Consider the following 57,671-nt stretch of genomic DNA (forward strand, 5'->3'; position numbering starts at 1 on the left):
CTACACGAATTTTGGTAGCCAGTTCAAGAGTTTCCTTGTTCTGTTGCCGTTCCGCAGGAGTACGGGGCTTGGCTATCAAGTACAACTGCAAATTCTCTTTTCGCCTGTTGTGTTTAATGTGTACTTTGGGCTTGCCCATCATTTTACCTGTTTCATACAAAACTGGATTGCCGTTTTCGTCCAACACAGGTGTTTCTTCTCTACCGAGATAATACTCCAGATACAGACTTATCCGACCATCAGAAAGCATATTTTGCTCCAATTTCGGGTTTTCTTTTGCTTTATTTTCTAATTTTGCCATAATTGATAGTTATGTACCTAAATGTGTATCAAACCGAGTAAAATCATTAACTCGTTTATTTTCAGATGTTTTCTTATTTTGCAAAGATACTAAAAAGTTCCGAATATCAAAGTGTACTAAAAGTGTACTATCTAACCAAAAAGAGGTAAAAATGGGCTAATTTGGCAAAAATAAGAAAAATACAAATTACTGATTATAAGTATTATATATTCATTTCGTTTCTCTTGTTTTCACCACCTTGTACCGGGTCTGGGTACAAAGTAGAAAGCTAAGTAATTGATTATTCAATACTTAGCTTTTCTCGTTTTTATAAATGTTCCCGAATTGTTCCCAACAATCCTTTGTTAAAAGGTAATCATTCCAGCTTACAGGTGGACTGGGGTTAGTATTCGGTGTGGTATTGGGGCGTAGAGCCTGAAGCCAACCCTGTGGCACATCGTGGTTACCGAGTGTGTCAATGATAGAGTTATATCCTCGTTTTGTATTCTCTGGGTCACCATACGCGCCCTTCATTGTAGGTACACCAGGAGCAATGCTCTGCTGCTTATAATACGCTTCCTTCTGACGTTGGATTTGGTTCATACGTTCAGCATAATCCTGCTGACCAGCCGTTACGTATGAGCCGTTACGCCCGTAAATGTTATTGAAGAGACCTGTCCCTATCTTTGAAGCAACTCGTTTGTCACCAAGGAAGTAATGCTTCGTAAAGCGATTCTTGTTAATGCTGATTATCGAAGCAGGATAGAGTGTGAAGTTGTCCGTCTCGTGGAAGGTTATTCCTTGTGGTGCACCATTGATATACACACCCTCCATCGTACCGTAACTCTTCATGATGCGTTCACCAGCAGCATTGTAAGTATAACGACTCGTCTTGCCATTGTCAGAGAGTACCATCAGGCGGTTGTCTTCATCCCAGTACATTTCACGAGTAGTATTCGTAGAGTCATTTGTCACCAGCACAGGATTACCGTTGGCATCATATGTGTAATGGTCGTGACCAATCTGTGTTGGAGCCGTCGGGTGGTTACTGTCCTCATATTTATAAGCAAAGTTATAAGACTTGGCAGTTGTTGTTGAGTCCACCTTCTGTACCTTGGTCAGCGGCTCACTCATCCGTCCGAACGACATCACCATATCATACGATGCACGCTTTGCCTTACCGTTTGCATGGACAAGGCGGTTCAGTTCGTCATATTCATACGTATGCGAACTCTTTCCTCCCAGCTTCGCCCTATTGAGTTTCGTAAGCGACGTTGGGTTGGCAGCATTTGTAATACCGAGGATATTATCCACAGCATCATAACGATATCTGTTTTCCATCACAGTCTGACCGTCCGCTGTAAGGTTCATCACCTGCAGACGTTCACGCTGCTTGTCGTAGGTATAGGTAGTCTCCGTGCCATTACCAAGCTTTGTATAGACCGTATGACCCTCCTTGTCGTAACCTATCCTGTCAACAATAACGCTCTGACGTCCCTGTTTATTGCTCGTCATGCTCTCCACCTGTCCGGCAGCATTGTAGTGATAAGTAACCACTTCACCATCAGGATAAGTCATCGTATGCACACAGTTCTAACTATCATAAGTCGCACCATAGACATAAGTCCTGATATCCGCCACACTCGCCATGACTGTACGGACAATCTTTATTACTTTAGAGACAGTTCAATATTTCATTTAAATTCTTCCTTTCCTTTCAAAAAATACAATTAGTTCTTTTTGCGATATAGAGTTTAGATAAAAGTGCTATAAAAAAAAGAATTATATACACGTATAATAATTGAGCACTGTCAGAGAAATAAGGACAAATCGTATAAGCTGTATTAGAAATTGTAATCCCGTTTTCAAATTTAGGCTGAGTATAATAAAATTTAATATTATGAGGAAGATTATCTATCACTAATCTAATGATATAGAAAATTGTCCAAAACAAAAAACTTTCAACAAAACATATTCTATAACTCATGACCCATGCCCTATTAATTTTAACAAGATATAAGAACCAAAGAAACAACAAATTAAACCAACCAAGGTATCCAAACGTAATAATAGAAAGGATTAGGAGTTCATACATCACGTTATTTGAATCATTATCCCCCTCACAAACATTTGTAAAAAAATATACACTTATATATAATAACATCTGCACACCCCAAAAAATAAGTAGAGAGATAGTTGATGCATTAAAAAAAACTTTTAACTTTTTCATTTTAACAATAATTAAACACAAAATATCCTTGTTACTTTACGACCCCATTCCAATTGCTCCAAAAATTATAAATGATTGTATTCCTCTCATCTATAGCAGCTTTTTGTTCACTTGCAGTCCAGGGACGATAGCTGCCGAAGCCACCAACAATACCTGGCATCTCTGCCCTTAAAGCTTTTATTTGTTGATTCGAGACACCTGCTTTGTGAAAGATTGTCGATGAACTTGTATTGCAATTTCCTTGAGTAGGATTATTTCCGGCTCTATAACGAATCGTGTGGGTTGTGTACTCTGATTAAAATAATATCTGTTGTATTCATAAAAAGAAGTTATTTGTTCAGTTTAGTTTCACTCTTTAACACTTTAGCCAACGGAAAAGGTTTTAAGGTCTTATTCCATACAATACTCGTGAATGTTTACCATCATTTGCTGTGGTGCTGATACTCTGCACATGTGCGGAGGGTTAAATTCACTATGCTATATGGATAATAGGGGATGAATTGTGAGCAAAACGTTGTAATACAAAGAATAAACAGGAGGTGTGTAGAAGCTTGTTTAGCGAAAAATCCTTTATATTTGTAGATTAATTCGTCTTCATCTGTTCAGCCATAAAGCCAGTAAACATAGGAACGCTGGCAAGGAAAAACTATTTACTCACACGATTCGTTATAGAGCCGTATCTTCTCCTGTCATAATCGTAATCTTGACAACTTCTATTTTCGTAAAAGTAGGCAGAGAGCGCTTGTATATAGCAGATGCGCTTGTTGTATTTTCAAATAGTGTAAAATCCATTGCTTATTTATGCTTAAAAGTCACCTCACCCTGTCGACCATAGTAGTAGGCTTCACCGCCCGAAGCATCCTCAATGACGGGATGTGATAAAAAATAATCTTCATTTCTTATTCCCATGATAATCTTTTATATAGTGTCTCATGCAAAGTACTGAGAGCAACCCTAATGAAAGAATCCCTAACCTAACATATATATCACCCATTTCATCATAAAAAAGCGTATCATTCCATTTATTATGATATAAAATTTTATGTAGATTTCCTTCATTTATATCTTTCCTACTTATTGTGACAGTGTAATCCTTTCCCATATAATGTACTATTATATATGAAGTTATATTTATAGCACCCCTATGTTCAGACACTACTTTAAACGACTTAATTGGACCAGATTTTAATGCTTGAGTATTATAATAAACAACTATAATACTGTAGAATAAATATATAGCACAAGCTAAAATCATTAAAAAAGATATCTACGTACCTGTTTGTACTCCATTTTATTGACCGCCATAATCTTTAGGTAATTGTGATTGTACTTTCTTTCCAACTTCTTTTTGTACTGTCTCTACTCCTGTTGTAAATGAAACCAAAGTTCCATATAATCCTTTTGCTTCTCTCATAGCAGATTAAGCGTTCCTAATTAATTTCATATTAGGAGTTCTCCGTGACTGTAATTTTTCTAATTTATGTAAAGCAACAGTATAGTTATGTCTACCTCTGCTGTAGCTTTTTTAAGATAGCTTGACGGAAGTATATGACCAACACCTTTACTTATGAGGGTCTCAGCTACAATAGACTTCACAGACATATCTTTTTTATTTATAACTCTCCCTACAACATTTTCAAGACCTTCCAATAAGAAGCCAATGCCTTCTTTTGCTATAAACTTTGCAACAGGGCTTTTGATAATCTTCACAATACTTGAAATGCCATTATTAATAGCACCTTCTGCTGCACCTGTTGCTATACTCCATGTAACACTCAAATAATCTCTCCCTTCTATTCTTTTATTTGCATTAATGAAAGAGTTTATAGATACCGTCTCCATCTTATCTATAATGATAGTTAAATATTGAGATAATCCACCTGCAAGTCCTCCTATTATAACACCATCTATGCCTATCTTCCCATTAATATCATAAAATCTCACAGGATTAGATGAACAATATATATAGCTTAAAGATCTATTATTATTAATTGCCAACGGATCCACCCCATACCAAATACTTGTAATAGGATTCATGTACCTTGCACCATAATAGTACAGACCAATTTCATCATCGAACTGTTTGCCATTGAACTTATAAGGCAGGTCTTCACTGCTACTGTGCTCGTCAAATAACAGTTCACCGTATGGCAGGTAAGCTTCATACTGTGTGATGTTGGCGTGATCGTCTGTGATGTAAGACATACTGCCTAAATGGTCACTATGATAGAAGAATGTCTCTTCTTTTGTGGTGTCGTTGGCAATATAGCCATAACCAGCCTGTGGGGCATCAGGGTTGCTTGGGTCATTCCAGCTTACAGGTAGACCGGGGTTGGTATTCGGTGTGGTGTTGGGGCGTGGAGTCTGAATCCAACCCTGCGGCACATCGTGGTTGCCGAGTGTGTCAATGATAGAGTTATATCCTCGTTTTGTATTCTCTGGGGCACCATACGCACCCTTCATTGTAGGTACACCTGGTGCAATACCTTGCTGCTTATAGTATGCCTCTTTCTGCTTCTGAATCTGATTCATGCGTTCCGCATAATCCTGCTGACCAGCAGTAACGTAAGAGCCGTTACGTCCATAAACGTTATTAAACAGACCTGTTCCTATTCTTGAAGCAATTCGTTTGTCACCAATGAAGTAATGCTTTGTAAAGCGATTCTTGTTGACAGAGAGGATACTTGCAGGATAAAGTGTAAAGTTGTCTGTCTCGTGGAAAGTAATACCTTGTGGTGCACCATTGATATACACATCCTCCATCGTACCGTAACTTTTCATAATGCGTTCGGCGGCAGCGTTGTAATGGTAGATAACCACTTCACCATCAGAGCAACCTCGGGTTGATAACAGAATCCACATATTCTGCAAATTCAACGATGGATGATAATATGTTTACAAGTCGAAAAACTACTCCAGTGTATATTTTTTATTTCATGAAAATATGTACCGGACTTATCATATGTGGGGATAACCCAACGGATAAGTCCATCCTCATCTTTACATTTGATCAAAAGTTTATTTTTACTATAATAATATTCTAGAATGTCTGTGACAATGAATTTGGGATGATATGTATTTGTAGGCACAGCACAACTACCAAAAAACTCAGAATTATTATAGACAAAGAAAAAATGATTGCTTTTCCTTTCTTTATCTTTTTCAAAGTCCTTGACACAAAGTGGGCTAATGCCATATGGTAAAACTCTGTAATTAATTATACTTTTTCCATAAAAATACCTCTGATAATCGATTCCTATTACCATAAACAAAATAACTAAGACTATTATATATCTCAGTTTCATTTTCCTATAGATTAAAAGAAGTACGTTACAGTTCTTGGTTTATAATTATAAGGAGTACCTCCAACTTCCCTATTTATGTCGAAAGGATCACTAAAGCTATCAGGCTTGCCATGTTTATGTGCATACAATGTAAATACATTGTATATCTTTTAATTATCACTAATTTGATATTTTATTAAAGTATTATCCATACAATGAATTTCAATTTTACCACAATTAGTTTCAATTTTATTATATGTGTCAGGTAATGATATTGTTTTTATAACTTCATATTGCTGTATATCTATAACGAAAACTTCTAATTCAGTAGCTACAAATATTTTTTTGTCATACATAACCATTTCGCAAAAAAGAAACATTAAGTCCAAACACATTATTCTATGTTTTTTCCTAAAATCATAAATAGCAAAATTTTGGTCAATTCCTATAGCATACACTTTAGGATATATTTTTAGGAACTCAGGTTGTAATAAGTCGCTTGACCAAGCTATTTTTGCATAAAAATTGCCTTCCACTAATTTCCCATATATTCGATAAGAATCATTATGGGAATCATCAAAAACTGAATCATAATTTAATTTTTTATATGTAAAATAGTCTATAATCTTAAGTTTCATTTCTTTTTAAATATTTTGGGAATGATTGTTGTTACTTTTGGTGCTTTTGTCATATCTCCACCAGCGTAGAAAAAACTAAACACCAGCAGCGATGTAAGAGTAACGACTCGTCTTAGTACTACTCGTAAACCATTGTCTCATTTAGATTTGCCATCTTTTGTAGCAGTTGTCAATTCATTAATAAATAATTTAAACTCTTTTTCTGCTGATTTCTTTTGAGAATTGCACCAATAGAAAGACTCTCCATCATTATCCATCTTAAAATACTCTATTCCCGTTTCCAATAAATCTTCCCACATGTTCGAAATATCAGAAATCTTACTTCTTGAGAAAGTCCCTATAATAATCAAAAGATGTCCCAGATAAAAGCTTTCATCTTCAACTATCATAGATATTATTTTTTTGCTTAAATTTAAATTCTTAGTATAAATTACTTTTTTTGAGTTAATAGTATGATATTCACTTTCTGGGTCTATATCATAGAGAATTGATGTCTTCGTAGGACCCATCTCAAAAAGGAAAACTGATCTTTCTTGCACTTGACGGAAAATAAAATCAGAAATATATTTAAACTTTGAATATAAAATTGCAGTATCAAATTCATTAATAAAATTTAGACTCAAAATTTGATATTTTTTATATACTAACATAGCTTACTTTATTTAATTAAATGATTTGCTCCTTCTTCTGCCAACCACGATCCTCCAAAAGAACCTATTATACCACCACCAATACCACCAACAAATCAACAGATGGCAGCGCCAGGTGCTGCACCCACCCCCGCAAACAGTGAGCCAATTATTCCTCCAATTGCTGCACCTCCTTTTGCACCAATACTAGCACCTGCAGCTGCACCAGCCCATCCACCAGCAACACTTGCACTAGTAAGCATTGTATTTTTTCCTATGGTTTCGCCATCTTGATGCACAGCATTAGCAACTCTTACAACATCTGTTGCAATAGCAGCTGGTTTTGCTATTTTACCAACAGAGTTTAACACTCGACCTGTTCCTTCCAGTGCTTTCTGTGTTTTCGTTCCTCCAGAGATTGGGGTATGAGGATCTGCAAATTTTGAGATTTTTAAATTTATATTAAAATGAGGTCTCAGGCTATTTGCATGTGCTTTATCAACACGAATAACCCATTCACCTACAGGTTTTCCAGTTTTAGCACTTATTCTTCCGATATGTATATCTCTTAATCCTGTCACTGTAGAACCACGAGATGGCTCTATTTTATATCTTTGATTCAAACCAAAATTAAATCCCTTTAGTACATTTCCGCCCCACCAGGTTCCTTTATCCGGTAAAGAACTTCTCCTAGTTGGTGGATCTCCAACTTCTAGACCATATTCATCAATAAATCTGATGGGGTTATTAAGTGTGAAACAATAGCTATAAACATTTGGATACTTTTCCGTCATGGGATCCACCCCATACCAAATACTAACCACAGGGTTCATATACCTTGCACCATAATAGTACAAGCCTGTCTCTTCATCGAACTGTTTGCCATTGAACTTATACGGCAGGTCTTCGGAGCTACTATGCTCATCAACCAACAACTCACCGTATGGTAAGTAGGCATCATACTGTGTGATGTTGGCTTTTTCGTCTGTGATATAAGATGTACTACCTAAGTGGTCACTGTGATAGAAGAAGGTTTCCTCCTTCGTTGTGTCGTTTGGAATATAGCCATAACCAGCCTGCGGGTCATCAGGGTTGCTCGGGTCATTCCAGCTTACAGGTGGACCGGGGTTGGTATTCGGTGTGGTGTTGGGGCGTGGAGTCTGAATCCAACCCTGTGGCACATCGTGGTTACCGAGTGTGTCAATGATAGAGTTATATCCTCGTTTTGTATTCTCCGGATCCACCATACGCCCCCTTCATTGTAGGAACACCAGGAGCAATGCCCTGCTGCTTATAGTATGCCTCTTTCTGCTTCTGTATCTGATTCATGCGTTCAGCATAATCCTGCTGACCAGCGGTTACATATGAGCCGTTACGCCCATAGACATTATTGAACAGACCTGTTCCTATTCTTGAAGCAACTCGTTTGTCACCAAGGAAGTAATGCTTCGTAAATCTGTTCTTGTTGACAGAGAGGATACTTGCAGGATAAAGTGTAAAGTTGTCCGTCTCGTGGAAGGTAATACCCTGCGGTGCTCCATTGATATACACACCCTCCATCGTACCGTAACTCTTCATGATACGCTCACCAGCAGCATTGTAAGTGTAACGGCTTGTCTTGCTGTTGTCAGAGAGTACCATCAGGCGATTGTCTTCATCCCAGTACATCTCTCGGGTAGTGTTCGTAGAGTCATTCGTTACCAGCGTTGGATTACCGTTGGCATCATACGTGTAATGGTCGTGACCAATCTGCGTTGGAGCCGTTGGATGGTTACTGTCCTCATATTTATAAGCAAAGTTATAAGACTTAGCAGTTGTCGTTGAGTCCACCTTCTGCACCTTAGTGAGCGGTTCACTCATCCGGCCGAACGACATTACCATATCGTAACTTGCACTTTTTGCCTTACCGTTTGCATGAATAAGGCGGTTTAGCTCGTCATATTCATACGTATGCGAACTCTTTCCTCCCAGCTTCGCCTTGTTGAGTTTCGTCAGCGACGTTGGGTTGGCAGCATTCGTGATACCGAGGATATTATCCACAGCATCATAACGGTACCTGTTTTCCATCACAGTCTGACCATCCGCTGTAAGGTTCATTACCTGCAGACGCTCACGCTGCTTGTCGTAGGTATAGGTAGTCTCCGTGCCATTACCAAGTTTCGTATAGACCGTATGACCCTCCTTGTCGTAACCTATCCTGTCAACAATAACGCTCTGACGTCCCTGTTTATTGCTCGTCATACGCTCTACCTGTCCTGCTGCATTGTAGTGATAAGTCACCACTTCACCATCAGGATAAGTCTTCGTCTGCACGCGGTTCCAGCTGTCATACGTAGCACCATAGACATAAGTTCTGATATCCGCCACACTCGCCATGACCGTACGAACGGTCTTCGTCACCTCACCCTGTCTGCCGTAGTAATACGCTTCGCCTCCACTCGCATCCTCAACGAGGGCAAGACGACCGGCACGATTATACTTATCGCCAGCCTTACCATAGGTATATGTAACACGATTGAAGAGGTTTTCTGGATAAAGCACCTCATGGAGTCGCTCGAAATCGTAGGTGTAAGAGATATAACCCTTGTCAGATATCGACTTCCTAAGTTCTGCCGTGAGCTTCGTCAGGAGGTTGCCTGCCGCATCATAGGTCATATTCGTTTCACCCGCATCAGGATAGTTCACCATCAGTTTGCGACCAAGCAAGTCGTATGCATACCAACTGCAAATATACAACTTTATTTTGTAAATGAGTCTTTAGATCATGGGAAAACGGGGAAGGATAGGGTGCGTTGTGCGCGTAAATGTAACCAAGAAAAAAGCATCAAAACCCCTAATTAAGTTTAATTTCTAGTTGCTGTCACTTTTAACACTTCGCGTAATGGGTTTATATTCAGGATATTAAAGACATAAAAGGAGTGACAGAAATGACAGCAAAAACGGAAATGGTATACGGTAGGATTTTGTCCTTGGGTGGGAAAGGGGGAACTAATAGTTATAAGATACGCCTGTTCATAGTAAAACGTTCCAGCGCAGATCCTTGTAAGATTATCCATCTCGATGTATATCACCGCACCATTACAGACTAATCTGAAATATATTTACAGTGATTTGAAGCTGCATGTCCACAAAATCTGGAGTTATGCAAAGCATTCGGACTTGTATGCCATTCTCTATCAAAGACTTATAAATGCCTTTCTAAAAGGTGCCCTTTTACGCTGCAAAAGGGCGTCTTTCACACCTCAAAAGAGCACCTTTTACTCTACAAAAGGGCATCTTTTACTTTATAAAAAAACACCTACTATTCTCAATGTATGAATCTTTATTACGCCCCTTCTTATGCCCTTTTCCCTTTCATAACAAGCGAGTATCTCTCCCACTACATTATTATAACAACACCATAAAAACAAACCACCTTTCAATTTTCCTGTCACTCCTGTCACTCCTTCCAACATCACAACGAATTGATAACAAGCCGCTTACACGAAATGTTAAAAGTGACAGCAACTAAAAACAAAACTATATTAGGGGTTTAGAGTAACTATAGAACATGTAATACCAAAGACTGTATCCGAAGAAATATGTATCTTTCCTCATGATTCTAGGCGTTCTTTACATTGAAACAAAGGAAACAAAAAGACTGAACCCCTGTTGAGGAGTTCAGCCTTAAATTATATCTAACAAATTTACCAAGCAGGAACTATAGATTTGATAAACGAAGTATCAAATTGTTCCAAGGTATCTTTTTTCCTTTTATATATAAGTTTCTCGTTACATTTTTTTAAGCTGCCTAGACAAAAGGTATTACTATCTAATGATAGTACTAAATCTCTAGTACAATTATTATTTAAATCTTTTAGATATAAAGAATCCTTGTGAACCCTATATCGTAAATAAATAACAGTATCTGTCAGGCAATCAAATATGGCTGTAGAATCTTTATAAAAAGACAAATTTATGTATGCAATCGGTTTAACATCTTTACTAACTAGTTCCCAGCATCCTGTTATTGCTTGAGGATCAATTTCTGTCTTCGATTTACAAGAAAAAAACAGGAACAAGGATAATGTTAAAGAAATTAAGATATAAAATTTAATCCGAAACATGCCCAAGATAAGCTTTTCCATCTTTGAAATTTAATTTATTAATATTCAATTGATCAATATCTTTTTGTGTTACCTTTCGTTTTGCAGGGTCTAATGTGCCCCCTTTTGAACCAGGCTTGGCTTGAGGATTATATTGGTAGCTCTTATCAACAAATGTCCCACGAGGAGCCATTATATTAGGTTGCCCCTTACCACGAAGGTCTCTTTCCGTATGTTTTAAGCCTAAACTATGTCCAAACTCATGAGCCTCTGTAAGTGTACCTGGCCCTTTTATATTATCAAGTTGAAATTCTCCAACATTCCCTCCTATATCCATATAAGAGACACCCTCAATGGATCCTCCTGTAGCATATTTAACAACTTCTACGTAATTTATCTCTGGATTAGTATTGTTAGCTTTCTCTATATCTAAAGCAACTCCTTTTAGGCCTAGCCAACCACCAGTGTCTCTATATTCTCCTTTTATTTGGAAAACGACATTATACGTAGTTTTTCCTATAGTAACTTTTCCTTGAGCTGCATTCCAACTATTTTGTATATCTGCTGCTGTTTGAGATGCAATAACAGTAGAAGCACATTCTCCGTAGAAAACAAGTGTTGCACTTATAACGATAGTCTTTGTTCGACTATTTATTGTAACCTTCGCGGATTTTCCATTTGGATCTTTGAAAAAAAGAGGATTATAAAATACATAATTATAAGATGTAATACCAGGATATTTCTCTTTCAATGGATCTACCCCATACCAAATACTTGCCATAGGATTCATGTACCTTGCACCATAATAATACAAGCCAGTTTCCTCATCGAACTGTTTGCCATTGAACTTATACGGCAGTTCTTCACTGCTACTATGTTCGTCAACTAACAGTTCACCATATGGCAGGTAGGCATCATACTGTGTGATGTTGGCTTTTTCGTCTGTAATATAAGATGTACTACCGAGGTGGTCACTGTGATAGAAGAAGGTCTCCTCTTTCGTAGTGTCATTTGGAATATAGCCATAACCAGCCTGTGGGTCATCAGGATTGCTTGGGTCATTCCAGCTTACAGGTGGACCGGGGTTAGTATTCGGTGTGGTGTTCGGCTTCGGAGTCTGAATCCAACCCTGTGGCACATCATGGTTACCGAGTGTGTCAATGATAGAGTTATACCCTCGTTTTGTATTCTCTGGATCACCATACGCACCCTTCATTGTAGGTACACCAGGGGCAATGCCCTGCTGCTTATAGTATGCTTCCTTCTGACGTTGTATTTGGTTCATACGTTCAGCATAGTCCTGCTGACCAGCTGTTACGTATGAGCCGTTACGCCCATAGACGTTATTAAACAGACCTGTTCCTATCCTTGAAGCAACTCGTTTGTCACCAATGAAGTAATGCTTTGTAAAGCGATTCTTGTTTACAGAGAGGATACTTGCAGGATAAAGTGTGAAGTTGTCCGTCTCGTGGAATGTGATACCCTGTGGCGCACCATTGATATACACACCTTCCATCGTTCCGTAGCTCTTCGTGATACGCTCACCAGCAGCGTTGTAAGTATAACGACTCGTCTTCCCGTTGTCCGACAGCACCATCAGCTGGTTCTCCTCGTCCCAGTACAGTTCTCTCGTCTCATTCGTCGAGTCATTCACCACTCGGATAGGTGTATCTTTAATCACTTTACTTTTTAAAGTTCAAAATTTCTTTAGTACAAACCATATATGTAGAATCATTTTTTAAGATTATATAATAGTTTAACTTTTCATTTTCTTTTTGATTCTTTTTAAAAATCACAGAATATTTACCATTTAGAATACTTTTAGATACTTCTATCTGAATGGAATCTGGATTAACACTAATTATTTTCCAGATTCCTTTAGCCTCTTTTTCTAGTCTATCTAATTCTTTATAATTTCCTTTTACATCATCATTGGCTGTTACTATAACAGGAAGACTAATCTTTTGTTTAGTAATGAAAATATTGTTTTCTAAAGGATGAAAATCCGTTTGACGACAGAAATACGATTTGCTAAAATCTATATTACATACACCTTGCAAATTATCATACAGAGGAGTATGCTTTTTGATCATAGTAAAAATACAAAAGATTGCTATTATAACAATCACTGTTAAGAAAGCACGCTTTTTACCTTTTAATAAAAGGTTTGTAAGTCTTATTTGTCCTATCATATCTCCCAGATTTTGATAAAATATTTTGTCCTATTTTGTCAATGTTTTTATCTTTTGTTGTATTTTCTCCTTGAAAAACATAATTTAGAATTGCGCCCATCTTATTAGTGTCCTTTCTGTAATTATCGGGAATTGAATTCATTTGGCTATTTACCGCTCTTATTGCTTTTCTGAAAGAGGCCATTTGATCGTCAAATGCATTACTATCCCAAAAGGTCGAAAGTGTCATATATGTATCTACCGCATAATTTGCAAAGTCTAGTATGGCAATCGCTCCAACAGCCTTAGCTGATCCTCTTACAGGCATAGGGTCAAAACTATGGAATCTTCTATCTTCTTGGCCAGTAGATTTCGCAATTGGTCTCCTGATTCTTACATTCCCATCTTTTGGGTCTATACCAGCTGGTTTACGCCCTATGGTGAAACTTTTATGTGCATAATTGTCAACAGAAATTTTTCCGATTTCTGTGTTTATACCAAGTTCTCCTGGTCTCCAATTAGCAGGATTATTATTAGCTCTTTTGAAATTGGATTGCATAGTTTTGCTAAAATTTTCTATTCTTATTCCAAACACCCCATTACCACGGTATTCAATGAGTGATCCTCGTTCCCATGGCCAGGACCAATTACCATTCGGATCTATTAATCTCACAGGATTATCCAAGGTATATACATATCCACCTGTGGCGACATATTTCTCTGCTAGCGGATCCACACCATACCATAAACTCGTGATTGGATTCAAGTACCTTGCACCATAATAATACAAGCCAGTTTCTTCATCGAATTGTTTGCCGTTGAACTTGTATGGTAGGTCTTCACTCGATGAGTGTTCGTCTACAAGGAGTTCACCGTATGGCAAGTAGGCATCATACTGTGTGATGTTGGCTTTATCGTCTGCAATGTAAGACGTGCTACCGAGGTGATCACTGTGATAGAAGAAGGTTTCTTCTTTTGTGGTATCATTAGGGATATATCCATAACCAGCCTGTGGGTCATCAGGGTTGCTCGGGTCATTCCAGCTTACAGGTGGACCGGGGTTAGTATTCGGTGTGGTGTTCGGCTTCGGAGTCTGAATCCACCCCTGTGGCACATCATGGTTGCCGAGTGTGTCAATGATAGAGTTATATCCTCGTTTTGTGTTCTCGGGGTCACCATACGCACCCTTCATTGTAGGTACACCAGGGGCAATGCCCTGCTGTTTATAGTATGCCTCTTTCTGCTTCTGTATCTGATTCATGCGTTCAGCATAGTCCTGCTGACCAGCGGTTACGTATGAGCCGTTACGCCCATAGACATTATTGAACAGACCCGTTCCTATCCTTGAAGCAACTCGTTTGTCACCAATAAAGTAATGCTTTGTAAAGCGATTCTTGTTTACAGAGAGGATACTTGCAGGATAAAGCGTGAAGTTGTCCGTCTCGTGGAAAGTAATACCCTGTGGCGCGCCGTTGATATACACACCTTCCATCGTTCCGTAACTCTTCATGATGCGTTCACCAGCAGCGTTGTAAGTGTAACGGCTTGTCTTGCCATTATCAGAGAGTACCATCAGACGATTGTTTTCATCCCAGTACATCTCTCGAGTAGTGTTCGTAGAGTCGTTTGTCACCAGCACAGGATTACCGTTGGCATCATACGTGTAATGGTCGTGACCAATCTGTGTTGGAGCCGTCGGATGGTTACTGTCCTCATACTTATAAGCAAAGTTATAAGACTTAGCAGTTGTCGTTGAGTCCACCTTCTGCACCTTAGTGAGTGGCTCACTCATCCGTCCGAACGACATCACCATATCATAACTTGCACTTTTTGCCTTACCGCTGGCGTGAATAAGGCGGTTCAGTTCATCATACTCATACGTATGCAAACTCCTTCCTCCTAACTTCGCCTTGTTGAGTTTCGTCAGCGACGTTGGGTTGGCAGCATTCGTAATACCGAGGATATTATCCACAGCATCATAGCGATACCTGTTCTCCATCACAGTCTGACCATCCGCTGTAAGGTTCATCACCTGCAGACGTTCACGCTGCTTGTCGTAGGTATAGGTTGTCTCCGTGCCATTACCAAGCTTTGTATAGACCGTATGACCCTCTTTGTCGTAACCTATCCTGTCAACAATAACGCTCTGACGTCCCTGTTTATTGCTCGTCATACTCTCCACCTGTCCTGCAGCATTGTAGTGATAAGTCACCACTTCACCGTCAGGATAAGTCATCTTCTGCACCCGGTTCCAACTGTCATAGGTAGCACCATAGACATAAGTCCTGATATCCGTCACGCTCGCCATGACTGTACGTACAGTCTTCGTCACCTCACCCTGACGACCATAGTAATAGGCTTCACCGCCACTCGCATCCTCTACAAGAGCAAGAACAAAAGGGCAAAAATAAGCTTCATTTCTTACTTCCATGATAACCTTTCATATAGAGTCTCATGCAAAGTACTGAGAGCAAGCCTAATGAAAGAATTCCCAACCTAACATATATATCCTCCTTTTCATCATAAAAAAGTGTATCATTCCATTTATTATGGTATAAAATTTTATTTAGATTCCCGTCATTTATATCCTTCCTACTTACTGTGACAGTGTATTCCTTACTCATATAACGTACTATGATATATGAAGTTATATTTATAGCACCACTATGTTCTGACACTATTTTATATGACTTAATTGGACCCGATTTAATTGCTTGAGTATCGTAATAAACAACTATAATACTGTAGAATAAATATATAATACAGCCAGAGATCATCAATAGAAGATATCTACGAACTTGTTTGTATTCCATTTTATTGACCACCATAATCTTTAGGTAATTGTGATTGTACTTTCTTTCCAACTTCTTTTTTTACCGTCTCTACCCCTGTTGTAAATGAAACCAAAGTCCCATATAATGCTCTCGCTTCTCTCATTGCTGATTTAGCATTTCTAATTAATTTCATGTTAGGAGTTCTACGTAACTGTAATTTTTCTAATTTATGTAAAGCAACACTATAGTTATGCCTAGCCTCTGCTGTTGCTTTTTTTAGATAGCTTGACGGGAGAATATGTCCAACTCCTTTGCTTATAAGAGTTTCTGCTATGATGGACTTCACAGACATTTCTTCTTTATTTATAACTCTCCCTACAACATTTTCGAGACCTTCCAATAAGAAGCCAATCCCCTCTTTAGCTATAAACTTTGCTACAGGGTTTTTAATAATCTTCAAAATGCTTGAAATGCCATTATTGATGGCACCCTTCCGCTGCACCTGTTGCAATACCCCATGTGATGCTCAAATAATCTCTCCCCTCTAATTCTTTATTTGCATTGATGAAAGAGTTTATAGAGACCTTATCCATCTTATCCATGATAATCGTTAAATATTGCGATAATCCACCAGCAACCCCTCCGATAATAACACCATCAATCCCTATTTTTCCATCTTTGTCATAGTATCTAATAGGATTATCAGAGCAATAGACATAACTAAGTAACGTTGGCTTTGTGAGGCTCATTGGATCCACCCCATACCAAATACTTGACATAGGATTCAAGTACCTTGCACCATAATAGTATAGACCAGTCTCTTCATCAAACTGTTTGCCATTGAACTTATACGGCAGGTCTTCACTACTGCTATGCTCGTCAACCAACAGCTCACCATACGGTAAGTAGGCATCATACTGTGTAATGTTGGCATGGTCATCTGTGATGTAAGACGTGCTGCCGAGGTGGTCACTATGATAGAAGAAGGTTTCCTCTTTCGTAGTGTCGTTTGGAATGTAACCATAACCTGCCTGCGGATCATCAGGGTTGCTCGGGTCATTCCAACTTACAGGTGGACCGGGGGTAGTATTCGGTGTGGTGTTCGGCTTCGGAGTCTGAATCCAACCCTGTGGCACATCATGGTTGCCGAGTGTGTCAATGATAGAGTTATATCCTCGTTTTGTATTCTCTGGGTCACCATACGCGCCCTTCATTGTAGGTACACCAGGAGCAATGCCCTGCTGCTTATAATACGCTTCCTTCTGACGTTGGATTTGGTTCATACGTTCAGCATAATCCTGCTGACCAGCTGTTACGTAAGAGCCATTACGCCCATAGACATTATTGAACAGACCTGTTCCTATCCTTGAAGCAACTCGTTTGTCACCAAGGAAGTAATGCTTTGTAAAGCGGTTCTTGTTAATGCTGATTATTGAAGCTGGATAAAGCGTAAAGTTATCTGTTTCATGGAATGTAATACCTTGCGGTGCACCATTGATATAAACACCCTCCATCGTGCCATAACTCTTCATGATGCGTTCGCTGGCAGCGTTGTAAGTGTAACGACTTGTCTTGCCGTTGTCAGAGAGTACCATCAGGCGGTTATCTTCATCCCAATACATCTCACGAGTAGTATTCGTAGAGTCGTTCGTTACCAGTGTTGGATTACCGTTGGCATCGTAGGTGTAATGGTCATGACCAATCTGCGTCGGAGCCGTCGGATGGTTACTGTCCTCATACTTATAAGCAAAGTTATAAGACTTGGCAGTTGTCGTTGAGTCCACCTTCTGTACCTTCGTCAGCGGTTCACTCATCCGTCCGAACGACATCACCATATCATACGATGCACGCTTTGCCTTACCGCTTGCGTGAACAAGGCGGTTCAGCTCGTCATATTCATACGTATGCGAACTCCTTCCTCCTAACTTCGCCCTATTGAGTTTCGTCAGCGACGTTGGGTTGGCGGCATTCGTAATACCGAGGATATTATCCACAGCATCATAACGATACTTGTTTTCCATCACAGTCTGACCATCCACTGTAAGGTTCATCACCTGCAGACGTTCACGCTGCTTGTCGTAGGTATAGGTAGTCTCCGTGCCATTACCAAGTTTCGTATAGACCGTATGACCCTCTTTGTCGTAACCTATCCTGTCTACTATAACGCTCTCACGTCCTCCCTTATTGCTTGAAAGACCATCTATTTGTCCTGCCGCATTGTAGTGATAGATCACCACCTCACCGTCAGGATAAGTCATCGTCCGCACACGGTTCCAACTGTCGTAGGTAGCACCGTAGACATAAGTCCTAATATCTGCCACACTCGCTATTGTTGAATTTCGCTTGAATGAGAATAACTAAGACTATGAAGGGAATCTCTATATCATTGTGACGAACTTTTAATAATAGCTTTGTCCCTTAGTCTCCATATTTTTTAAATATAATAACAACAAGATAACCATTATACCTAAGCCTACAATTGCAAATCTCCAAAAGCCATTCCCATCTCCTTCATAAAAATATAGTTAAAGCATTTATTATAAAAAAACTTTTTATGCAGCTTATGATGATTTAAATCTTCTTCAGTTACTGGTACTGTATAATTCTGCCCAGCATAATTTATGGTAATTGTTGCAGATACATCAACATTACCAGGATTCACTTCTAAAATTTTGTAAGAATTATCTGGGATTCTTACTGAGTAATGCTTGTTAGTTAATAATGCAGCACAACTATACGAAAACCATGCGATACAGAAAAAGGATACTATCCAAACATACCTAATTAAGATTCTACTTTTGTATTTATTTATCGCCATATTCTTTGGGTAATAGCTCTACGGCTTTACGAGTTATCTGTTTATGCGTTGTCTTTAATCCTGTTAGAAATCCAGAAAGGAGACCATAGTTTAGCTTGGCTTCTTTTAGGCCAGCTAAAGCTTTACTTACTAGTTTTGCATTAGGAGATCTTCTACTCTGATAATCTTTAAGAGCCTTCAAGGCTCTCTGATAGTTCTGTCTTGCCCCTATAGTAGCTTTTTTTATATAAGCAATAGGAAGAATGTGTCCAAATCCCTTACTTATTAGTGTTTGTGCTACTATTGCTTTTACATCAATACTCTTACCTGTAATCATTTTTGAAATAGCACTTTCTACTCCTTCAAGTATAATTCCTATACCTTCCTTGAGAATCCACTTAGCAATAGGATTTCTCACAATCTTTACCATGGTTGAAATTCCATTATCCAATGCTCCGCTTATAGCACCTGTTCCTACATTATATGCAATGCTTACACCGTCTTTCCATGTTAAACTCTTGTTAGCTTTAACAAATGAACTTATAGAAAGGTTATCCATTTTCTGGAACATTATAGAAAGGTATTCTGATGCACCACCAGCAACCCCTCCGATAATAACGCCATCAATCCCTATTTTTCCATTTTTGTCATAGTATCTAATAGGATTATCAGAGCAATAGACATAACTAAGTAACGTTGGCTTTGTGAGGCTCATTGGATCCACCCCATACCAAATACTTGCCACAGGATTCATATACCTTGCACCATAATAGTACAAGCCTGTCTCTTCATCGAACTGCTTACCGTTGAACTTATACGGCAGGTCTTCACTGCTGCTGTGCTCGTCAACTAACAGTTCACCGTATGGTAGGTAAGCATCATACTGCGTGATATTGGCTTTATCATCAGTAATGTAAGACGTACTGCCGAGATGGTCACTGTGATAGAAGAAGGTTTCCTCACGTGTTGTGTCATTTGGAATATAGCCATAACCAGCCTGCGGGTCATCAGGGTTGCTCGGGTCATTCCAGCTTACAGGTGGACCAGGGTTGGTATTCGGGGTCGTGTTAGGACGTGGAGTCTGAATCCAACCCTGTGGCACATCATGGTTACCGAGTTCTGTAAGGACAGCATTATAACCAACACCAGTGTTCTCCGGATCACCATACGCGCCCTTTTCTGTCGGTACACCAGGAGCTACACCCACCTTCTTATAGTACGCCTCCTTCTGTGTCTGAATCTGATTCATACGTTCAGCATAATCCTGCTGACCAGCGGTTACGTATGAGCCGTTGCGTCCGTAAACGTTGTTAAACAGACCTGTTCCTATCCTTGAAGCAACTCGTTTGTCACCAATGCAGTAATGCTTTGTAAAGCGATTCTTGTTAATCCTGATTATCGAAGCTGGATAAAGCACCTCACGAAGTCGTTCGAAGTCATAGATGTAAGAGATTCATCATTCCATAAATATAGTTAATATTAAATTATATAATTTAGTATAATTATTTACTCTCAATCAGAAACCTAGAAGTCTAATAACCAATAATCTGATTTAGGGTTCATGTTACGAGACAATTGAACTTCTAAATTTGTTTTTGACTGGAAGATACCTTTTTCATCAACACTATAGATATTTTGTTCATAACATTGAATTATTGTCTTTAGCCAACTTTCTATGGAGTCATATATCATGATAGGAGCATCAGATAATAAGACCTGAGGACTATAATAAAATAGAGCTTTATATGTCTCTCTGCTTGAATCAAGGTCTATGAGGATAGGATCTTCATAAACCCCATCAAAAATAAATGGATACATACGTTCATCATCGGCATAAGATGCTTGCATTATTTTATTTTGAGTCATTATATCTCTCGATAAAGAATATGCGGCATAATTGCCCATAGAAGAAAGTTTATTTGGTTTTCTTCACCTTCACTTAAATCTAGAAGGAGTTCATGAGCACATCCTGTCTTCCACAGGTATAAATCTAAAAGTTCTGGGCAACATTCGAGTTCTAAGAGTCTAAACGCACTCTCTATACTTTGTTTGTCTTTCCAATTAAAGTCCCAATCCATTTCATTCAATATTGGATTATGAGCTTGGATAAGTTGTCTTTCCAGTTTTTTGATAAGATCGTTCATCTTTAAAATTATCTAATTTGTGGTTGTCTACTATCATATTCATTCATATAACGTGTCGTTGGTGGAATAAGTAGGAACGTGGATCTCTGTACCGTACTTCCAATAGCCTCTAAAGCACTTGAGAAAATTTTTCCTAAGACAATTGCTCCAAAAACCTTATTCACATTTTTAGATTCGGGCTGTCTACGTAAATAAGGCATAGCTTGAGGAACTAGTCTTGGTTTTTCTCCTTGTTTTTTAGGAACCAGGACTACTTGTATTATATCACCAGTTTTCAAATGGTTGAACCTTATAAATGCCCCCAAATACCCTCCATGACTCCTGTTCTCTATTAATGGTACATAGTTTACGGCAGCCCCTTTACCACCTTCCATTGTCGTCGCATATGGAAACTCATCTCTATCATAACCAATCTTGGGTGCTAATCCGCTATCTTTTAAAGATGCTTTTCTTCGTGTATTTCTATTGGATACGTTCGAATCATAAGTTAAACTTATTGAACTTCTATTGTGCATATACATCTTATGAGTCTTATACACGTTTGCCCATTTGCCTTGATAAACAAAAAAAGTAACTCTTTTAGGTCTATTAGAATCATTTCCTTCTGGTCGCTCGCCAAATTTATCAATAAAACTGATAGGATTATCTTTACAATATACATAAGAACCTAAAAACTTATACTTCTCTGCCAACGGATCCACCCCATACCAAATACTTGCCATAGGATTCAAGTACCTTGCACCATAGTAGTACAACCCTGTTTCTTCATCCAGCTCCTTGCCGTTGAACTTATACGGTATTTCCTCACTTGATGAGTGTTCATCCACAAGCAGTTCACCATACGGTAGGTATGCATCATACTGCGTGATGTTGGCTTTATCATCTGTGATGTAAGACGTACTACCTAAGTGGTCACTATGATAGAAGAAAGTTTCTTCACGTGTCGTGTCATTGGCAATGTAGCCGTAACCAGCCTGTGGGTCATCAGGGTTACTCGGGTCATTCCAACTTACAGGTGGACCGGGGTTGGTATTCGGTGTGGTGTTGGGGCGTGGAATCTGAATCCAACCCTGTGGCACATCATGGTTGCCGAGTGTGTCAATGATAGAGTTATACCCTCGCTTTGTGTTCTCCGGGTCACCATACGCACCCTTCATTGTAGGTACACCAGGGGCAATGCCCTGCTGCTTATAGTATGCCTCTTTCTGCTTCTGAATCTGATTCATACGCTCTGCATAGTCCTGCTGACCTGCAGTTACATATGAGCCGTTGCGTCCATAGACGTTGTTAAACAGACCCGTTCCTATCCTTGAAGCAACTCGTTTGTCACCAATGAAGTAATGCTTTGTAAAGCGATTCTTGTTTACAGAGAGGATACTTGCTGGGTAGAGCGTGAAGTTGTCCGTCTCGTGGAAGGTGATACCCTGTGGTGCACCGTTAATATACACACCCTCCATCGTACCGTAACTCTTCATAATACGTTCACCAGCTGCGTTGTAAGTGTAACGACTTGTCTTGCCGTTATCAGAGAGTACCATGAGTCGATTGTCCTCATCCCAGTACATCTCTCGGGTAGTGTTCGCCGAATCGTTCGTTACCAGCGTAGGATTACCATTGGCATCATACGTGTAATGGTCGTGACCAATCTGTGTTGGAGCCGTCGGATGGTTACTGTCCTCATACTTATAAGCAAAGTTATAAGACTTAGCAGTTGTCGTTGAGTCCACTTTCTGAACTTTTGTCAGTGGCTCGCTCATCTTCCCGAAGGTCATCGCCATGTCGTAGGGGGCGTTCTTCGCCTTGCCTGTAGCATGAATCAGTCGGTTTAACGCCTAATAGATATAAATGCGTATTAGTCTTTCTCCAAGAGTAGTTTCTTTACCTTGTACTTTACTTTGGTTCTTCTTCATTTTTTAGTTTCCCTGTGGAATCTGTCTGATAATATTTGACACCATACACTCTTCCCATTCCCATGTGCAAGACTCTATATCGAGTGTCGGGTGCCAATACGGCACGCTTTGGATTATTTACAACCGTATCAATGTTAGGAAAGCATGCCTCCACTTGATATTTCGAAGAAATATTATTTAGATCAAGTGTGTCAATTCCTTTTTCTTTCTTTTTTTCTTTTAACTCTATATCATAGGAATAAAATAATTCTTTTTCGCCATCAGGCTCAATATAAAAACTTAACATATCATACACGTAGAAAGTCTGTTTCTCTTCGTCAAACGTGAAATCATGATTGTCGCATGCACAAAGTGTAAACACTATTGTTACCAATATTATTCTATTTTTTATTGCTTGTATGTTTTTTGAATTCATTCCACCATTTATTGATTTGTTCGATTTTGTCTTTCTCCTTCAGTTTGTCATTCTTAAACAAATTCCCGATAGATGCTTTGAAGTGTGTCGTAACGAATTCGCGGAAAGCGTCATATGTTTTAGTCCCTTGCTGAGCCTCTATTTCGCGAGGAGCATCGTCGTGGTTGCCAGCCTTAATATAACCTGCTATTGTTTTAAGCAAATATTTTGTCAGACCCTTATCGCGCGCAATCTGCTTAGTGTGTACCACCTCGTGCGAGAATTGGCGGAACCAGACGTCATAATCCTGCCCAGCTCTGCTATTATCAAGATAATATGGCGACACAAGGATTCGTGCATTATTGGGAGAGCCGCCAATTGTAATGCTATTGCCTTCGGGTTGAGAAATGAATTCTTCAAGCCTTGCATTCTTCACATACGTAATGGGAACGTTCGCTACCAAAGACAATAAGTGAGCGGCTGATTCCCTAAAGGTATAGTATGTTACTTCATGGGGTATCCTCATTAACGTATTGGCGGAGCCTACTGCTTGGTACAGAACAACGGTTTCGACATGTTTTACAACAATGCCCTTAGGGAACATTCCCATAACATCAATATTCGCAATTGGACTCCCGTTACAATATGTATACGAACCTACCGACACATACTTTTCTGTTAAATTATCCACCCCATACCACAAACTTATGATTGGGTCCATGTATCTTGCACCGTAATAGTACAGACCTGTCTCATCATCGAACTGTTTACCATTGAACTTATACGGTAGGTCCTCACTACTGCTATGCTCGTCAACTAACAGTTCACCGTATGGTAGGTAAGCATCATACTGGGTGATGTTGGCTTTGTCATCTGTGATATAAGACGTTGAGCCGAGGTGGTCACTATGATAGAAGAAGGTCTCTTCCTTTGTGGTGTCGTTTGGAATATATCCATAACCAGCCTGCGGGTCATCAGGGTTGCTTGGGTCATTCCAGCTTACAGGTGGACCGGGGTTAGTATTCGGTGTGGTGTTGGGGCGTGGAGTTTGAATCCACCCCTGTGGCACATCGTGGTTACCGAGTGTGTCAATGATAGAGTTATACCCTCGTTTTGTATTCTCGGGGTCACCATACGCACCCTTCATTGTAGGTACACCAGGGGCAATGCCCTGCTGCTTATAGTATGCTTCCTTCTGACGTTGTATTTGGTTCATACGTTCAGCATAATCCTGCTGACCAGCAGTAACGTATGAGCCGTTACGTCCATAGACGTTATTGAACAAGCCTGTTCCTAGCCTTGAAGCAGCTCGTTTGTCACCAAGGAAGTAATGCTTCGTGAAGCGGTTCTTGTTGACAGAGAGGATACTTGCAGGATAAAGTGTGAAGTTGTCCGTCTCGTGGAAAGTAATACCCTGCGGTGCTCCATTGATATACACACCCTCCATCGTACCGTAACTCTTCATGATGCGTTCGCCAGCAGCGTTATAAGTATAGCGTGAGGTTTTGCCATTATCGCTTAAGACCATCAGGCGGTTGTCCTCGTCCCAGTACATCTCACGGGTCGTGTTGGTTGAGTCGTTCGTTACCAGCGTTGGATTACCGTTGGCATCGTAGGTGTAATGGTCATGACCAATCTGCGTTGGAGCCGTCGGGTGGTTGCTGTCCTCATACTTATAAGCAAAGTTATAAGACTTGGCGGTTGTTGTTGAGTCCACTTTCTGTACCTTAGTGAGCGGTTCACTCATCCGTCCGAACGACATCACCATATCATACGATGCACGCTTTGCCTTACCGTTTGCGTGGACAAGGCGGTTCAGTTCATCATACTCATACGTATGCGAACTCCTTCCTCCTAACTTCGCCTTGTTGAGTTTCGTCAGCGACGTTGGGTTGGCAGCATTCGTAATACCGAGGATATTATCCACAGCATCATAGCGATACTTGTTTTCCATCACAGTCTGACCATCCGCTGTAAGGTTCATCACCTGCAGACGTTCACGCTGCTTGTCGTAGGTATAGGTTGTCTCCGTGCCATTACCAAGTTTCGTATAGACCGTATGACCCTCCTTGTCGTAACCTATCCTGTCAACTATAACGCTCTGACGTCCCTGTTTATTGCTCGTAAGACACTCAACCTGTCCGGCAGCATTGTAGTGATAAGTTACCACTTCACCGTCAGGATAAGTCATTGTCTGTACACGATTCCAGCTGTCATAGGTAGCACCATAGACATAAGTCCTAATATCTGCTACGCTCGCCATGACTGTACGGACAGTTTTCGTCACCTCACCCTGTCGACCATAGTAATAGGCTTCACCGCCCGAAGCATTCTCTACAAGAGCAAGAACAAAAGGGCAAAAATAAGCTTCATTTCTTACTTCCATGATAACCTTTCATATAGAGTCTCATGCAAAGTACTGAGAGCAGGCCTAATGAAAGAATTCCCAACCTAACATATATATCCTCTTTTTCATCATAAAAAAGTGTATCATTCCATTTATTATGGTATAAAATTTTATTTAGATTCCCGTCATTTATATCCTTCCTACTTACTGTGACAGTGTATTCCTTACTCATATAACGTACTATGATATATGAAGTTATATTTATAGCACCACTATGTTCTGACACTATTTTATATGACTTAATTGGACCCGATTTAATTGCTTGAGTATCGTAATAAACAACTATAATACTGTAGAATAAATATATAATACAGCCAGAGATCATCAATAGAAGATATCTACGAACTTGTTTGTATTCCATTTTATTGACCACCATAATCTTTAGGTAATTGTGATTGTACTTTCTTTCCAACTTCTTTTTTTACCGTCTCTACCCCTGTTGTAAATGAGACCAAAGTCCCATATAATGCTCTCGCTTCTCTCATTGCTGATTTAGCATTTCTAATTAATTTCATGTTAGGAGTTCTACGTGACTGTAATTTTTCTAATTTATGTAAAGCAACACTATAGTTATGCCTAGCCTCTGCTGTTGCTTTTTTTAGATAGCTTGACGGGAGAATATGTCCAACTCCTTTGCTTATAAGAGTTTCTGCTATGATGGACTTCACAGACATTTCTTCTTTATTTATAACTCTCCCTATAACATTTTCGAGACCTTCCAATAAGAAGCCAATCCCCCTCTTTAGCTATAAACTTTGCTACAGGGTTTTTAATAATCTTCAAAATGCTTGAAATGCCATTATTGATGGCACCTTCCGCTGCACCTGTTGCAATACCCCATGTGATGCTCAAATAATCTCTCCCCTCTAATTCTTTATTTGCATTGATGAAAGAGTTTATAGAGACCTTATCCATCTTATCCATGATAATCGTTAAATATTGCGATAATCCACCAGCAACCCCTCCGATAATAACACCATCAATCCCTATTTTTCCATCTTTGTCATAGTATCTAATAGGATTATCAGAGCAATAGACATAACTAAGTAACGTTGGCTTTGTGAGGCTCATTGGATCCACCCCATACCAAATACTTGACATAGGATTCAAGTACCTTGCACCATAATAGTATAGACCAGTCTCTTCATCAAACTGTTTGCCATTGAACTTATACGGCAGGTCTTCACTGCTACTATGCTCATCAACCAACAGCTCTCCGTACGGCAGGTAAGCATCATACTGCGTGATATTGGCTTTGTCGTCCGTGATGTAAGACGTTGAACCAAGGTGGTCACTGTGATAGAAGAAGGTTTCCTCCTTCGTTGTGTCATTAGGAATATAACCATAACCAGCCTGTGGGTCGTCAGGGTTACTCGGGTCGTTCCAGCTTACAGGTGGACCGGGGTTGGTATTCGGTGTGGTGTTAGGGCGTGGAGTCTGAATCCAACCCTGTGGCACATCATGGTTGCCAAGTGTGTCAATGATAGAGTTATATCCTCGTTTTGTATTCTCCGGATCACCATACGCGCCCTTCATTGTAGGTACACCAGGGGCAATGCCCTGCTGCTTATAGTATGCTTCTTTCTGCTTCTGAATCTGATTCATGCGCTCAGCATAATCCTGCTGACCAGCGGTTACGTATGAGCCATTACGCCCGTAAACGTTGTTGAACAGACCTGTTCCTATCCTTGATGCGATTCGTTTGTCACCAATAAAGTAATGCTTTGTAAATCGATTCTTATTGACTGAGAGGATACTTGCTGGATAAAGTGTGAAGTTGTCCGTCTCGTGGAAGGTTATACCCTGTGGTGCACCATTGATATACACACCCTCCATCGTTCCGTAACTCTTCATGATGCGTTCACCAGCAGCATTATAAGTATATCGACTCGTTTTGCCATTGTCAGAGAGTACCATCAGGCGGTTATCTTCATCCCAGTACATCTCACGGGTAGTATTCGTAGAGTCGTTCGTTACCAGTGTAGGATTACCATTGGCATCATAGGTGTAATGGTCGTGACCAATCTGCGTTGGAGCCGTCGGGTGGTTACTGTCCTCATACTTATAAGCAAAGTTATAAGACTTAGCAGTTGTTGTTGAGTCCACCTTCTGTACCTTGGTCAGCGGTTCACTCATCCGTCCGAACGACATCACCATATCATACGATGCACGCTTAGCCTTACCACTTGCATGAATAAGGCGGTTCAGCTCATCATACTCATACGTATGCGAACTCCTTCCTCCCAGCTTCGCCTTGTTGAGTTTCGTCAGCGACGTTGGGTTGGCGGCATTCGTAATACCGAGGATATTGTCCACAGCATCATACTGGTACCTGTTTTCCATCACAGCCTGACCATCCGCTGTAAGGTTCATCACCTGCAGACGTTCACGCTGCTTATCGTAGGTATAGGTTGTCTCCGTGCCATTACCGAGCTTCGTATAGACTGTATGACCCTCCTTATCGTAACCTATCCTATCAACAATAACGCTCTGACGTCCCTGTTTATTGCTCGTCATGCTCTCCACCTGTCCTGCAGCATTGTAGTGATAAGTTACCACTTCACCGTCAGGATAAGTCATCGTCTGCACACGGTTCCAACTGTCATACGTAGCACCATAGACATAAGTCCTGATATCCGCCACGCTCGCCATGACTGTACGTACAGTCTTCGTCACCTCACCCTGACGACCATAGTAATATGCTTCACCGCCACTCGCATCCTCAACGAGGGCAAGACGACCGGCACGGTTATACTTATCGCCAGCCTTACCATAGGTATAAGTAACACGGTTGAAGAGGTTTTCAGGATAAAGCACCTCATGCAACCGTTCGAAGTCATAGGTGTAAGAGATGTAACCCTTGTCAGATATCGACTTCCTAAGCTCTGTCGTAAGTTTCGTCAGGAGGTTGCCTGCCGCATCATAGGTCAGATTCGTTTCACCCACATCAGGATGATTCACCATCAGTTTGCGACCAAGCAAGTCATAGGCATACTTCGTCTCCCTACCGTTAGGATGCTGAACCGTCATCACCTGTCCGACTGGGTCATAGCTGTACTATCTCATATCTTACTGACAAGAAGGAAATTCAAAATATTTGGTACCTTCTATTATTTCTGGGGGAGCTTGAGGTTTGAAAACCATTAATACCAAAGGTTTTTCCTTAATAACATCATCTAATAAAAATATATCATCATCTATTAAGCATGATAAGTTTGTCAAGAATTCACAAATCTTATTGTAAACATTCAAACTATCAACAAATCTTGAATCAATATCCATTTCTAACTGTTCTGTACTATTTAAGTACCACCTAAGAACAGGTTTTTCACATAAGAAAAGAGTGATTATCTCGTTACAAATATCATACTCTATATCTTCTTCAATACCTTTAAATCTCTCTTCCATAGAAACAAAAGACGTTTGACAGATATAGTTATAAATAGCTTTCAATGTACCTTTCTTAAGATGTAGAGCGATTATATCTCTGACATAATCATCATTTGTATAATATATATATTTTTTAATTTGATACCAGTTCATAACTACTATTTTGTTCGTTCTTTAAAATCTATAAAGCCATTAAATTTCCCTTCGCGACTTATATTACTAAACTAACGTTTCCCACCCTCAAAGATAAATAGAAAAAAACTGTTTATCGAATTTTCTTTGTAAATTAGTAATCGCTAAACAACTGATTTTAAGGACAAGACAACAAAGCTGTTATGAAGCAAAAATAAATAAAATAAGTGAGTTATCCAAACTTTTGAGTGTTAAAACTCGAATGAGTGATGATTTATGGTTCTTCCGTTAAATGCGAAGATTGTTAATAGAATGAGATTAATCCACATACATGGTATGATTACCCCCAATAAGATGGTTTTACAAAGGGGGATAAACTACATAATAAATGTAATTAGGTGCAATGTATATTTGTCTTCTACAAACAACTTACTCCCTTATTAGTTGAGGTTTGTAAACTATTTTTATGCAGTTCAAAACCAACACATGCTCTTTTGACTTCTAAAAGATGCCCAATTGACTTGCAATAGATGCCCTTTTGAGCTCTTACTAACGCCCTTTTGAAGTCCAATTAAGCACCTTTTTCTGTATAACCTCATAACTAATTGATTTTCTGTTAGTTATAAATTTACCTTTTACACGTATTTTTGCCATTATTTGTAGATGTTTTATCCGAAATTATGTAATGATTTTTCAGAACATTATCTGTATTTTGAAGTATTAAAATGAAAGGGTTTTCGGTCTTGGAGGGTAATAATAGAATAGACAGTTGACAGGTCTTGGCTATGTTTTTGTTTAATGAATTACTTCGGTTTTTCCGTTAAAGCTATACGAAAAGTATCTACGTATTTAACGGAAGAACCATCTTTTACCATATCCAAGAGCACCTACTATTTTTAATTTGTGAATCTTTATTACAACACTGCTAATATTCTTTTTTCTTTTGTAACAATAGATTACTGGCTTCTCTACATTATTAGAATAACACCATAAAAACAACTGCTTTTCAATTTTTCTGTCACTCCTGTCACAATTTTCTACGTTGCAACATATTGATAACAAGTGACCTACGTATAGTGTTAAAAGTGACAGCAACTAAATACAAAAACTAACTTAGCGTTTTAGAGTAACTATAAACAATATAAATCCAAAGACTGTGTCCGAAGAAATATGTATCTTTCCTCATGATTATAAGTGTTCTTTACATTGGAACAAAGAAAACCAAAAAGACTGAATCCCTCACTTAGGATTCAGCCTTGAATCATATCTAATAAAATGTTTAGCGGACAACGATTTTATTCTATCCTATTGTGGTTATACGTCCATTCCTATTGTGTAAAGGCTCTATAGGGATACTTAATACCTCACTAATATAATATCTGGGGTATGTGTATAATTATCTTTTCTTATTAACTTCAAAGTATCAGCACTATCTGTCATAGCAGAATACTCTTGTTCTGTAGATAATCCATAATCTGATAGCAGCGTAGCACCTATTTTTGTTTTTACAAATTTATATTGTACTTTAGATAATTTGTATATAGAAGTGAACAAAACGTCATTACTATCAACTAATAACTTGACATATTTATTATCATTTTTTTTATAGATTCTCCCTACATAAACATCTTTCTTTTTACTTATACATATCACTGTTCCTTTAGACGAATCATCAGCTTTAATAATACGCCAATACCCTTCTATCTTGAAATGGTCAATATATCTATTACCAATAGTCCGTTAAATATTATGCTGCATCAGCATTGAAACTAAATATATCATTTATCCTTTCTTTATTTAATGGCGTGTTCGGGTTCTTCTCGAACACGTCAATAATTCGTTGCGCATAGTAGGCATTGACCATCTGCGCTTTAAGTCGACCGATGGACGTGCCAAGTTCCTTGCACATGATTTTGGTCACATTGAGTGCTGTGAATGAAGAGTTGAAAGCAAATTCAAGTTTTCTCTTGTCGCGTGCCTGACAATCGGTAAGACCGAGGAATTGCTTTGCGTCGCGAAAGCAAAACTCCTCTTGGAAACGTGTGGTATAGTACTCCATCACATCGCGTCCACTCATGCTCTCATCCGTAGAGAAGTACAGACGGCGGACACCGTTGGGCAACTCGTGGATGACAAGCGACACGACCCTATGCAAGGATTTGCACCATGCCTTGAGCGCATAGGCTGTACCTTTGGTCTCTCCTAAATCAAGCTCATTGCCTTTGGATATGTCGATGTTCCTTACGTCAATCTTATCACCTTTGATACGAGGACGACCGGGCTTTCCTGTGGGTTCCCCATCCCATGTGTAGAACAAGGCAGCATCATGACGCAAGCGGCTCACAACATGGAATCCCATCTTCATTACCTTGTCGATAAAAGGTCTTTTGGAGAAGGCTGAGTCGGCGACAAGAACCTTGCAAATACGCTGTAAGGTTACCTTGTCGTCCTCCAATACTTTGGCATACCAGTCGTATAGGCTCATCTCTTTTTTCTCCTCGCCTTTTTCCAATGTGGTCTGCACCGCCTTGAGCATCATACACTCATGCAGGTCTACATCTATCACCCCGATACCGAGAATCTCAAGACCGTGCTTTACCGCACCTGCACAGCCCGACCAAAACGTACCCACGTATGGGGTATGCTTCCCAGCCTTCTTAATGAAGCTTGGATCAATAACGATGGCATTGCGACCCTTACCCTGCTTGAAGGCGAAAGCACTCAGCCACATATTCATTTCGAGCCAGTTCACGCTGCGCTCTGCCGTCTGCCGATAGCATTGCTCGCCACGCTTTCCATAGCGTCCCATCTGCGTGAAATTACATTTCCTTGGGATGACCATCAAAAGAAAAAGCATTTCCATGACGTTTGTTTGAATACTTTTGTTTAACTTTGCTCCATCTTCGGCACTAAATGCTGCTTTGCAGAGCCTCATATATCGGCTAATCAAGTTGGTTATCAGCATAAACTTTATTGTCTTTTTACATCTATAAAGTTACTGAAATTCAATGAGATAGCCGATTTTATTATGTTATATTTTGTTATATTCTGTTGCCTAATTATCTCTTTCTCAGAGACTTATCATGTTTCCTTTCTACCACAATTCCTGTTGCCTTTTGGGTAAAAGCTTCGCAAACTGCGAAAATTTAACGGACTATTGCATATAATCAAAGAACATCAAGCTGTCAATGGCTGCCCGCTGTTGTGTGGGTTGGTCCTCGTCTACGTTATGATAGTAGACACTGAACACACAATGGTTGAAAGGTATTTTCACTTCTCCTTCAAAGCGGAATATATTGTTCACGCTCGTTGTGTCGTTTATAGCCTGTTTCAGAATGTTGAATATGTTATCGTTGCGTTCCTCTGTAAGGATTTTGAGCGCCCAAAGGCGTGTGATACGTGAAGGACTTGTTTGGGCAATCTCAACCAACTGGTCGCTTGTTGCATTGTAGCGCAGTGAGTCAGCATAGTCAAATTGCATTAAACGATAACCGTTAGGAGAACCAACTTTCTCTTCCTCAGAATAGAAAGTCTCTTTGTTTAAGGCGTCAAGAGCGGTCGTTAAGGCTTTAAGTGACGCGTCAGTTTGCGGTCTTCCACTTCTAACGGTCTTCCTTTCTTGTAGATATCTGTCATACAGTGGCTGGAAAATCGGAGGGACAGGACCTGCTTTAGAATACTTTACAAGGTGTTCCCTTATTTGGTAAATATCACTATATCTGTCTTTTCCAGAGAGTACATTGTCGAGAAGTTGATAGCTCCAAGGTGCAGGATATTGCCAAAGAAGAGGGAAATAATCCTCTACGCTAAAGTAGTCAGGCTTACCGATAACGGCTTGATACACGCTTTTTGCGTATTCTTCAAAGTCAGGTTTGTCCCATTCTTTAAGGATTTTACGAGATTCGTATGTCAGTTTCTTGTTCTCCTCAAAGTCAGCTTGCAGCAACTTACTGATACGCGGTAGGTCGTTAGGATTCTTGTATTTGATGAGCAATGGCAGTATTTCTACCTGTCCGTTGTCAGCAGCTTCGACAGCAGTTGCATAGTATTTCTGTTTAGGGTTGAAGTGATTGAGAATTTCAGAATCAAATCCATACAGCTTCATATAATCGAAGAAAGCTAAACTGTCAATCGCCTCCTGCATTTCTTCTGTCTGACTATTCTCTTGATCAAAGTAGTAGAGGCAGAAAGCCTTGAGGTTATAAGGAAGCTTAGAGTAGAAACAATAACTCATTTGTTCAACCTCAGTTGTGTCGTTAATAGCCGCTTTCAGGACATCGAAGACTTGCTTGTTAGGTTTCTCCAACAAGATTCTTAACGCCCAAAGACGTGTGGTAGGATTAGAATTTGTCTTAGCGATCTCGGCTAACTGGTCGGGGGTAGCGTGACGGCGCAGCCAATCAGCATAGTTATATTGTTCAGAGCGATGATGCTCTGGACCGAGTACGTAGGTAGAGGCAAATATACCATGCTTATTTATGGAGTCGATAGCCATCTGAATGCTATCTGGCATCTCGTACACATCGGTCTTACCACTTCTGAAACTACTGCCAAGAAGTGTTATAGAGAGGAGTGTTGCGACAAGGCAAACAGGTTGTTTGAAGTTTTTAATCCTTTGAACTTTGAGGCTTGAACTTTGAACTTTGAACATTGAACTTTATGATTTGGGTTTATAGTTTTTACTTTTCTCTTATTGGTAATTTTTCATCATATATTTATCGTATAATGGTTTGAAGATAGGAGGGATGGGGTGCGTTTTATATCGCTCTGCAAGATAATCTTTAGCAATGTCACAGTTGCTGTAATCTCCTTTCTGAGTGAGCAGTTCTTTAAGTATTTGGTAGCTCCAAGGGGCAGGGTAGGCACAAAGAAGTGGGAGAATATCACCTGCATAATAGTCTTTTTGTTTGATAGTAGCTTGACAAGTAGCCTTAGCATACCACTCGAAGGCTGGGGCGTTCCAATTACTGATGGCTCCACATGCCTCATAGGAGCATATACCATCTTTCTTTAGATTGGCTTTCAACAACTTGTTGATACGCTGGCGGTCATTGGGATTCTTGTATTGAGCGAGGAGAGGGAGAATAGCAGCATTCCCTTTGTCGGCTTCTTCGATGACTGTGGCATAATAAATCTTGTGGGGTTTGAAGTCTATGGGCAGTCCATCTTCAAAGCCATTGTTCTTCATATAACCGAAGAAGATGAGGCTATCAAGTGAGAAACGCAGCTGATTGGAGAGCTTAAGTTTGTTGCCTTCGTGAAAATAGATAGAGATAGCGGTGCGGTTGTAAGGTTCTTCAAAGCCGCTACAACCAGACATCAACTCTACGTGTGTCGTATCTTTTAATGCCTGCCTCAATATGTCAAATACTTGTTTGTCAGCCTTCTTCAGTAGAATTCTGTATGCCCAGAGCCTTGTTATGCGCGAAGTATCGGTATTAGCAATCTCCGCTAACTGTTCTATCGTAGTGTGACGGCTGAGCTGATCGGCATAATCTAATTGCTCTGACCGCCTCCCCGCCATTCCGATACTCCTTGAAAGTGCCATATACTGACAGTGGTGGAAGGAATCGAGTGCCAGCATAGCACTATCAGATAACCTATCTGAAAACTTTGTGCAAGAGCCGTAGCTACTTCCTAAAACTATCAGTGTGAGGACTGTTGCGATAAGGTAAATACGTTGTTTAAGCACTAAGTTGTTCATTATGATATCTTTTTCTTGTTTTATTTCTTTAGTGTATAACCGAGTCGAGCGTTAAGTTGGTGGGCAAGTTGTTCTATCTTCTTCCTCTGTTCAGGTTCCATTGTGCCGTCGCGAAGCTGTTCGATGACACGGAGAGGGGCAATGGTGTCGCTGACCCATGGGTCTTCTACTATCCTTGTAGGGCAATAGAAAGCGATGATATTCAATGGTTCATAAACCTTGATAGAGTCGGGTTTGCTGTAACTATAGAATGCTATTCTCTTTTCTGTTACTCCGCTAACCTTGTAAACAGCTATCAGATTGTCGTCGAAGAAGTCGTATTCTCGCCTTACAAGGTAGTCACCGTCTTTGCAGAAGCAGGTCGGAGAGTAAAAGATATCGATCCCTATGGCTTGAAGGAAAATAGCAAATAGCCACAGACCAATACCTATCATTCCACTATAAAGGCGTATCACCAACTTCCTTTTGCTTTTCCGTGCTGCAGTCATCAGCGGAATGGGCGACAGGAGGGCAATCCATATCAGCCAATAAGTCAGTCCCCAACGTAGGTGGATGTCTTCGGGTAGTAGGGCATAAATTAGTCCGCAGAGGATAATCGAGCCAAGATGTAAGGCTGTAACCAGCGATAGTTCTTTATGTTGGACGAATGCCTTTATTCTTTCCCATTGCAATTTTTGCATATTGTCAATGTTGGGTTTGCTGCAAATTTACATTTTTTTTGTGTTATAAAGCAAGTTTCTGTTATATTTTTTGCTTTCGTTAAAAGAGTAAAAAGCAAAGGGAGTAAGATGAGAATATCTTTACAATCTGGCAAGTGTTTGAACTCCAAAACTCTAACCCAACTTGTGCAATTGTTTAGTCTGTCTTTTAAATAATGTTATAGGAATTCTTCATTTTAACAATTTAGGTCCAATATCTGATGAAAATCAGTCATATTCCTGCTAATAATTCTTAATCTGAAAAATAGTCCCAATTGTGTGGTACATCGGTACTTGCACGGGTCGTGAATTATAATTACATTTGTGCCCGATGTATATCAAGGTCCAAACAAGAATCAAAGCCGGTGCAGACGGACAAAAGCATTACTTCTCCTACCCCCGGCTCTACGAGTCCTACCGCGACAGTGACGGCAGGACCCGGCAGCAATACCTGCTGCCCCTGGATCTTGACGACCTTCCTTCCTGGAAGGACCGCGAGGTCATGTGCAAAGTTCTCAATGACATGGTGAAGAACGGTCCCAGACTTCCCTTGGATGACACCCTGGTAAACCAAAAGGCTAATATTGTCTATCATTAGCTGTTGGACAAGGGGTTGTTGGGTGATGTTCGCAGGGTTGAGTAGAATAACCGCCGCGAAGACGACATGGCCCTCAAGGAAGAGACTTTGAAAAATGTCAATCCTCGCCAAGTAGGTGCGGAATATGTATGCCAGGAGACACTCAAGCAGTTTGGACTAAAGAGCCTGCTGGTGTCCAATCATTGGACGAAGGAACAGATAGACCTGGCCATGATGCAGATAGCCGCCCGTGCCATCTATCCATGCTCTGAGAACAAGACTGTGAAATATCTCAGAGAGAACTCCGCTCTCTGTGAGTTCTTTGATATGGATCCAAAGAATATTACGAAAGACCGCCTATATAGGAATTCCCTCAGACTGTTCAGCCTTCACAAGGAGATAGAGGATTTTCTCTATAAGAAGGTGAGCAATATGTTCGGACTGGAGGATCATATTTTCCTTTATGATTTGACCAACACTTTTATGGAGTTCACGCGGCAGACGGAACTACGTAAGTTCGGACGCAGCAAAGAGAAAAGGTCCGATTGTCCGTTAGTCGTCTTGGGGGTTGTTGTTGATACAAACGGCTTCCCCATTAGGACACACATCTTCTCCGGAAACACCGCAGACTGCTCTTTCATGAAGACCATCATGGAAGAACTTGATCCAGGCATGACATCATCCAACGCAAAGAAAATAGTCGTGATGGATGCCGGTATCTCCATTTCTGATAATCTCCAGTGGCTACGTGACAACAACTATGATTATATCACTGTGCGTCGGGGCGGCAGTACTGATGATTACAAGCTGACAGGCAGTCATGTGGTAACAGTCGAGGATGTCCGCCATCATCCCATACATATCCAATTTGCAGAAATAGAGAGCGAGGAAGACACCATGCTTTTGGTTGACAGCCATGCGAAGTCCATGAAAGAAAAGAGTATGCACGACAAGGCGTCCCTCCGTTATGAGGAAGGTCTGAAAGCCATCAAGAAAGGTATACTGTCAAAGAGTGGAACTAAAAGGCGCGACAAAGTGAATGAGAGGCTCGGCAGACTGAAAGAACGCTGCGCATCCGTGCAGAGAGGATATAAGCTAACCTCCACCTACAATGAAAAGAATACCACTATAGACATGAGCTGGAGAAAGAAGGAGGATGTTGAGTTACTCCGCTCGGAGGCTGACGGGAAATACATTGTACAGACCTCTCTCAAAGGACAAACGGAAGAGAAGATTTGGTCTTACTATAATGTAATCAGACATATCGAGGCTGTGTTTGCCTGTCTTAAATCTGATCTGGACATCCGTCCTGTCTATCACCAGAACGATGAGTCGGTGATGGCTCACTTCCATCTGGTCATCCTTGCCTACTGGATAGTGAACACCGTACAATACAAGCTCAAGACGCAGAACGCCAACCACACCTGGAATGAGCTTCGAAGGATCATGTCGACACAGATTGTTGTGAGCACCCAAGCCAAGAGAATGGACGGTAATGAAGTGCAAGTGAGGCAATGCAGTGAACCGGAGGAAAACCTTGCTGAACTGTACAAGAGACTTGGTCTAACCTCACCTCCGCTAAAACGAAAACGAAAAATTTGTGTGGTACATTTTGAAGAATATCGAAAAAATGACACCTGAAAATCAGTAAGTTAGATACCTACAGTGCGCAAGTTGGGTTATAAATATTATTTGATATTTGCTTTTTTACTAATACCAACATAAACCCTTGCTTGCCTTTTTAAAAGGCAAGCAAGGGTTTATGTAAAGGACTAGTGTGCAAAAAAGTCAAAAATAGTATCAGAGAACCATCCTCCAAATTCTCCTCCATAGTAATCACCAGCAATTTCACCAGCAATTCCAAGAGGAACAGAACCTGCGCCTGATCCAGATAATCCACCAAGAGCCGCACCGCCTATTCTACCTCCCCAACTTCCAAGTTCTCGGCCAACGACATGGCATAAATATGGTTCTTCCGGAATTTGGAGTGATATCATTTAATATCTGATTATCAATAACTTTTGTGAGTTCTATTCTTCCAAATCCCTTTGTTTACTGAATATTAAAGAATATAAAGTGCTAAAATAAAGGCTACAAAATCTATACTTATCTTACATGGGCTATCCACACCACAAAAAGCTTATATTTAAGGGTTTACAATATTTTTTTATCAACAGGAAGCCTGAAAAGTATAATACCATCACTCCAATTCCAGAAGACCCATAAATATCTCCGACTATTTATACCAAAAGTGTTGCCATCTTCAATATAAGCAGCATTAAAGTAAGACATCAATTACATCAAATACTACAAAGTATAAACTACCAGCTACAATTCCCGCAAAACGCTAGTTTCTGTTGATTCTTGTTACGATCTTCCACAATAAGAATGCCTTTCACATTATAGAATTCACTATCACCTTTGCTTTGTGTATGGTTGATTTTCACTTTTAAAGTAAACCTTTTATTCTTGTACCAAAATACGTCTTTCCGATTGGATACAAGAGTAAACTCTTCTAGACGACGATTAATCACCATGTAGACCGTGGTTGCAAGGTCATTCACCATTATGTAGCTTTTATTTCGCATTTTGTTTGGATACTTATAAAAGACACAACATCCACCATCTATCTCTGATGGTATAGAGTCGAAGGTTCCTATTTTAATGCTGACATTCGATTTTACCTCTGCAAAAGATGTGAGAGAATATAGTATTGAAAAACAAGTAATTATAGATAACTTTAAAGTATTCATTTCTATCTGTTTTATAATTTCACTTTGGCATAGATATATGCACATGATCGTAATGCCCACCTCTAATTTCTCGAACCCATGGAGCAGGAATTACTTTTCCTTTTACTACCTTATTTATAACCTGAACTCGGGATAAGAATAATACTCAAAAAAGTTGGTAATCTCGTTATATTTTTGTAACTTTATAGTTGAATATCAATAACTTACAATTTATATAGCGATGATTACCAAAGACAAAATTACCGAAATCTTTTGTATTGCAGATGACTTTTGCAAAGAATTTGAGTCAGAAATTGATAAAATAGGGTTTCCCAATGATTCCAAGTGTAAGCATTGCCGCTGTAAATGGCGTATGAGCAAGTCAGAAATTATAACCATAATGATCTGTTTTCATTTTAATTCTTATCGTAACTTTCAACATTATTATATGTTCTTTGTAAAGGAGCATCTTGCAGATATGTTTCCTCATCAGTTATCCTATAATCGTTTTTTGGAGCTTGAAGCTAGAGTATCGGTAGAAATGATGATGTTCTTGCAAATATGTTGTTTTGGCAGATGTACTGGTATTAGCTTTATTGACTCTACCTGTATCCCAGTCTGCCATAATAAACGTATTTACCGCAATAGGGTTTTTAAGGATTATGCTACCAGAGGCAAAAGCACAATGGGTTGGTATTTTGGATTTAAACTGCACCTTATATGTAATGAACGGGGGGAAATTCTCAACTTTATGCTTACCAAAGCCAATGTAGACGATAGAGATGAAGATGTCTTTAATAGACTGACTGACAATGTGTTCGGAAAGTTATTTGCCGATAAAGGATACATCTCTAAGGGACTATTTGAAAAATTATTCAATGATGGGATTAACTTGGTAACAGGTATAAGAAGTAATATGAAAAACAAGTTAATCCCATTATATGATAGACTGCTTTTAAGAAAAAGATCTGTAATTGAAACCATCAATGACGAACTGAAGAATGTAGCTCAATTGGTCCACTCTAGACATAGAAGTGTCCTTAATTTTGCTATGAATGTATTATCAGCAATAGCTGCATATAGCTTCTTTGAAAAGAAACCTGAAATCAATTTAGATTTCTGCATAGAACAACACAGCGGTCAACTTTCTTTGTTCTAAAGAAACAGTTTGCATTTTGAGAAAAAGAATTAGCCTCAATCTAAGACGATAGAGGCTAAATGGGTTATAGGATAAATAAATCAGAGTAATAGAAAGAAACTTATCCCGAGTTCAGGTTAATTTATAATAAATGGACTGTAATTTTCCAGATACCCAGGAGTATTCCGGATTAACCCAAGTTTAACTGGCAAAAATATTTTTCATAAATATTCGGGATGTTTTGTGTAGTATCAATTTTATAAATGATTGATAATCAAGCATAGGGTATTGTAACGAGGTGTAAAATCTGATTTGTAGGACACCGTCATATCAAAATTATTTTGTTACTTTGCACTCATGCACGCAAATGTACAGACACGATTCAACCCTGCAACAGGCGACATGGCTCCTTATTATCGCATCAAGGAGTCATATCGTGACGTGCAGGGTCATGTACATTCGCTAATTTTGTTGAACATCGGTTTTGAACCTTCACTTACTGCCGTACAGGTTCGAAAAATTGCATACGCACTTACCGAACGCTTCAAAAACAGAAGTACACCCTCGCTTTTCAAGGAACATCTTGACGGACTTACTCCTATTGAACAGGCAAAGGCTGACGAATGGTGGAGCCGTATGGAGAAAGAAGGTGGAATCGATAGGTTTAACAAGGAAGAGCAGAAGTCGCTGAGAAAATATGAGAACTACGTTGACCTTGAGACGGCAAAATATACTGACGCAAGGAATGTCGGTGCTGAGTGGCTCTGCAAGCAGACGATAGACAAGCTGCAATTAGAGGGTTTCCTGCGCAGAAATGGCTGGACGGAGAATACGATACACACGGCTTTGTCAGCATTGATAGTTCGCACAGTATATGCAGTTTCTGAACGTTCGTCTTATTATTATTTGCGCGATAACTCAGCTGCTGGTGAACTTTATAGTGGAGTTCCTGGCTGGACACCAGGAATCAATTCTCTGTATAAAGTCACTGACAAATTATATGAACTAAAGGAACAGTTAGAGCGTCATCTGTGCAACGTTACTGACGACCTCTTTAAGATAGACAACAAGTTGATGCTCTTCGACTTAACCAACTTCTATTTCGAGGGCAGCAAGCGTAACAGCAACAAGGCCAAGTTCGGCCGGTCAAAAGAAAAACGCTCTGACTGTAAGCTACTTGTACTTGCACTATGTATCAATAAAGAAGGTTTTATACGTTATTCTTCTATCTTGGAGGGTAATACAGCAGACCCCAAGTCTCTGCCCGATATGATTGACACGCTGGCAAAGAGGAAGCCATCACGGACAAAGGATACGCTCGTTGTCATGGATGCAGGTGTTGCCACGGAAGAGAACTTGGAGCTGATTAAAAGAAAAGGTTACAATTATCTCTGCGTATCTCGTACGAAAATGAAGGACTATACGCTCAGTGATGATAATAGGAGTGTTACGGTAATGGATGCCCGTCGGCAGAAGATAACGCTGAAAGAGGTTAAGACAGAGGATGACAAGGATTATTATCTCGAAATAACATCTCCTTCGAAAGCTATGACAGAGTCGTCCATGAACAGGGTCTGGAGAGAGCGTTTTGAGATGGAACTGCAGAGAATAAACGATGGAATCTCCAAGAAAGGTGGAACGAAAACCTATGAAAAGGTTGTTGAACGTACAGAACGTGCCATACAGAAGTACCCATCTATAGCGAAGTTCTATCAGATAAGCTACATAAAAGATGAGAAGAAACCCAAGCAGATGCTGCGCATAGACTGGGAGATAAAAGACCTCTCCGCAATGGAATCTGGTCACGGAGTATACTTCCTCCGCAGCAATGTCAGGACACTTGATGAGCGTGTGACATGGGAATACTACAATCTCATTCGTGAGATAGAATGCACGAACAGGCAACTAAAGAATGATCTCAACCTCCGTCCTATCTATCATCAGAAAGATGAGAGAAGCGACGCACACCTCTTCTTCGGTTTATTAGCCTATTGGGTGGTAAACACCATCCGTTGTCAATTAAAACGAGAAGGAGAATCCTGTTACTGGACCGAGATTGTACGACGTATGAGCACCCAGAAGCTCGTCACAACAAAAGGGAAGAATCCATTAGGAGAGAACATCGAGATGCGCCAATGTAGTAGTCCTTCGAAGCAAGCAAAACAGATATACGATAAGTTGAACTTAAAACACTCACCATACAAAAAGAATAAAATTTGTAGGACACAGAACCCATAAGAAAAACGAGGAAAGTACGGTCACTGCAAGAAATAGGCGAAAGTGGGGGTTAAACTTGGGTTAATGCCCATTGTCCATCAACGGAGAAATACCATGATGGTTTACCACAGGAATATTCATTACCCAAATAGTTAGCCTTGACAAAAGGCTTGGTAAACGAACCTGTTATGTCTCCTTGAATTGGTCCTAAAGAGTAATGATAGATAGCTGTTGCAACAATAGTGGATGATTTATCAAAATTTATAGGTATCCATTTAATATTCTTATTATCAATTGAGACATCTGCCCATACTGGTAATTGAATAATTTTATTCTTGTTTTTATTATAAACTACGGACACATGGAAATTACTATGCTGATAACTTACCTTCAGATTTGTAGTAATACAGGGTCTCAACTGTGGGTTACCCACCGAATACGAGATTGCGTCATAGTAGTAGAGACCAGGATTCAAGTCACTAAAAGATGGTCGTGCAATAGTCTGTCCTATAGACAATCCAATTGAAGAGTTTTTCGTTAAATTCTTTTTCATTACAAGATTTGGGAAGAAATGCCACTCCGTAGAATCTGTAAACATCCCTGAAGTATTCGTTTCTAACTTCCGAGAGTTAGTTTCCATTCGCAATCCTCCTTGTAGATAAAACCCCTTGAATCGTTTAGAAAGCGAAAAATATGCCCCAATTAGAGATTCATTTGTCTTGTAGTCTTCTGCATCTATGTTGTATAAATACGCTCCAGTACTACTCATGGTTGATCCAAAGACTCCCATTGATAGGTCTGCCCACTTTCTTTGAGTACGATATGAAAGGCGAGCCCCAGTAATATGATATCGACCTTCACTATTTGTATTCACCACAGGATTAATGTCTGCCAACCCAGTATCATGCGAATGTTGGAAAGTATAATCTGCTACGAAAGATAGATTGCGTGTGGTATCGATTTTATTATTGTAATTTACGCTTGTACTATGCATATAGTTATTTCCATCTTTCCACTAGGAGAATGCCATCTCACTGCCATTCATTGTCTGCAGTGTTGGTTCATGTTCATTAGTACGGCTCACATTACCAGTATACTGAAAACCCATAGACTGGCGTTTATTTATGTCCCAATCCATTGAATAAAAGCAGTTTAAGATATTTCCTTTACTATGTGTACGTCTCTCTTTTGCGCTCTCGATGGTCTGTTGAGGGAGATACACTGTTTCTGTTGTATTGTCAATCTGTGTAGATTTGATATAAGAGTATCCCACAGTTAAGAGATTACTAACTTTCTTGTACCTCTCATTAATTGTAAGGTCCACCATATCCATGTAATGTCGAGCAAAAACAGAGGCATTAGATAGTTCACTGGAAAGAGTATTACTTAATAAAGTTTTAGTCGTAATGTAGACTACTCCCTTATTGCTTGCACTATATTCTGCACTTGGACTGGAATCTACGATAATCCTCTTTATCTCTGAAGATGGTATGGCTGCAAGCTCTTGTACAGTCGTAACCTTACCATTGAGTACAAATGTTGGTGAACCCCCTTCTAATAGTTGGAAGTTGGAAGTAAGACCAGGAATTCTTTTAAGTATGTCGGTTACCTTCCCCAAATGTTGCAGATAAGAGTTTGAGATATCTACAGTAACCTTATCTAAGTTCATCTTTATTGTGGGGCGTTTCGCTTTCACGGTCACACCACTCAACTCTGTGCTAATTTCTTTCATTTTAATAATACCAATATCATTTTCTGTACAAGTCTTATAAAAGTTTTGATATCCAATGAAAGAGAATCTTAGTAGATTACTATGATTATGGGGTTCTATATTAAAAACACCATCTTTATCTGTTACCACACCCTTTATCAGAGTAGAATCACCCTCAGACAATAACGCAACACTCACTAATGGCATTGGAACATTATGCTCGTCAACAACCTTACCCTTTATTAGTTGAGCATGTAACTGTACACATACCAATAAGTAAATGATAATTAATGAAATATTTTTTTTCATAACATTTGTTTTTTTACAGTATACTCTTCCAAGAAGTTTATCATACCTTCATCAGCATTATCACTCAACATCTTCCTAATGGAAAATTGCTAAACAAAAACTAATCGAAGTCTAAAATTAAAGACATTAGATTATTATATCAAAAAAACACCTATCTTCCTATAAAACAAATAGGATAATATGTATAATGTCCAAAGTGTTTGTTTTCATAATAGATTTATTAAAATTAAACTGTTCTTATTCATGATATAACATTAGGCACATTAATAAGTGACTATCTGTTTTTACAAAGCTATTGTTTTATTTTTATTATAGAAAATTTTTAGGAAATTTTTAAACCGATTTAACAAACCTCCTTGAAAAAGTAACTATTCAGCGATAACCAATATATACAGTGCATATCAATTTTTCAAACCTTAAAATAAGGCTTGAATCGCATTATATGGAGTTTTGTCGTGCTTCTTAGCTGTTTCTACAATCGAATGAAGTTCAAGAAAAGCGTCTGCTCCGAAGTCAGAACGAAATGTACACGAGTTCTTTAGTTTGATTTTTAGCTTGCGTATTCCCCGTTCGCTCCCATTATTATCCGATGGTATCATCGGATTTTCAAGGAAATTGAAAATGTAATCTCTGCATTTGACTATGCCTTTTTTGAACGTAATGAACTTTTTACCAAGCCCCTCTATATTCTGTTTGAGCAGATTGTCTAAACGTCGGGTCCATGACACCTTGTCTATAACGTCGTTTGGATTGGTATTTCGCTCGTGAATGGCTTCACGGAACAGATTGGTTACTTTCCCAGACCACTCTTGCTCAGTGTTCAACTCTGAGAGATATTGCAGTTCGCGGAGTAAGTGAGCAAGGCATACCTGATGATTGAGAAAATGGAGTGCAAAGTATGCGCTATGGCGGTCGGTAACGGCAGTCATTCGTTCCAAGCTATCGCCAAATTTGTCTGCTAATACCTTCGATCCTCTTCCATCAGCACGGAAAAGCAATGTGTAATAAACAGTCTGTGCAATCCATGCCCAGTCGAGTCTTTTGTTACAGTACAAGCCGCTCTCATCGAAACCAACAACTGCTGCTGACTTGATATATTCTTTAATCTTATCAATCACAGGTTGCGCATTTCTCTTTGCCTCATTTACCCAGTTCACCAGCGAGCCTTCGCTTGGAGTGAGACCAAATACCTCACGCAAAAAACTTGCTATGCGACCGTAAGGAAGAAATTGCACGACACTCAGATAAACCACCAGAGTCTTTACGCTTGAATCATATACCACGTTGTTTGACCGCCGTCTCGGTACCGTCCGAATACGTTCACCACAGTTCTTGCATATCATCACATAGTGTCGGATTTCCTTGATTACGGGCTTCAACTCAGGAATGGAAATAACTTGCGTCACATAATCAAGCACACGTTCTGCATCTGATAAAGATTCTCCGCAACGAGTGCAATAGTTGGGTACCTCATCGATTATCTCGTCAGGTATGGAAGAGCAAGACAACTTATGCCCATCATGTCCCTTTTGTCCTCCCGGCTTCTTACCACTTGGCTTACGGAGGCTTCGCGTTCTTCTGATAACCTCATCCTTTATACGCTCCTTGCTTGGCGGAGTACTGCTGTTATTAGAGTTCTTGTCAGGGTTTTCATACTTGGACAAGCGTTCCCGTAAGTTTGTAAGTTCCGTATCTTTCTTGCGGATTTGGAGGTTCAGAGCATTTATGTTACGGTTCAATTTGACATTCTCGGCATACTGCTGATTGACAGTTTCACGCAACAATCGCATCTCTTCCGTCATATCTTGTAATACTTTTGATATGTCCGTAACTTGCTCTTTCATAGGCGTAAAGGTACAAAGAAAATCTGAAATACGCAAGAAAAAATGAGCATCTTTATAGCCTTTATACGAAGATTTTAGAGGAGAGAATACAGACTGGACAATACCGCTGAATAGTTACTTGAAAAAGTAACTATTCAGCGGTATTAACCTGTTTGTGTTTTTTCCTCTAAAATCTTCGTATAAAGACTATAAAGATGCTCATTTTTTCTTGCGTATTTCAGCTTTTCTTTGTACCTTTACGCCTATGAAAGAGCAAGTTACGGACATATCAAAAGTATTACACGACATGACGGAAGAGATGCGATTGTTGCGTGAAACTGTCAATCAGCAGTATGTCGAAATTATCAAATTGAATCGTAACATAAATGCTCTGAACCTCCAAATCCGCAAGAAAGATACGGAACTTACAAACTTACGGGAACGCTTGGCCAAGTATGAAAACCCTGACAAGAACTCTAATAACAGTAGCACTCCACCAAGCAAGGAGCGTATGAAGGATGAGGTTGTCAGAAGAACAAGAAGTCTGCGTAAGCCAAGTGGTAAGAAGCCGGGAGGACAAAAGGGACATGATGGGCATAAGTTGTCTTGTTCTTCCGTACCTGACGAGATAATCGATGAGGTACCCAACTATTGTACTCGTTGCGGAGAATCTTTATCAGACGCAGAGCGTGTACTTGATTATGTGACGCAGGTTATTTCTATTCCAGAGTTGAAGCCTGTAATCAAGGAAATCCGACACTATGTGATGGTATGCAAGAACTGTGGCGAACGTATTCGGACGGTACCGAGACGGCGGTCAAACAACGTGGTATATGCTTCAAGCGTAAAGACTCTGGTAGTTTATCTGAGTGTCGTGCAGTTACTTCTAAACGTTGGAGTGATAAGTATTCCGAAAGGGAGAGAGAAATATTTGTAAATCCAAAAAGAAAAGTTTTGTTTCTGTTTGCTATCATTTTTAACATTTCACGTATCTTACTATATTACAACAAGTTAAGTATATACTAAAACTGACAGAAGTGACAGGAAAATTAGTTTATGGTTTACTCGGTAAAACGAAGTATCAAACGAGGAAACAGGTACGAAATATTAAGACAAAATAGACCCCCTCTTCTAATTTCTTACCATCTTGAAAAGAAATTAGAAGAGGTTTCCAATACTATTCAAATATTATCATTCATTTTTAAAAACGGCTTCTCTTTCGATCTCAAGAACACGTGTTATATCAAAATAAATCTCAGGAGACGAATAAACATCATTGGTTTTACCCAACACAAGACGGTCACATTTATCTATAAGCATCTGAGAATTTACTTCAAGAAGACCAAGGAAAAAGTAAAGAAAGTTGTACTCATCCCCAACTGTTGTAACAGAGAAAGGGTGTTCCTTACTACCATCACCAGTCATGAAGATTGTATCGAGAATGCGTGATAAACGAACGGAATAGACCTTAAGACTATCGCTCAACATCCATGATTTATCGGGTTCAGTGGTTGAAAGTTTTCTAAAGTGATAAATCTTAGACACAATAGCATTCGTATTAAGCGGATTGCTGGCAAGAACCTTATCTGCAAGCGTAGCAGCAACATCAAACTTACCTTCGTTCCTGGCTGTCGACATATCAAGTTCCATAAACATATCTCGACCATTATTTAGGTAAGTCCGTCCATAAACAGCCAAGATTTTGTCTTCAGCAGTCAATGTGGTATCAGCGTCAACATTGATAAGAATATCAACTAACTGCTGAACATGCTGTGGATTAACATTCACTTCTGCCTTTATCTTATCCCAATTGACAGACATAAATGTCTTATCCGTCTGTGCTGATACTGCTAACGGTAGCAGTAACAACATGAAAGCAAACAACTTTCTCATAGTCTTTTTGAATTTGTTTTTTATATATTTGTTAAGTCTTTGGATGTTATTGTATTTCTTCTTTATATAGTTGCCTTAGCATCTCGAGTAATCTTAGGGTCATAGTTTTCTTAGTTTTCCTTATCTTTATAAGGCTGAGAGCGCTCTCATCTCTCAGCCCAGTCGCTCCTATCCAAGTTTCTATACCCTATTGCCTCAGCGATATGCTGTACTTGTACAACCTCAGCCTCTTCCAAGTCGGCTATCGAACGCGCTACTTTTAGGATTCTGTTATAGGCACGAGCAGACAGCTTCAAACGCTCCATGGCATCACGAAGCAACTTGATAGAAGCTTCATCAGGCTCAGCAAACTCATGAATCATACGCTCAGTCATCTGTGCGTTGCAATGAATATTACGATAACTACTGAAGCGGTCGGTCTGAATAGCACGTGCACGGATAACCCGTTCACGAATGGCAGCACTTGCTTCGCCTGGTGTTGCCTGTGATATATCCTTGAAAGGGAGAGGAGCTATCTCACACTGAATGTCTATTCTGTCCATTAACGGACCAGAAATCTTAGCAAGATACTTCTGAATCTGCCCTGGTGTACAAACACAATGATGCGTAGGATCAGCAAAATAGCCACAGGGACAAGGATTCATACTTGCCACAAACATAAAGCTACAAGGATAAGTAACAGTATATTTTGCACGTGAAATCGTTATGCGACGGTCTTCCAAAGGCTGACGAAGCACTTCTAAGGTATGTTTGTTAAATTCTGGTAACTCATCACAAAAGAGCACCCCATTATGTGCAAGCGTTATTTCACCTGGCATCGGATTCGCTCCACCACCGACGAGTGCAACCTCAGAGATAGTATGGTGAGGACTACGGAAAGGACGTTGCGTAATCAATCCGGTGTCACGATGCAACTTTCCGGCTATGGAATGAATCTGTGTTGTTTCCAAACTCTCCGAAAGAGATAAAGGGGGAAGAATGGAGGGAAGGCGTTTTGCCATCATACTCTTACCACTTCCAGGCGGTCCAACCATGATAAGATTATGTCCACCAGCCGCAGCTACCTCTAATGCTCGCTTTACATTCTCTTGTCCACGCACATCAGCAAAGTCGAGATCGAAAGCATATTGATGCTCATAAAACTCTTTACGAGTATCGACAAAGCATGGTTCTGGGGTCGATGTACCATTAAGAAAGTCAATAACTTGCAGGATATTATCCATTCCATAAACCTCTAACGTGTCTACGACTGCCGCTTCATGTTCATTCGCTTTCGGTACAATAATACCTTTGAACTTCTCTGCACGTGCCTTTATGGCTATGGGTAGCACACCCTTAACAGGCTGCAACGTACCATCGAGGCTCAGTTCCCCAACAAGCATAAACTCACGTAAATGGTCACAACTCATCTTCTCATTGGCAGCCAAGATAGCAATTGCCAATGGGAGATCGAAACTGGAACCTTCCTTCTTGAGGTCGGCAGGAGCAAGATTTGCGGTGATATCGGCTACAGGAAACTTATAGCCATTGTTAAGAAGCGCTGCAGCAATACGGTCATGGCTTTCCTTTACCGCTCCATCAGCAAGACCGGTAAGATGGAACAAGACGCCCCGAGTGATACTAACTTCAACTGTTACGGTGGTGACTTCCATTCCGTTGACAGCTGCACAGAATGTTTTTACAAGCACAATATTGGTTTTTAGTCGGTGCCATAACGCTGACGGATGGTATTAGCAGTGATATTTCTTTCAACAACTTTTCCGTTGCGAATGACGATATTATCAGGTATGGTATTTAGTCCAAAGGTTTTGAGCAGAGGTGTGTTAAGTAGCTTTCCATCACAAACATTGAAAAACTCAATCCCGTCACGCTCTAATGTTTGTCTTACTTCCTTAGGATTAGCATCCACACAGATTCCCAAAGCACCTATCTTTCCAGCTTTCACGGCATCATTCAACGCACGCTGAATATCAAGACTTTCGTAACTCCATGCAGCCCAAGTATTGATGATAATAACACTCTTGCCTTGAAAAGATGCATTATTAACCATCTTTCCATTGACATCCTTAGCTGAAAACTTAGGCATCATACTACCGACTGGTAGCGAACCAAGTTCAGTTAATTGTCGTTGGAGACGTTTCAAATTGGCATCATCAGGCTGTTCTTTTATTAATAATGACAAAAGTTTCGTAGCCTGCTTATAGTCAGGACTTTCTGTTTGGACAAGATAACGATTGAGCAAATACACGCTTACAACAGACTCTGGATGGTCATTAATAAACTGTAAAGCATACTTCAACTCCTCTGGGGGTGAAACACTTGCTATCTGTTTACGAAACTTAGTCATTAATTCATTCTCTTTCGTTCCCTCCACCTCCATCTCTTTCAAGTGGGAAGCATCCGCTTTCACTTCAACCGCTTCACCTGGTTCGGCAAAGATAGGCTGTGTAGAAAAATTAGGAAACTTGATTATCAGCGTAGAAGGTTTACTGCAAGGCTTTTCATAAGAGAAGCGACCAGCCTCAATCTTGATTGTATCCAAACCATCGATACCACCATCAGGACTATAAACATAAAGCTCGCCTTGATTCATGTGCAAGAAGCGTCCCTCTATCTTGAAGTAACCGCTACGGGTACCACAAGAAACTAACAGCAGGGAGAACAAGAGTATGTATGCTATTCGCTTCATGCGCATAGAGATTTAAGAAAAAAGTGCCGCGAGCGGGACTCGAACCCGCACAGCCATTACTGGCCAAGGGATTTTAAGTCCCTCGTGTCTACCAATTCCACCATTGCGGCAAACCGTTTGCAAAGGTAAGGCTAAATCTCCGAACTGGCAAAAGTTTTGCAAGTTTTTTTAGCTTATTAGCCTTATTAGGCTTATTAGGCTTATTGGGCTAATAAGCCTAATAAGGCTAATTGCCCCAATAGCCCTCAATTCACTCCCAACACGCCATAAGGTCCTGTACTGCTTGCCCGATAGCGTGTTAATTTCTTTCCACTGTCGCCCGAAACGATATTTCCTCCCGTATTGAGATTATACTTACGATGGCAATTGGTGCAGGTAGCAAGACCATCACTGCTTAACTTCAACTCGTAAGAACGTAGAGGAAGTGCATTTGTACTAAAACAATTAGGACACTGCAAGTCGTAGGCATAGAAAGGAGAAGGATTATCTAAATTGCCATAACCAACGATAAGTCCATTGTTCATGCCCACGTGCTTCCAGCTCTCCAACCTAAGGTCAATACCATCAAACCAAACGGGAGCCGTTGATTTCAGTCCTTGATTATTCTCAAAGGCAAAACTATAACGACCACTAACAAAGTTAGTTTTGATGATACAATAAACACCTGGGGACAGTGGATTCATTGCAGAGGAAAGGATTGGGTCTTGATGAGTTTCATTATGAAAGGTGAAGAAGTTGCGATAACTGCTATACTCATAATCTACAACATCGCCACAAGACGATAATAAGATTACGAGCAAAAACAAAACTGATTGAATTATTCTCTTCATACCAAACTTCTAATTGATTGTTATCCAATAAACCTTTAATATCTTACTCCTCCCACGAAGGCTATTAATAGGAACAAGTTGTTCATACTTTTGCATCAAACAGTATCGTGATTAACACTCCGCACATGTTGTGCGAGCCATCCGCACCACATGTGCGAAGCGTCAACACAACACGTGCGGAGTATCAGCACAATTGATAAAGCATACCAATGCGAACCGAAAAGGGAAATACTTAACAGACAAGATGTCCTCAAAACCTCCCTATTACATCACCCTCCTCTCTGAAGAAAGAGGAAAAAAGATTTACTCAAATGGTATCATTGCCAGTGCATCGGCAATCTTCTCAATACCTTCCTGCAAAGGCTTTGACACCATTCCCTTTGCAAAGAAAGGGATATCAGCATCAATGGTGAGCTTCATCTTTGAAGAGGTCTCTGTGACGGGTAGTATCTGAATCCAAAAGTTGAATGATAAGGGAGAGTTGTCACTCTCAAACTTAATCGTCTTAGGCTCTTCTCGCTCTATGATACGCATAGAAATCTGACCAACGGGGTCAACATTCATGGACAGTGAGTGCTTATCAAAGGTGAGATTTTGCAATCTTTCTTTCACCTTGTCCATGTCATCATTACCAGTAGAACCTTCTGGAAGACGCTCTTTCAGACGCTGTATATTATTTAAATCGCTCAGCGTGTTGTAAACACTCTGCTGAGAATGGGCAATTTGCTTTACGCTACTTTCAAACTTTGTCATTGAATATTTTATTTGGAAGTTAAGGAGAGAAAGACAGGAAGTAAACGGAAAAGATTGTAACATATATATCTAAATGTAGGGACGCACGAACCATGCGCTCGTTACACAAAAATCGCATACAAACAATCCCTTTGAAATAAAAGACTTTACCCCCTGTGGAATGCTTTGATATTACTTTCTCCAATTCGCAGGGTCTTTACGCCAATCATGTAGCATAGAAACCTCAGACTCCTTGATATAACCAGTCTCAAGCGCTTTCTCTACAACATGCTCATAATCGGTAAGCGTTACAAGCTTTACATTAGCCTCACGGAATGCCTCCTCAGCTACTGGGAAACCATAGGTATAAGAAGCAACCATACCCACAACTTCAAAACCAGCTTCACGAAGGGCAGCAACAGCCTTCAACGAAGAGCCACCAGTAGAGATAAGGTCTTCTACAACGACAACCTTCGAACCCACAGGTAGTTCACCTTCAATCTGATTCTTCATACCATGGTCCTTTGGCTTCGGGCGAACGTATGCGTAAGGCAATGCCAACTCATCAGCAACGAGCATACCCTGCGCAATGGCACCCGTAGCAACACCGGCCACAGCCGTAGCCTCTGGGAAGTTTTCAAGGATAGCATGCACCAACTCGAGCTTCACAAACGAACGCACATCATGGAACGATAACGTCTTGCGATTATCACAATAGAATGGTGACTTCCAACCACTTGCCCATGTAAATGGGTCATTAGGCAGCAACTTAATAGCTTTAATTCCGAGCAGTTTGCCTGCAAAGACTTTCTTTAAATCTTCCATCTTGATAGTTTATGGTTATATTCTAACTGCAAACTTACGCATTTTTTCTGAGATTAAAGGACAAAAACATGATAAAAGAAAATAACGACCTATTTGCCTTTATTTTTCATTTACAGCAAGCAGAAAGGGATGCACCCATTAACCGGTACACCCCTTTTTGCCTTATAAAGACCAGTCCGATAACGGAAAATCTTTATTTATACAATAAAATATGTCAGTCAAAGATTAATCTTCTGCATCAGCTTTTGGCAACACAAAATAGCCATAATGCAGGTAATTATCTTTCAAAACCCACATAATTCCCCATACATGCGTATCAGAAACCTTGAGAATTTCAACATTAACACCCTCATACTGAGTTACAGAATTGCCCCAATAGTCGGATTTGACCTCAACCTTACCTTCGGTTTTCCTACCAACCGTAAGGTCTCCACTGAACCAGCACTTCAGGTAAATATAATCGCTATAATTCCATTGTGCAAGCTGCTTACCATCTTTTTCTCCGATTGACAAGCTGCCATATCCCTGTGCTTGGTTATTATCAAAGACGATGTTCTCCTTTGTAGACGCCATGATATCAGCTTTCTCTTCTTCTGTGTAAGGAATATCAGTTGTAATAACTGTCACTTTCACAACCTTGCTGATACCCATCTTGTCAGTAATGGTCAACATTGCCGTACCATTGGTGATGCCTCTGAGGGTTATCACGTTATCAACAACAGAATAGACATCTACAATATCTTCATGGTCGCTGACAATTTCATATCCACCATTGCCACCCATAATGGTCAACGTAGTATAACCCGCAGTGTGACCAACCTTTATGTTCACATTGACTTCTTCCTTGTCAAGAAGGATATTCTTGTACATTGCCTTTACTAACACACGCTTGTAATTGCCAGCAGCATCAGAGACAACAATACCTGTAAGACCGCTCTTTATAGCGGTCACAGTAATAGCTTTCTCCTTGATAGTTAGTGTTGCAACGTCGGGGTTTTCACAGAAAGCCTTGTATTCGCCACCACCAGCTGTAATATTGAACGTAGTCGTTTCGCCCACACCCACGCTCACTGTATCGGTATCGAAGGTGAGAGCCGTCTCAACCTTAGGCTCAGGTTTCACCTCTGGAGTGTCTTCATCATTGCTACAGGCAGTAAAACCTAAAGCGAGACATGCCGTTATTACGGCTGAATAGAAATATTTAAGTTTCATTATTTCAAATATTTAGAATGTTACCAATCCTTTGCATAACTACCTGTCCGCACGGTTTCCTCTCCGTAGAAAGCACGTGTGATGTTATTCAGGCGAGTTACATAACCATTTTGTGGAGTTAAACCAAAGACCATCGTACCACCATAGCCATCAGACTTGATAGAAGTTGCAGTATTAAAAGAAATAATACGTCCCTGTCCAAACTCTGATGAGCCTTGTATCATGCCCTTAGGAGACAACCCTTCATAATTATTAGACAAATCGCCATAACGCCCATAATCTTGCAGAGCATAATCAATAAACTCACCAGGCTTATGACCATCGACAGAATACAAACTGCCAGTACGGCTATAGACATAAACTTCTATGAGTTTATCAGGCATTATTCTCTTGCACTCATAGCAGAGACGAGATGCTGCCTCAATGGAAGGTGAAACAAAACCTGGGTAGGTACCATAATTAGAATACTCATCATCAAAGAATATACCATCAAGTTCATAAGCATCAACAACAGCTTTCAATTCCTGTGCAAACTTAATAGCACCCTCCTTAGAGAGGTTGGCTACACCAGAACGGTCATGGTTTCCAAGAATACCGAGGATTACCTTCATACCTTTCTCCTGCAAAGGTTTGAGATATTTTTCCTTGTAATCAAGCAGGTGCTGTACATTCTCATTATTATAGTTATACACCTCACCAGTCTCAGCATTGTAATTAATGTTACCAGAAAAAAGAATAACTTGGTCGAAGACATACTTCTTTGATTCTTTCAACGTGTAACAAAGGTTATGAAGTGGATTAGCATCGTTCACCTCCATACAACTGATTACCTGCAACCCATTGTCTTTGTGACAGTTTGGCATCTTGGTGATATCACGTACAAAAAGAACGAACTCACCCTTATCCTTTGAAGTCTGACTTGCACCCTTCACGCTTAGCGGAATAGCAAAAACACCATTTTCCTTCAAATTGGTAGCCGTGGTATAGCTCACCTCTACCTTTGAAGATTTCACCGCACCAACATTTACCGTAGCAGTACCACTCACCTTGACAAGCGATTCAGGCAAAGCTTCAAAGCTTGTACCGTGTGCCTTGTTATAATTCTCAAGTGCCTTGGCATCATAAGCCAGCGTATATTCCTCATTTGCCTTAGCTGCCTGAACAAGGTTCACATAGAAATCAGTAGAACCTTTTTCATTGAAGACAAGGGAATCTTGATTGCTACAGCCATACTTGTCGGTAATGAATGCAAGATTATTCTCCAATGTCTTGTAACCGCTTTCGGGAACAAGAGGCACATCAATGCTCTCCGAGCAGGATACGACCAAAGCCATACCGAGCATTGAGAGTACGAGTGTTTTTATATTATTGATATTCATAAATGTCATTTTGATTAAAAGCGTTTAATAGATTATTTCTCTGGCAATGAAACATTGTGCCAAGGAAGAGGTTTGTCTGCCTTAGCGTCATTACCATTACCAGTAGCGTCCTTTACAATATTAGGACTATTAGGGTCGTCCATCTTCCAATATCCCACAAGACCAGGAGTCTTTGGATCGACACTATAAATATGTCCAGCAATCTCCTCTTGTGTACGAACGACATTCCAAACACGTACCTCAGACATATTACCCTCAAACCAACGGGCATCATCATAAGACTTACCAATGAGGAACATACGGTCAGGTGAATCGCCCTTGATAGAAACCGTACCCATACGAAGCGTACCTTTTGACTGCAAAAGACCATTGACATATACTTTCACCTCACGTGTATCAGCATTATAAGTCATTGCCACATGCTGCCAACGCTTAGTCTGCAAGCCTTTGTTAGAATCTGCATCAGGGAAGTTTCCACTACTGGTTGCTATCTGAATCTGATTATCAGGGAAACCTGCGTCACCGATACGCATAAGGAACTTACCCTCGATACCCATCACTGTAGAAATAAGCTTACCAAACTCACGTGGATAAATGAGTGCCTCCATTGTAATCTGATGCATATCTGTAACCAAGTCAGGAGTCTTCCAGTCTACTTGTAGATAGTTCTTGCTCATATCTGCAACAACATTGATAAGCGCACCTGCACGGAATACAAAGTAATAATTCTTTGCAGACTGAAGGACTGCAATGTCATTGCATTCCACAGTTACAGGCAAGACATATGTTGTTGAACGATCCAAGCCACCGAGTTTAGAGAACTCGAACTGCGCCTCATTGCTCTTTACACTACCCTGATTAATCTTCACTTCACTAACGAGGACCTTATAACAGCTATCAGGTAGCAACACTGCATTACTATAATAAGCTTTATTATAGGTATCAACAAGTTGCTTAGCAACAACAAAAGTTGCCTTTAAATCCTTTTCTGCGGGACGAGATGTAGAGAGTTTCAACGACTTCACCATAGTGCTTGCATCTTTGATAATGGTCTCACTGGTGAACGTCTTTCCATCTATGAACGCCTTACTTGCAAAGTCGGCTTCATCATTATTCTGGCATGCAGCTATTAACAGGGCTGCCACCAGTACAGGAACATATTTAAATAGCTTCTTCATTTCCTTTTACTCTTTAACGGTTGGATTGATAGTTGAAATTACCTTACGTAAATTCGGATAAGTGAATGAGGCATTGTAATAGTCAACATTAGCATTTAATAAGCCCATTCCGGCACAGGTATAACCAGTATGGTCTGATGCTACGTATTTTGCAATACTATGCATTGCCAATGTCTTACCCCAATAACCAGTCTTGGTGTCGGTTTCATCAATAGATTTATTGTTTGCCAACACGATGAACTTATCAGTCGGTACACCTTCTACCATTGCTTTGCGAACCAAATAATCAACACCTGAAACGGACTTCTCGTCCTGTGTTGGAATAATGAGATAACGTGCCTGAGCAAACAGACTCTTCTCTGTAACATGCTGTGGACGACCCATTATAATCAACTCTTTGTCCTTATGACGCTCTTTCCAGTCTTTAGAAATGCCTAAGAAAACATTCTCCAAAGCAATAGCCTCAGCCTTTTCCTCATCCGTGAGATAATATGTTAACTTCGCATTGAAGTCCATAATTACTCCATCATAGTTATACTTGTCAATAAAATGTAACTGTGTATTGACGGAATCAACCAAGAAGCCATTGAAATCACGGAATTTCTTACGTGCATTCTCTGGCTTTTCCATAAAGGCTTTCTTCTGTGCTTCATAAACAGTTTTGATAGCATCACAACTTATCTGAAACACAACTTTCATTCCTTTCTGACTTCTTACCTCTTCGATTTCCTGCATCATTTGTTCAGTAATCGTTCCAGG

At 40.0% G+C, this 57,671-nt stretch carries 41 protein-coding genes, 1 tRNA gene and 5 pseudogenes (2 of these 47 running past the window's edge); 4 read left to right on the forward strand and 43 right to left on the reverse strand.

Going from position 1 to position 57,671, the window contains the following annotated elements; all coding sequences use genetic code 11:
• The 28 genes and pseudogenes from J5A56_RS06435 to J5A56_RS06570 form a co-directional block, all read right to left on the reverse strand.
• Positions 1–301 carry the 5' end (the start) of a site-specific integrase gene (locus tag J5A56_RS06435; protein ID WP_021672049.1) on the reverse strand. 926 nt of this gene lie to the left of the window's left edge, so the window shows 301 of its 1,227 coding nt (coding positions 1–301); it begins with the start codon at positions 299–301; the stop codon falls past the left edge of the window.
• A gap of 291 nt (positions 302–592) precedes the next feature.
• Positions 593–1,921, reverse strand: a pseudogene (locus J5A56_RS06440) (RHS repeat domain-containing protein).
• A gap of 1,880 nt (positions 1,922–3,801) precedes the next feature.
• Positions 3,802–3,924: a hypothetical protein gene (locus tag J5A56_RS13750; RefSeq protein ID WP_021672552.1), complete on the reverse strand. Its 123-nt coding sequence runs from the start codon at positions 3,922–3,924 to the stop codon at positions 3,802–3,804.
• Between the two features lie 59 nt (positions 3,925–3,983).
• Positions 3,984–5,330 carry an RHS repeat-associated core domain-containing protein gene (locus J5A56_RS06445; RefSeq protein ID WP_432757718.1) on the reverse strand — a complete coding sequence of 449 codons (1,347 nt, stop codon included), beginning with the start codon at positions 5,328–5,330 and terminating at the stop codon, positions 3,984–3,986.
• A 53-nt stretch (positions 5,331–5,383) separates the two neighbouring features.
• The gene (locus J5A56_RS06450; protein WP_021671293.1) at positions 5,384–5,815 is read right to left on the reverse strand and encodes a hypothetical protein; all 432 of its coding nucleotides are present in this window, start codon (positions 5,813–5,815) and stop codon (positions 5,384–5,386) included.
• Positions 5,816–5,964: 149 nt separating this feature from the next.
• Positions 5,965–6,432 (reverse strand): hypothetical protein, encoded by a 468-nt coding sequence (locus J5A56_RS06455; RefSeq protein WP_021671292.1) that lies wholly within the window; start codon positions 6,430–6,432, stop codon positions 5,965–5,967.
• 137 nt (positions 6,433–6,569) lie between these two features.
• A complete protein-coding gene (locus J5A56_RS06460; protein WP_021671291.1) occupies positions 6,570–7,082 on the reverse strand; it encodes a hypothetical protein in 513 nt (170 codons plus the stop codon).
• Between the two features lie 695 nt (positions 7,083–7,777).
• A pseudogene (locus tag J5A56_RS13460) lies at positions 7,778–9,437 on the reverse strand (RHS repeat-associated core domain-containing protein); the annotation flags it as partial.
• Between the two features lie 1,716 nt (positions 9,438–11,153).
• A complete protein-coding gene (locus J5A56_RS13465) occupies positions 11,154–12,827 on the reverse strand; it encodes an RHS repeat-associated core domain-containing protein (RefSeq protein WP_249112138.1) in 1,674 nt (557 codons plus the stop codon).
• A 1-nt stretch (position 12,828) separates the two neighbouring features.
• The gene (locus tag J5A56_RS06480; protein WP_021673219.1) at positions 12,829–13,338 is read right to left on the reverse strand and encodes a hypothetical protein; all 510 of its coding nucleotides are present in this window, start codon (positions 13,336–13,338) and stop codon (positions 12,829–12,831) included.
• Positions 13,295–15,553, reverse strand: coding sequence for an RHS repeat-associated core domain-containing protein (locus tag J5A56_RS06485; RefSeq protein WP_249112177.1), 2,259 nt, complete (start codon positions 15,551–15,553; stop codon positions 13,295–13,297). The genes J5A56_RS06480 and J5A56_RS06485 overlap by 44 nt, the downstream gene beginning before the upstream one ends.
• A 578-nt stretch (positions 15,554–16,131) precedes the next feature.
• A complete protein-coding gene (locus J5A56_RS06490; protein WP_211815570.1) occupies positions 16,132–16,551 on the reverse strand; it encodes a hypothetical protein in 420 nt (139 codons plus the stop codon).
• Between the two features lie 208 nt (positions 16,552–16,759).
• A pseudogene (locus J5A56_RS06495) lies at positions 16,760–18,421 on the reverse strand (RHS repeat-associated core domain-containing protein); the annotation flags it as partial.
• Positions 18,422–18,564: 143 nt separating this feature from the next.
• Entirely contained in the window at positions 18,565–18,909 is a 345-nt protein-coding gene (locus J5A56_RS06500) for a hypothetical protein (RefSeq protein ID WP_211815571.1), read from the reverse strand.
• A 613-nt stretch (positions 18,910–19,522) separates the two neighbouring features.
• Positions 19,523–20,302, reverse strand: a pseudogene (locus tag J5A56_RS13925) (RHS repeat-associated core domain-containing protein); the annotation flags it as partial.
• A 110-nt stretch (positions 20,303–20,412) separates the two neighbouring features.
• Positions 20,413–20,736 carry a hypothetical protein gene (locus tag J5A56_RS06510; RefSeq protein WP_211815572.1) on the reverse strand — a complete coding sequence of 108 codons (324 nt, stop codon included), beginning with the start codon at positions 20,734–20,736 and terminating at the stop codon, positions 20,413–20,415.
• A gap of 17 nt (positions 20,737–20,753) precedes the next feature.
• Complete coding sequence (locus J5A56_RS06515) at positions 20,754–21,032, reverse strand: hypothetical protein (protein ID WP_211815573.1); 279 nt, start codon at positions 21,030–21,032, stop codon at positions 20,754–20,756.
• Positions 21,033–21,040: 8 nt separating this feature from the next.
• Positions 21,041–22,789 carry an RHS repeat-associated core domain-containing protein gene (locus tag J5A56_RS06520; RefSeq protein WP_249112184.1) on the reverse strand — a complete coding sequence of 583 codons (1,749 nt, stop codon included), beginning with the start codon at positions 22,787–22,789 and terminating at the stop codon, positions 21,041–21,043.
• Between the two features lie 133 nt (positions 22,790–22,922).
• Complete coding sequence (locus J5A56_RS06525; RefSeq protein ID WP_021670800.1) at positions 22,923–23,357, reverse strand: hypothetical protein; 435 nt, start codon at positions 23,355–23,357, stop codon at positions 22,923–22,925.
• Positions 23,323–25,599 (reverse strand): RHS repeat-associated core domain-containing protein, encoded by a 2,277-nt coding sequence (locus J5A56_RS06530; protein WP_211815595.1) that lies wholly within the window; start codon positions 25,597–25,599, stop codon positions 23,323–23,325. The genes J5A56_RS06525 and J5A56_RS06530 overlap by 35 nt, the downstream gene beginning before the upstream one ends.
• A gap of 506 nt (positions 25,600–26,105) precedes the next feature.
• Positions 26,106–26,411, reverse strand: coding sequence for a hypothetical protein (locus tag J5A56_RS06535; RefSeq protein WP_196801649.1), 306 nt, complete (start codon positions 26,409–26,411; stop codon positions 26,106–26,108).
• Between the two features lie 322 nt (positions 26,412–26,733).
• A pseudogene (locus tag J5A56_RS06540) lies at positions 26,734–28,707 on the reverse strand (RHS repeat-associated core domain-containing protein); the annotation flags it as partial.
• Positions 28,708–28,812: 105 nt separating this feature from the next.
• The gene (locus tag J5A56_RS06545; protein WP_021671744.1) at positions 28,813–29,286 is read right to left on the reverse strand and encodes a hypothetical protein; all 474 of its coding nucleotides are present in this window, start codon (positions 29,284–29,286) and stop codon (positions 28,813–28,815) included.
• A 1,335-nt stretch (positions 29,287–30,621) separates the two neighbouring features.
• Complete coding sequence (locus J5A56_RS06550) at positions 30,622–30,918, reverse strand: hypothetical protein (protein WP_021671747.1); 297 nt, start codon at positions 30,916–30,918, stop codon at positions 30,622–30,624.
• A gap of 94 nt (positions 30,919–31,012) precedes the next feature.
• Positions 31,013–32,230, reverse strand: coding sequence for a transposase (locus J5A56_RS06555; protein WP_211815574.1), 1,218 nt, complete (start codon positions 32,228–32,230; stop codon positions 31,013–31,015).
• Positions 32,231–32,419: 189 nt separating this feature from the next.
• Entirely contained in the window at positions 32,420–33,916 is a 1,497-nt protein-coding gene (locus J5A56_RS06560) for a hypothetical protein (RefSeq protein ID WP_021671105.1), read from the reverse strand.
• A gap of 39 nt (positions 33,917–33,955) precedes the next feature.
• Complete coding sequence (locus J5A56_RS06565; RefSeq protein WP_021671104.1) at positions 33,956–34,969, reverse strand: HEAT repeat domain-containing protein; 1,014 nt, start codon at positions 34,967–34,969, stop codon at positions 33,956–33,958.
• A 20-nt stretch (positions 34,970–34,989) separates the two neighbouring features.
• Entirely contained in the window at positions 34,990–35,649 is a 660-nt protein-coding gene (locus J5A56_RS06570) for a hypothetical protein (protein WP_021671103.1), read from the reverse strand.
• Positions 35,650–36,331: 682 nt separating this feature from the next.
• Between J5A56_RS06570 and J5A56_RS06575 the strand changes: the two genes are divergently transcribed.
• Complete coding sequence (locus tag J5A56_RS06575; protein WP_021671101.1) at positions 36,332–37,885, forward strand: IS1634 family transposase; 1,554 nt, start codon at positions 36,332–36,334, stop codon at positions 37,883–37,885.
• A gap of 131 nt (positions 37,886–38,016) precedes the next feature.
• Here J5A56_RS06575 and J5A56_RS06580 read toward each other — a convergent pair whose 3' ends face one another.
• Complete coding sequence (locus J5A56_RS06580; RefSeq protein WP_021671100.1) at positions 38,017–38,241, reverse strand: hypothetical protein; 225 nt, start codon at positions 38,239–38,241, stop codon at positions 38,017–38,019.
• 976 nt (positions 38,242–39,217) lie between these two features.
• Here J5A56_RS06580 and J5A56_RS06585 point away from each other — a divergent pair.
• A complete protein-coding gene (locus J5A56_RS06585) occupies positions 39,218–40,135 on the forward strand; it encodes an IS982 family transposase (protein WP_211815575.1) in 918 nt (305 codons plus the stop codon).
• Between the two features lie 336 nt (positions 40,136–40,471).
• Positions 40,472–42,352 carry an IS1634 family transposase gene (locus J5A56_RS06590; RefSeq protein ID WP_211815576.1) on the forward strand — a complete coding sequence of 627 codons (1,881 nt, stop codon included), beginning with the start codon at positions 40,472–40,474 and terminating at the stop codon, positions 42,350–42,352.
• 49 nt (positions 42,353–42,401) lie between these two features.
• Here the strand turns inward: J5A56_RS06590 and J5A56_RS13475 are convergent, their stop codons facing one another.
• From J5A56_RS13475 to tnpC, 3 genes are all read right to left on the reverse strand, one after another.
• Positions 42,402–43,325, reverse strand: coding sequence for an outer membrane beta-barrel protein (locus J5A56_RS13475; RefSeq protein WP_021672163.1), 924 nt, complete (start codon positions 43,323–43,325; stop codon positions 42,402–42,404).
• Between the two features lie 21 nt (positions 43,326–43,346).
• Entirely contained in the window at positions 43,347–44,351 is a 1,005-nt protein-coding gene (locus J5A56_RS13480) for a carboxypeptidase-like regulatory domain-containing protein (protein ID WP_021672162.1), read from the reverse strand.
• 416 nt (positions 44,352–44,767) lie between these two features.
• Positions 44,768–46,195: an IS66 family transposase gene (gene tnpC / locus J5A56_RS06600; protein WP_211815560.1), complete on the reverse strand. Its 1,428-nt coding sequence runs from the start codon at positions 46,193–46,195 to the stop codon at positions 44,768–44,770.
• Between the two features lie 244 nt (positions 46,196–46,439).
• On the opposite strand from tnpC, the gene J5A56_RS06605 reads away from it, so the two are divergent.
• The gene (locus J5A56_RS06605; protein WP_249112141.1) at positions 46,440–47,111 is read left to right on the forward strand and encodes a DUF6444 domain-containing protein; all 672 of its coding nucleotides are present in this window, start codon (positions 46,440–46,442) and stop codon (positions 47,109–47,111) included.
• 254 nt (positions 47,112–47,365) lie between these two features.
• Here J5A56_RS06605 and J5A56_RS06610 read toward each other — a convergent pair whose 3' ends face one another.
• The 11 genes from J5A56_RS06610 to J5A56_RS06660 all read right to left on the reverse strand — a co-directional run.
• A complete protein-coding gene (locus J5A56_RS06610; RefSeq protein ID WP_021670426.1) occupies positions 47,366–48,067 on the reverse strand; it encodes a DUF4919 domain-containing protein in 702 nt (233 codons plus the stop codon).
• A gap of 146 nt (positions 48,068–48,213) precedes the next feature.
• A complete protein-coding gene (locus tag J5A56_RS06615; protein WP_021670425.1) occupies positions 48,214–49,755 on the reverse strand; it encodes a YifB family Mg chelatase-like AAA ATPase in 1,542 nt (513 codons plus the stop codon).
• Positions 49,756–49,766: 11 nt separating this feature from the next.
• A complete protein-coding gene (locus J5A56_RS06620) occupies positions 49,767–50,762 on the reverse strand; it encodes a DUF4369 domain-containing protein (protein WP_036918346.1) in 996 nt (331 codons plus the stop codon).
• 18 nt (positions 50,763–50,780) lie between these two features.
• Positions 50,781–50,866, reverse strand: a tRNA-Leu gene (locus J5A56_RS06625).
• A gap of 135 nt (positions 50,867–51,001) precedes the next feature.
• On the reverse strand, positions 51,002–51,586 hold the full coding sequence (locus tag J5A56_RS06630; RefSeq protein WP_021670423.1) for a hypothetical protein: 585 nt from the start codon (positions 51,584–51,586) through the stop codon (positions 51,002–51,004).
• Positions 51,587–51,889: 303 nt separating this feature from the next.
• Positions 51,890–52,339 (reverse strand): SRPBCC family protein, encoded by a 450-nt coding sequence (locus J5A56_RS06635; protein WP_021670422.1) that lies wholly within the window; start codon positions 52,337–52,339, stop codon positions 51,890–51,892.
• A 171-nt stretch (positions 52,340–52,510) separates the two neighbouring features.
• Positions 52,511–53,143: an orotate phosphoribosyltransferase gene (gene pyrE, locus J5A56_RS06640; protein WP_021670421.1), complete on the reverse strand. Its 633-nt coding sequence runs from the start codon at positions 53,141–53,143 to the stop codon at positions 52,511–52,513.
• Between the two features lie 225 nt (positions 53,144–53,368).
• The gene (locus J5A56_RS06645) at positions 53,369–54,355 is read right to left on the reverse strand and encodes a hypothetical protein (RefSeq protein ID WP_021670420.1); all 987 of its coding nucleotides are present in this window, start codon (positions 54,353–54,355) and stop codon (positions 53,369–53,371) included.
• A 20-nt stretch (positions 54,356–54,375) separates the two neighbouring features.
• Complete coding sequence (locus tag J5A56_RS06650; protein ID WP_081691244.1) at positions 54,376–55,734, reverse strand: BT_3987 domain-containing protein; 1,359 nt, start codon at positions 55,732–55,734, stop codon at positions 54,376–54,378.
• A 32-nt stretch (positions 55,735–55,766) separates the two neighbouring features.
• Positions 55,767–56,912, reverse strand: coding sequence for a DUF1735 and LamG domain-containing protein (locus J5A56_RS06655; RefSeq protein WP_021670418.1), 1,146 nt, complete (start codon positions 56,910–56,912; stop codon positions 55,767–55,769).
• A 6-nt stretch (positions 56,913–56,918) separates the two neighbouring features.
• A protein-coding gene (locus tag J5A56_RS06660; RefSeq protein WP_036918343.1) for a glycoside hydrolase family 18 crosses the window boundary here: on the reverse strand, positions 56,919–57,671 show its 3' portion. Its footprint extends 285 nt past the window's final position; only the last 753 of its 1,038 coding nucleotides appear in the window; the start codon falls outside the window, past its right edge — the gene reads right to left on this strand; its stop codon occupies positions 56,919–56,921.

The organism is Prevotella melaninogenica, from assembly GCF_018128065.1.
Taxonomy (GTDB): domain Bacteria; phylum Bacteroidota; class Bacteroidia; order Bacteroidales; family Bacteroidaceae; genus Prevotella.

What these genes read in the sequence shown, in the direction of transcription:
- tnpC (WP_211815560.1), bottom strand. Translation starts at nt 46,195, where the DNA reads ATGAAAGAGCAAGTTACGGACATATCAAAAGTATTACAAGATATGACG.
- J5A56_RS13480 (WP_021672162.1), bottom strand. Translation starts at nt 44,351, where the DNA reads ATGAAAAAAAATATTTCATTAATTATCATTTACTTATTGGTATGTGTA.
- J5A56_RS06620 (WP_036918346.1), bottom strand. Translation starts at nt 50,762, where the DNA reads ATGCGCATGAAGCGAATAGCATACATACTCTTGTTCTCCCTGCTGTTA.
- J5A56_RS06645 (WP_021670420.1), bottom strand. Translation starts at nt 54,355, where the DNA reads ATGAAACTTAAATATTTCTATTCAGCCGTAATAACGGCATGTCTCGCT.
- J5A56_RS06555 (WP_211815574.1), bottom strand. Translation starts at nt 32,230, where the DNA reads ATGCTGATAACCAACTTGATTAGCCGATATATGAGGCTCTGCAAAGCA.
- J5A56_RS06520 (WP_249112184.1), bottom strand. Translation starts at nt 22,789, where the DNA reads ATGAGCGAGCCACTGACAAAAGTTCAGAAAGTGGACTCAACGACAACT.
- J5A56_RS06630 (WP_021670423.1), bottom strand. Translation starts at nt 51,586, where the DNA reads ATGAAGAGAATAATTCAATCAGTTTTGTTTTTGCTCGTAATCTTATTA.
- J5A56_RS06590 (WP_211815576.1), top strand. Translation starts at nt 40,472, where the DNA reads ATGCACGCAAATGTACAGACACGATTCAACCCTGCAACAGGCGACATG.
- pyrE (WP_021670421.1), bottom strand. Translation starts at nt 53,143, where the DNA reads ATGGAAGATTTAAAGAAAGTCTTTGCAGGCAAACTGCTCGGAATTAAA.
- J5A56_RS06560 (WP_021671105.1), bottom strand. Translation starts at nt 33,916, where the DNA reads ATGTTCAAAGTTCAAAGTTCAAGCCTCAAAGTTCAAAGGATTAAAAAC.
- J5A56_RS06515 (WP_211815573.1), bottom strand. Translation starts at nt 21,032, where the DNA reads ATGAACGATCTTATCAAAAAACTGGAAAGACAACTTATCCAAGCTCAT.
- J5A56_RS06455 (WP_021671292.1), bottom strand. Translation starts at nt 6,432, where the DNA reads ATGAAACTTAAGATTATAGACTATTTTACATATAAAAAATTAAATTAT.
- J5A56_RS06450 (WP_021671293.1), bottom strand. Translation starts at nt 5,815, where the DNA reads ATGAAACTGAGATATATAATAGTCTTAGTTATTTTGTTTATGGTAATA.
- J5A56_RS06635 (WP_021670422.1), bottom strand. Translation starts at nt 52,339, where the DNA reads ATGACAAAGTTTGAAAGTAGCGTAAAGCAAATTGCCCATTCTCAGCAG.
- J5A56_RS06585 (WP_211815575.1), top strand. Translation starts at nt 39,218, where the DNA reads ATGATTACCAAAGACAAAATTACCGAAATCTTTTGTATTGCAGATGAC.
- J5A56_RS06655 (WP_021670418.1), bottom strand. Translation starts at nt 56,912, where the DNA reads ATGAAGAAGCTATTTAAATATGTTCCTGTACTGGTGGCAGCCCTGTTA.
- J5A56_RS06510 (WP_211815572.1), bottom strand. Translation starts at nt 20,736, where the DNA reads ATGCAAGCATCTTATGCCGATGATGAACGTATGTATCCATTTATTTTT.
- J5A56_RS06610 (WP_021670426.1), bottom strand. Translation starts at nt 48,067, where the DNA reads ATGAGAAAGTTGTTTGCTTTCATGTTGTTACTGCTACCGTTAGCAGTA.
- J5A56_RS06460 (WP_021671291.1), bottom strand. Translation starts at nt 7,082, where the DNA reads ATGTTAGTATATAAAAAATATCAAATTTTGAGTCTAAATTTTATTAAT.
- J5A56_RS06580 (WP_021671100.1), bottom strand. Translation starts at nt 38,241, where the DNA reads ATGATATCACTCCAAATTCCGGAAGAACCATATTTATGCCATGTCGTT.
- J5A56_RS06525 (WP_021670800.1), bottom strand. Translation starts at nt 23,357, where the DNA reads ATGAATTCAAAAAACATACAAGCAATAAAAAATAGAATAATATTGGTA.
- J5A56_RS06650 (WP_081691244.1), bottom strand. Translation starts at nt 55,734, where the DNA reads ATGAATATCAATAATATAAAAACACTCGTACTCTCAATGCTCGGTATG.
- J5A56_RS06565 (WP_021671104.1), bottom strand. Translation starts at nt 34,969, where the DNA reads ATGAACAACTTAGTGCTTAAACAACGTATTTACCTTATCGCAACAGTC.
- J5A56_RS13750 (WP_021672552.1), bottom strand. Translation starts at nt 3,924, where the DNA reads ATGAGAGAAGCAAAAGGATTATATGGAACTTTGGTTTCATTTACAACA.
- J5A56_RS13475 (WP_021672163.1), bottom strand. Translation starts at nt 43,325, where the DNA reads ATGCATAGTACAAGCGTAAATTACAATAATAAAATCGATACCACACGC.
- J5A56_RS06570 (WP_021671103.1), bottom strand. Translation starts at nt 35,649, where the DNA reads ATGCAAAAATTGCAATGGGAAAGAATAAAGGCATTCGTCCAACATAAA.
- J5A56_RS06605 (WP_249112141.1), top strand. Translation starts at nt 46,440, where the DNA reads ATGAAAGAGCAAGTTACGGACATATCAAAAGTATTACACGACATGACG.
- J5A56_RS06485 (WP_249112177.1), bottom strand. Translation starts at nt 15,553, where the DNA reads ATGACTTATCCTGACGGTGAAGTGGTGACTTATCACTACAATGCTGCA.
- J5A56_RS06480 (WP_021673219.1), bottom strand. Translation starts at nt 13,338, where the DNA reads ATGATAGGACAAATAAGACTTACAAACCTTTTATTAAAAGGTAAAAAG.
- J5A56_RS06530 (WP_211815595.1), bottom strand. Translation starts at nt 25,599, where the DNA reads ATGGCGAGCGTAGCAGATATTAGGACTTATGTCTATGGTGCTACCTAT.
- J5A56_RS06545 (WP_021671744.1), bottom strand. Translation starts at nt 29,286, where the DNA reads ATGAACTGGTATCAAATTAAAAAATATATATATTATACAAATGATGAT.
- J5A56_RS06575 (WP_021671101.1), top strand. Translation starts at nt 36,332, where the DNA reads ATGGCCCTCAAGGAAGAGACTTTGAAAAATGTCAATCCTCGCCAAGTA.
- J5A56_RS06500 (WP_211815571.1), bottom strand. Translation starts at nt 18,909, where the DNA reads ATGGCGATAAATAAATACAAAAGTAGAATCTTAATTAGGTATGTTTGG.